Source organism: Mesorhizobium sp. M0088, from assembly GCF_040322895.1.
In the GTDB taxonomy this organism is placed as follows: Bacteria; Pseudomonadota; Alphaproteobacteria; order Rhizobiales; family Rhizobiaceae; genus Mesorhizobium.
Genome location: NZ_JAMYUI010000032.1, coordinates 1 through 55877 on the forward strand (window position 1 = coordinate 1; position 55877 = coordinate 55877).

A 55877-nucleotide genomic window follows, 5' to 3' on the forward strand; every position below is an offset into this window, starting at 1 on the left:
GCCCGCAACAGTTCGAGGATCAACATATCCGGCAGACGGGCAAAACCGCAGCCTGATCAGTGTCCACCCCCAGGGGCGCACTCCAAACCGAGGTCACTTTTGGGCGACATGCATTAAAACGCTAAATTAACCGGCGGCGGCCACAATAGCGCGTTCGATCACGGTCCGCAGGCGCGCTCATGCCCGTCGCTGATGCCAAGGATGGTTCGACCATCCCGAAACGGGAGGCCGAAGGCATGGACCGCTCCCGCCACATGGAAGACGAACTGCGCGAGCAGAACCAACGCTTTTCGGCTGCGGTCGAGAACATGTCGCACGGCCTGTGCATGTTCGACGCCGACGAGCGGATGATCATCTGCAACGGCAACTACCTGAACATCTTTTGCCTCGAAGCCAGCGTCATAAGGCCCGGCATCCGGTTCCTCGACATTCTGCGCCACAGCGTCGATATCGGCATCGCCTCGCAAACCGCCGACGAACTCTACGCCATCCGCAAGCCCTATATCGATCAGGCAAAGCCCTCGACCTACGAAGAAACACTGTCGGACGGCCGCATCGTCAGCATCTCGCACCGCCCTCTGGCTCTGGGCGGCTGGGTCTCGATCTACGAGGACATCACCGAGCAGCGCCGCGCGCAAGAGGATCTCAAGGAGCAGCACCGCCGCTTCGACGCAGCGCTTGCCAACATGTCGCAAGGCCTGCTGATGTACGGCGCCGACGGCAAGATGATCGTGCGCAACCGGCGTTTTCTTGAACTCTACAATGTCACCGCGGCAGACTTCCCGCTTGGAACGACGCACCGCGAGGCGCTCGAACGATTGCTGGAACTCGGCATCTATGCGGAGATCGACGTCGACAGCGAAGTCGCCAAGACCGAAGCCTGCCTGACGGCGGCAAAAATGCATTCGGCCTACCGGCATCTTACCGACGGCAGGACGGTTCTGGTCACACGCCGGCCGATGAACGGCGGCGGCTGGGTAGTGACCTTCGACGACGTCACAGAACGTCGCCGCACCGAAGAGCGCATGATCCATCTTGCGCATCACGATACGCTGACGGGACTGCCCAACCGCTCGATGTTTCGCGAACGGCTCGACCTTGCGCTGGAAGCCACGGCGGTCACGCCGCTGGCAATCTTTTCGCTCGATCTCGATCGCTTCAAGGCGGTCAACGACACCTGGGGACATCCGGCCGGGGACTGGCTGCTGAAGAGCGTGGCCGAGAGGCTGCAGCGCTGCCTGCACAACGAAACCGACGTGGTCGCCCGTTTCGGCGGCGACGAATTCGTCATCATCCAGTTCAACTTCAAGGGCATTGCCAATGCAGAAAAACTCGCGAAGCGCATCGTCGAGACAATCGGAAAGCCGTTCCGCGACAAGAGCCGCGAGATGCATGTCGGCATCAGCCTGGGCATCGCGGTTTTCCCCGACGACGGTGAAGATGCCGACACGCTGCTGAGGAACGCCGATACGGCGCTTTACCGGGCGAAGAGCGAAGGGCGCAATCAGTATCGGTTCTTCGAACCCGGAATGGACGCTATGGTACAGGCACGGCGTGCGCTGGAGGTCGACCTCGAGACCGCGCTGCCGCGCCAGGAGTTCGACCTCGACTTCCAGCCCATCATGAACATCGCATCCGGGGAGATCGTCGGCGCCGAAGCCTTGATGCGCTGGCATTCGCCGACACGCGGCACGGTGGCGCCGGACAGCTTCATTCCGGTCGCCGAAGACACTGGATTGATCGTGCCGCTTGGCGAATGGGCGCTGAGGAAAGCCTGCACGGCGGCGGCACACTGGCCCGCCGGCCTGCGCGTCGCGGTCAATGTCTCGGCCGTGCAACTCAAAAGCGGCAGCTTCGCCCGCAGCGTCATCTCGGCGCTGGCTTTCTCCGGCGTGCCAGCCGATCGGTTGGAACTTGAAATCACCGAAACCGTGCTGATGGACGAAAGCGAGGCGGTGCTAAGGACGCTGCGGCAGTTGCGCGAACTCGGCATCCGCATCGCGCTGGACGATTTCGGCATCGGCTATTCCTCGCTCGGCTATCTCAGGCGTTTTCCCGTCGACAAGATCAAGATCGATCGTTCGTTCATCCACGACCTGGGCAATCGTGACGCCGCGGCGATCGTTCGCACCGTCATCGGGCTGGGCGCCGAGCTTGGCATCACTGTCACCGCCGAGGGGGTCGAGACCGAGGTGCAACTCGACATCCTGCGCGGCAATGGCTGTACAGAGGCGCAGGGCTTTCTGATCGGCGTGCCGTCAACGGCGGCCGAGATCCAGCGTCTATTGAGATCCCGGGCGCGGCACAGCCAGACCGGCTGAGGCCGGCCATCGTCAACGCAGCGTGTCGATGTATTTGCCGTGGAAGCTGACATAGCCGGGCTCGACCATCTTGAGATGCCGCTCCATCAGCGCATGAAACCGCGGCAGTTGATGAAACGGCACGCCGGGATAGGCATGATGCTCGGCATGGAACGGCATGTTCCACGCCAGCTTGCGGACCAGCCAGTTGGTCAACGTGGTCCTGGTGTTCTCCAGCATGTTGGCGACGAACGGACAACGGCCGTGCTCGGCTAAGAGATAGAGGCGCAGAAACGGCTGCCCCAACAGAGCGGGCAAGATCCAGACATAGACAAGCACCGAGAGCCGGAAATAGACGGCCAGCAGAAGGACCACGGCATAAAAGGCAATCATGGCGCGTGCCTCGATGCGCACCTTGTCATAGCCCTTTGGCGGAACGTAGCTTTCGCGACCACGGTCCGCCGCGTTGGCATAAAGCGTCTTCAGGTGGCCCCACCATAACGGGATGCCGGATATGTGGACGAGGTATTGCCGCCATGTCTCCGGCTTGGGGAACGCCAGTTCCGGATCATTGTCGGGATCTTGCGTGTATCGATGGTGGGCGAAGTGGAAGTAGCGGAACCAGTCGGCCGGGAGCGCGATCGCCAGGCTGCACACCCGCGCCACGGCATCGTTCAGCCATTGCGCCTCGAAAGCCGTACGATGAACCGTCTCGTGCAGCAGCGTGAACAGGAAGACGATGAGGATACCTTGCGGAAGCATCAGCAGTGGCCAGAACGGCACCTTGGCAGCGATCAGCGATCCGACGACCACGATCGCGCCCCAATGAGCAGCAAGCTGAACGAGGCCCGCGGCATCAGACTTGGCGGTCAGCCGGTTGCGCTCCTCCTGCGTCAACGATGAAATTACGTCACGATGATCCACGTGCTTCGATCCAGACTGGAGTTTGATTAACCCACTGTAGCCAATGAACAACCTTTCCAAAAACGACGATTTCTGCAATCTAGATAAGCTGAACTTATCTATTCGGTGATTATGGCCGTACCTCCCTCTCTCAAAGGACTTCAAGCTTTCGAGGCTGCGGCCCGTACAGGCAGCTTTGCCGCGGCAGCGGAGGAGCTTTCGGTGTCGGCCGCTGCCGTCAGCCAGCTCATCCGCGCGGTCGAGGAGCAGATGGGCCGCAAGCTGTTCCACCGCGTCAACCGGCGCGTCGTCCTCACCGAGGCCGGCGTAGAGATGCTGCCCAGGCTGACCATGGCCTTCCAGGAGATCGGCAGCGTCGCGCGCCAGCTGGGCGGCGATACGTTCCGCCCGCGCCTTATGGTGTCGGTGCCGCCATCCATGGCCATGGGTTGGCTTTCACAGCGTCTCGCTGGTTTTGTCGCAAGCCATGGCGCCGTCGACATATCGCTCAGAGGCGACGACGACCCGGTGCCGTTCGACCGTGAGCTGATCGACATCAGGCTCTCCTATGGGCCGCATTATCGCGAGCACCCGACCGAGGACATCGTCCAGGACGCGGTCTATCCCGTGTGTGCACCCGGGCTGGCGGACACGATCAAACCCGAAGGCCTCGCCAGTCTGCCGCTTATCCACACGGGCTGGGGACCGACTGGTGCGTCCTTTCCGTCCTGGCACAACTGGTTCGAGGCGGCCGGCATCGAGCCCGGCCGGGCAGCGCAGCGCGGCCTCTCGGCCAACTCATCGCGCGCAGCGCTCGACCTTGCGATTTCGGGATTGGGCGTGGCGCTGGCGCAAGGAATCTACTGTGCCGAGGCGCTGGAAGACGGCCGGCTTGTCAGGCCCCTCGCCCAGGCACTGGAGCTACGCCAGCCCTATTGCCTGACGATCCCCGAGCGCAGCGCCAGGCGCGACGTCGTGGCGGCGTTTCGCCAGTGGCTGATCGACGAATGCCGACGCGCAGTGAACTCGCCGGCACTGCGTTGACGTAGCGTGCGGCGATGATCAGAGGTGCCCGCTCAAGGCCTCAGCCATGTCCTTGTTTGTCGCCACAGGGATGATCTCGAACTCCACCAGATCCGCCCATTCGATGACCCAACGCTGCAGCAGCGTGACGTCATCGGTCTCCACCAGCAGGAAGCAGCGGCTCATGTCCGCCGCGATCCAGCTGTGGTGCACGAGAAGCTCGTCCGGTTTCAGGCGGCCGCGGTCGCGAAAGCGGCGATAGATCTCCTTGCGATCGCAGCCGGTGAAATCCTCGATCACGATAAACTGCATGTTCTACCCCCGATCAAATTACCGCCCCGGCCGGTCCAGCCGCTCCAAGAACCACTGCGTCAGCCGCACCCAGACCTCGTCCTTCTCGCCGGAATCCTCCCAGCCATGGTCGAGGTTGGGATTGTCGTTGACCTCGATGACGAAGACGCCGTCCTTGGTCTCCTTGAGGTCGACGCCGTAGAGCCCGTCGCCGATGCAGCGCGCCGCCTTTACAGCCGTCTCGACGACATGCGCCGGCGTCTCCTTCAGCGTGAAGGTCTTGATGCCGCCCTGGTCGGGCTTGCCGTTGGCCTTGTGGTTGACGATCTGCCAGTGCTTCTTGGCCATCAGATAATGCACGGCAAACAGCGGCTGGCCGCCGAGCACACCAACGCGCCAGTCATACTCGGTCGGAATGAATTTTTGCGCGATCAGAAGGTCGGAATCCTCCAGCCATTCGGTAGCAAGCGTCTTCAGTTCCTCGAAATTGGCGCATTTCTTGACGCCGCGCGAGAACGACGAATCCGGGATTTTCAGCACCAGCGGAAAGCCCAGCGTCTGCGCTGCCAGTTCGAGATCCGAGGTGCCGGCGATCATCACCGTCGGCGGCACCGGCACCTTGTTGTAGGCCATCAGCTCGTTGAGATAGACCTTGTTGGTGCAGCGGATCATCGACAGTGGATCGTCGATAACCGGCATGCCTTCCTGCTGGGCGCGGCGGGCGAAACGATAGGTGTGGTTGGAGATCGAGGTGGTCTCGCGAATGAACAGCGCGTCGTAATTGGCGAGCTTGGCGAGGTCCCGCTTGGTGATCGGCTCGATTTCGACACCCATCTTCTCGGCGATCTTGGCCCAATAGCGCAGCGACGATATCTCCGATGGCGGCAATTCCTCATGCGGGTCGACCAGCGTGGCGAAGGTGTAGCGCGCCGGCGTGCGGCCCTTGGTGTCGCGCCATTCGCGGTTGGTGTAGGTCTCCAGGCACTGGATGAAGCTTTTTTCCTCGTCCTCGGTCATCCGCGCCAGCGGATGGAAACCGATCTTGCGGATCGAGGCCCATTCGGCGCTGTCCTTGATGTGGACTTCGAGCGCCGGCGCGCGGAACCAGTCGAACAGAAGTTTGGCGAAGCGGTCCCAGATTTTCGACGGGCCGATGCCGAAGAAGATGCAGACCTTTTGCGGAAAAACGCCGGCGAGATCCTTGCGGCATTTGTTGAGCGCCAGCTCCAGTTCCGGCAGTGCGTGTTCATAGAGCTTGCGCTCCGACAGGTCGATCATCGTTTCGACCGTCGGGATCACCTTGTGGCCGCGCGAGCTTGCCAGCAGCGACGCATAGTAGCCGCGGCTCTGGTAGCCGTAATTGTTCGACAGGTTGATGACCTTCGGCCGCTGGCCGCGAAACAGTGACGGGTGCGCGAGATAGTCGCGATTGGTGATGATCTTGTGCGGTGTCGCCACCTGGTCGAGATCGCTCTGCCTGCCGGTAAGGATGACCCAGGTCATTATCTGTCACGCTTTCCCAGAGTGATGGCGGCACGCAATCCATCGCGACCGAACTGCGCCATGTTCATGAAGATGCCGTAAGGCACGGGAATGTTGGCTGCATCAAGGATGGTCTCCTGCCTTTCGTCCTCGACCCAAGGGTCGTGGATCAGGATATGGTCGCCGTCATCGCCGATCGCCAGCACCCAGTGCGGCACCTTCTTGCCAAACATCAGGAAGCCGCTGATCAGCACCAGCACCAGCTTTCCCCCAGCGATCGCAGCGCGGATATCGTCGATTGTGAATGCACGGTAATTCACCGGGATGCCGTAAAGTTCCGCACGTCGGCGAAAGTCGACCTGGGCCAGTTCCATCACCCTGCGCTTGTCCTCACTGCGCACCGATTGCAGGAACAGCGCGCCATAGAAGGAAACGTAGATCTCCACCGCGAGCCCGCTTTCGTAGCCCGAGACAGCGAGGCCGAACGGCTCGCATCCACCGGGACCCGACATCATGAAGACGGTCGTCGCTTCACGCCACAGGCGGATTTCCATGACCGGATCCGGCACGAAGCCGCGATCGAAATTGGCCATCGCCATCATCAGGCAGCACGGGCCGCAGGTGAATTCGCAGGTCTGCGGGTAGAACGGCACCTTGGTGGCGATCGGAATGTCGCCACGCAAGGTCTTTTCGTAGCGAAGTGCCGTTTCGCCATCCTCATAGTAGCCGGGCTCGCGGCCGATCTTGCGATACCCGGCCTGTTCGTAGATGCGGATCGCGCGGCTGTTGTCCTCGCGAACTTCGAGACGCAGCATCATGCGGTCGTGCTCGAAGGCGGCATCTTCGGCGGATCCGAGCAGCATGCGGCCGACACCCAGCCCGCCGAAAAACGGACTGGTCGCAATCGAGTAGAGGCGCGCCACGCCGCTGCCCTTGCGAAACAGCACGATCGCATAGCCGGCCACGCGGCCGTCGACTTCGGCGACCAGCGTCTCGGCGGTTTCACGCTCGATGAACAGGCGAAAGGAGCGGCGGGAAATACGGTCGCTTGAGAAAACAGCTTTCTCAATGGCGGCGAGATCATCGACGTCAGACGCGCGGGCCGTGCGGATCTCGGCAGGCATGCGGCTTCAGAAAACCTCGATTGGTGGTGGAAATGGCCCTACTCGAACACGTCCTTGACGCCAACCAGGGCGTTGGGAAAACCGGCGTCCACCTGGGCGCACGAAGTCCGCTCCACCACCTTGAATCTTCGCCTCGTGTTCCAAAAACCGCTTCCGATTTCCGGGGCGATGCGACGGCATTCATCAAGCGCTATCGCACCTCGATTAGGGCCGAATTGTGACAAATCCGACGCCGACCCGACGGGCGCAAAAGGTCCTTCGACCGGATCGGCATTCGCATATCGACGGCACCGGCAAACGCAATGCCGTTCAGCTTGCCAGCCCGTTCACAAGTTGCGTGTAGGCGCTTCTGGCGACCTCGGCCAGCCGCTCGCGCGGCAAGGAGCCGACCACGGCGCAGCCATAGCCCTTGTCCAGCCAGTAGACGGCCTCGGGTCCATCTTGCGCGGCGGCGTAGGTGCCCTTGGCATTCTCCGTCGATTCCGTGGTGACAAACAGCGATATACGCTGCCCATTGCCGTCCTCGTAAAGCAGCATGGCGGCCTTGCTCTCGCCTGCCGGCAACAGCCGGCCGCCGACCAGCTGGAATCCGTCGGCGGTCAGGTCCGGCGCCACCAGATTCAGCCCTATCCGGTTGGACAGCCATGTCTGCAGATGGTCCTTGTCGCTGGCCGGCACCTCGACGGCATGCCGCTTTTCGGCGGCATAGATGACATGAGCCGCGATTGCCTGCTCGGCCAGCCGATCTTCGGCCGGGTCCTCCTGGCCGATGCCATCGATGCCGGCAAAATAGCCACCAAGTCCGCCTACGGCCAGAAGCACGGCGGCAGCAGCGGCAAGCCACCAGCGTGAGCGTGGCACAGCTGCCTTGACCGGCACCTCGCCAAGCACGACCTTGTGCAAGTGCCCAGGCACGGCTTCGTCCAGCACGTCGGCGAAGGCGGCACGCAGCGCCGCCCGGTCGGCGGTGAAACGGGCGCTCCTGGCCTTCATCTCGGGATTGGCGTCGAGCCAGGCATCGTAGGCCGCGCGCTCATCGCCGGGCAGCTCGCCATCGAGCGCCATATGGATGTCACGTTCGGAAAAGTCGCGGCGGATCATTTCTCGACGATCCTTATCGCGCGGCGGCGCGCCGTGTCGTCCAGCAACCCGCGCAATTCCTCACGCCCGCGCGCAATGCGCGACATCAGCGTGCCCGCAGGCACGCCCAGAATGTTGGCGGCTTCGGCATAGGAAAAACCTTCGATGGCAACCATGACAAGGGCTGCGCGACGGTCGGGGCTGATCGCCTGCAATGCGTCGACGATCTCGCGCGAGGCAATGCTCTCCACCTGCTCGGCCGGCTGGGCAACGGCCTCGCCCGCCTCCAGCGGCAGCATCGCCGCCTCGCCGCGGCGGTTCACCTTGCGCATCTGGTCGATGAACAAATGATGCATGATCGTAAACAGCCACCTCCGGGGGCTTTCTCCCGTCTGCCAGTTGTCGAGCCGCACAAGCGCCCGCTCGAGGCAATCCTGGACAAGGTCGTCGGCAGCGTCGCGGTCGCGCAAAAGCGAGCGTGCGTAGCGGCGCAGGCGCGGTATTTCGCCAAGGATTGCTGCCTTCTTTTCGTCCATGACCGCTGGTTTTCGAGGTCGCCCTTATTGATCCCAATTGAACGCGCCTTCCGGGCGCGGCGCAAGCGGCCAGCGCGAAGCGGTCTCCCGCCCCGGTCACCCAAGCCATGAGATAACGCCGGTGAGTACCGATTTATTCCCGGTCGGGGTGAAATCTTATTGTTCTTGCTTGCCTTTATCCGTTTTCCCGCGCCGCCCGCGTCAAAAGCCGCTGATAAAACAGGCCGATGCCGATCAGCACGGCGCCAAGGCCGATGAACGACAGCGCCCTCAGCACGCCTTCCAACTCCGACATGTCGAAGATGAAGACCTTCAGCACGGCGATCGCGATCAGCGCGGCCGAGGCGACGCGCAGCACCTGCGATTTCAACCAGACACCGGCTGTGAGGAGCGCAACGCCAATCACCAGCCAAAGCGCCGAGTAGGTGTAGGTTTCCAACTGGCCGAGGCCGCTCCACAAGCCGATGAACTCGCCCTTGAACAGGCGCCTCACCGACAGCGTGGCATAGGCGAAGGCAAGCACGGCAGCCACCACGGCAAGCATCTGCGCATACCATTTTGGCCGCTTGTCCCTAGCGTAGAGCGCCAGTCCCCCGGCGGCGACCGCAGGCAGGAGATAGGCGAGGAACAACAGGTTGAACACCGGGATGCGGCCTGTCGATTCGTCTGACAACAGCGGATTCAGCACGACGAAGTGCCTGACAACGATGAAGGCGACCGAGGCCACACCGGCGGCCATCGAACCATAGCGCAGCACCGAGCTTGGCGAGCGCATGTCGATGGCGACCAGGATGGCGCCGGCGCCGATGGCGATCAGGGTGTAGATCGACTGTTCGGCGAGCGTCATGGCACCCGTGTCGATGACGCCGCCGTGCATGGCGTGGCGCACCAGCATAGCGAGCGTGAGCAGCGCAAACAGCGCCGCAGCCGCCTCCATGGCAAGGCGCGGCCGGCCATTCGTGGTGCGCGCAAGCTGCCAGGCGGCAAAGCCGAAGGCCAGTGCCGGCACGCCGTAGGCTGGCAGCAGCCAGTTGAACACCGGCGTCGTCGACAGGAACCCGGCACCGACGATGGTCGGGTCGAAAGCGACGCGGCCAAGCACCGCGATCACCGCGCCGACCGAAATCCAGCCGAGCACCGGATAGGCGCGCCAGCGCGTAGTCAGCGCCGGCACGATGGCCGCCGCACCGAGCAGGATGGTGGTCCAGCCGGAATCGAAAGCCATATGCATCAGCAGCAGCCCGGCGATGGCCGCGCCGCCCAGGGCAAACGACACCGCGACACCGCCCTTGAGCGGCGGCTCCTCGGCCCGCGCGATCCACTCGCCGCCGGCGGCGAAAATGACGACCAGCAGTGCCGCTGCGGCGGCGTAGACAAGATCACGGTCGAGATTGCCGAATGTGAACCAGAGTGCCAGCAGGATGACCAGCGGGACGATGACGCCCCACGCTGCCCATGAGGCCGCGCGGATCTGCGTGCCGGCGGCGAACCGGCGCGCGGCCCAGAAGCCGGCGCCGATGAAGACCAGGCCGAGCACGATGCCGATGCGCAAGGTCAGCGCGTTGGACGTGGCCACGGGCAGTCCATCGACGCCCAGGGCGCCGCCCGAAAAATCGGAAGCAATCGAGGTGGGCGGGATGATGCCGAGATAGATCAGCACAGTGACCAGTCCCGCGGCATAGACGAGCGGCAGCGCCAGGGGCCGATAAAGCGCGACGACCACCATCGCGGCGATCACCACGGCGCCCGGCAAGGCGTAGCCGGCGGCAGCGAAGGCCGGGTCGACCGACAGGCCCAGCGCCGAGAATGCGACGAACAGGCCGGGCACGATGGACGGCCAGTCGAAAGCCCTGGCTGGTCCGGTTTCGTCGTCACGGCGAGCGAGCCAGACAAGGGCGAGCACGGCCAGCGTGACGGCGTCGATGAACAGGATGGCAGAGAGGTTCGCCCCCGGCGCATCGGTCATATAGAGGATGGTCCAGCCACCGGTGCCGAAAAAGGCGGCCGCCATCAGTAATTTCCAGTCGCGCATGCGGGCGATGACGCCGGTCGCTGCGAGCACGATCGCGAGATAGCCGAACAGCGCCCAGGGACTGGGCGCCTGCGAGGCGACCAGCACTGGCGTCACCATGGCGCCGACGAGGCCGATGCCGGCCAGCGCCTGGCCATGGACAAGGGCTGCCGCGATCGTCGCCGCGCCGATGACGCCGAGCAGCGTGAAGGCGAGTGCCGGGCCGATGAAGCCGTAGATGCCATGCGCGGCATAGACGGTGCCGAACAGGATGAAGGCACCGGCGGCAGTCAGGATCGCTGGAATATAAGCGCCGGCGGCCCCTTGCACCGGCACCTTGAAGCCGGTGCGACGGATGAATTCGCCGCCGGCCACCAGCACAAGGCCGAGCACGCCGGCCATGGCCAGCCGCACGCCGGGGCCGAAAATGCCGGCTTCGATGGTGTAGCGGATCAGGAACAGGCCGCCCAACGCCAGCGCGATGCCGCCAACCCAGACCGCCCAGCGGGTACCGAGCGCGGTTTCGACATCGGATTGGCGGGCGGCTTTCGCCGCTGCGGGAAGCTCTGCAGGTTCCACTGCCGTCGGTGCCGGTTCTGGAGCGGTCCACGGCCCGGAGACGATCTCGCCGGTCGAGTCTTCCGTGTCCGTGGCTGGCGCCGGGGCTGTGACCGCTGCGCTTACCTCCGGCGGGACAATATCGGCCGCGGCCGCTACGTCCGGAGCCATATCGGCGGGCGCGTTGTCGGCCACCGCCTGTTCGGACGGCCTGGCCGCAGGCGGCACGGCTCCCGAGAGCACAAGGCTGCGCAGTGCGCCAAGCTCGCGCTCGACAAGGCCGATGCGGCTCTGCTGGCGCGAAATGATGACGAACAAGGCGATGATGGCGACAAGGCCGATCAGGCTTTCAAACATGGCGGTTCCCCCAAACCAGGCCAGTTTTCACTGACATTCGTCTTACTGACATTCAAATGCGGCGGCCAAACGGCCAGAAAATCCAAGCTCGGAAAACTCAATGCGCCGCCAGTCAACGCGCCGCCAGATTGGCGGCCGGAAAGATCGAGCATGTTTCGGTGCCGAAAGCCAGCAGCTTGCCGCCGGCATCCTTCAGCGTCGCTTCCGACACCGCCAACGTGCGGCCCTTGTGAACAACCCTGCCCTCGCACACCACCTCGCCGGTCTTCGGCGTGATGGGACGCGTCAAATTCACCTTGAACTCCGCCGTGGTATAGGCCTCGCCCTTTTCGAGCAGCGTCTGCACGGCACAGGCCAGTGCCGAATCGAGCAGCGTCGCCGCCCAGCCGCCATGCACGCTGCCCAGCGGATTGAGATGGCGCTCGCTCGGCATGCCACGAAAGACAGCGCGCCCTTCCGAGACTTCGGTGAGAGTGAAATTCAGCTGGAAGGAAATCGGCGGCGCCGGATACTTGCCGTCGACGATGCGCTGCAGCAATTCCAAACCGGTGTATTTCAGGATGTCGGCGTGCGGAATGGTGCCGAGGCCGAGCGGTGAGACCCGGCCAGGATAAAGTTCGACCTCGCTCATGTGATGATTTCTCTGGCTGCGTCTTCGCCAGCTATGGCCTTGCCGCGCGCGTGATGTTTGCGCAAGGCGGCGAGGAAGCCGGTACGAGCGTCCGGCGGCTCGATGCCGCGCGGCTCATAGACGTGGCGGTTGAAGAAGAAGCCGGTGAGCCGGAAGGCGTCGTCGACATCAGCCGCATCGGCGCGCAGGCCGGAGCCGCGCTGCAGGAAGGCCGGCAGAGCCAGCATCTTGTCGCGCCACGGCAAACCGGCTTCGCGCGATACCGCACGTCCCGACTTCGGTGAGACATAGGCCAGGTCCTGTCGCGTGCCGGTGGCGGCGCATTGGCTGAGATCGAGGCCGAAGCCGAGTTCGTCCAGCACCAGAAGCTCGAAGCGCGCCACCAGTTCGCCGGCAACGTCGGCGTCGTCGAGATGGACGATCATCACGGCAAGCGTTTCGTAGAGACCTTCATGCGCGTCGCGCTCGGGCAGCAGGCGCAGATGCGCGGCCATGGTCTGCAATCCGTAGACGGCGACGGCGCTGTCCATCAACCGGGCCGCGTTCATCTCGATCGCCTCGGCCTGGAACGTGCCGAGGTGCTCGTCAAGGCGCGCTCGCCACAACAGGTCGACACGGTTGCCGGGCTGGAGCACAGGCTGCTGCTTGCGCGAACGGCCGCCACGAACAAGGCCGAGATGACGGCCATGCGCTCGCGTCAACACCTCGAGAATGGCGCTGGTTTCGCCATGCTTGCGGGTGCCGAGAATGATTCCCTCGTCGCGCCATTCCATTTCAGGAGCTTTTCACCGATCGGGTGGCGAAATCAAGGTATGGGCTTGGCCCCCGGGTAACTCTCATGCCAATGCATAAAAAACCGCCCGCAGCGATGTGCTGCGGGCGGGCTGGTGGGGTCAGTCGATCCGTTAGAAATTGCGCTGGAAGCGAACGATGCCGCCGACGCTGCTCTTCTTGTCGGCCTTCGTCCAGTTGTTGAAGTCCAAGTCGTCGAATTTTCCTGCATTGAGGTAATCGACTTCAGTCGTGATCGTAAAGCCGGGCACAATGGTATAGGCCACGTTGGCCGCGACGCCGAGGTTCTTCCAGTCGTCATAGGAGACCTGGGCGTTGAACGAGGTCTTGTCGTTGAACTTGTAGGTGCCGCCGCCCCAGATCGCCCAGTTTCCGCCCCATGGCTTGTATTGGGTACGGCCTGTGCCGAAGTCGTTGATGTTGTCGTTGGTGCCGTAGCCGCCCATGACGAACAGCGTCAGTTCCTTGCTGACGTTGACGTCCAAACGGACCTTGCCGGACACTTCCTCATAATTGCTGTCATAGGCCACGACGCCGGTGATCGCACCCCAGTCGCCCTTGTACTTCAAACCGCCGACGACATGCGGAACATAGCTGTCGATCGTGTTGACGCCGGTGCCTTCTTCGAGCGAGACCACGCCCGTGAAGCCGCTGCCTGCGTCGAAGTAGTAGCTGATGAGATTGGTATCCTTGACACCATACGGGATGAGCGTGTCCTGGATGACGTTGCCGGCATAACCGATGAACTGATCGTATACCGTTTCATCCTTACCGACGCGCAGGCCACCGAGCTGGATCCAGGCGAAATTGAGGCTGGTGGCCTTGTTGCCGGCCTGCCAGCCAGAGCCACTAGTCTCATAGTTGCCGCTGCTGTTGCCGAATTGAAAGCGAGTCTCGGTAAAGGTCTTCAACGTGCCGAGCTCGGTTTCCTGGCCGGTATAAGTCCTCAGCGTGAAACGCATGTTCTTATACCAGGTATCGTTGCTGTCGCCGTCCTCGGTATCCGGAACGTTATTGGCGCCATCCAGCGCGCCGGAATCGCCAGCGCCCATGTCATAGCGCAGATAGCCGCCGATGCGCAGGCAGGTCTCGGTGCCCGGAATGTAGAAGTAACCGGCGCCGTAGACGTCGCAGATCTTGACGTATTCGGCCGGTTCCGGTTCGGCGACGACGACAGCGTCGGCGGCGCGCGCGCCGCTGACCACGATCAGGGCCGCGGCTGAGCCGAGAAGGAGGCTCTTGATGTTCATTTTCTGACCTCTCCAGTCATAGTTATAAATGGCTTCGGATTTGTGGCTGGCGGCAATGTTTTCCCGCCTCACCCCCACAACGAAAAAGGCTCACACCGCTCGCCCTTTTCAGCGGCGAACATACCCATCGTTCATCTGCCTTCAATGACGATTTCCGGAATAATGACAATTCCCCAAACAGATTAATGCCGTGTTGCACAAATAACACTTGATAATCCGACGAGCGGCACAAATGGCACAATGTCATTTATTAAATATATATACGGATACTTTCGTGTCTAACTATACTGATAACGTGTTATATTTCCAATATGGCCGCATAATACGCAAAATATACCTCAATTCCGTCGAAATTTATTCGATTCTTGCCGCCTCCCCTTCTGTTGCCAGATAAGGCCCATCTGCAAATCCCGCTCTGATACCGAGGCGAAAAGCGGGATGACGCTTCCAAGGGTGTCTGCCCCCTCCAAGGCGGTCGAAACTTCCTGGAGTGCCGTCGTGTCGCCGATTGTGACAGCAGCCAGCCGTTGAAAAACGATTCCTCCGTGACGCCCTCTCAGTCGACCTGAACGACGCAGGCGATGCGCTCCCCCCGCCTCGATCAGGCGGGTGGGCACGCATAGGTCCGGGAAAGCATCGCCTCGGTCAGAATGTCCCTGGTCGCGCCATACGGGGGCGGATGGATCGGCGACAGGATCAGGATCTGGTGGGCGAGAGCGCCTTGAACGTTTGGCGCCTCACCCCCGCCGCGCGTGATCGGCAAGCACCTCATCGATCACATGACGGGATTTTTCAACCTCGACAGGGTTGACGCCGATCTGTCCAGCTACCGTGATCAGCGCCTTCCAAAGCGTCCAGCCACGACCACGCGCCCACATCGCCTCATCGGCTGGAAGGCCGGCGCGAAACGCCTCCCGGCTTTTGCCTTCAAACAATGTCCAGGCAATCGCCAGATCGCAGGCGGGATCGCCAACGCCGGAGGTTCCGAAGTCGATCACCGCGCCCAACCGGCCTTGCCTGACCAGCAGGTTTCCCCAACTGACGTCGCCGTGGAACCAGACCGGCGCACCGTGCCATGGCGCGGCAAGTGCTGCCTCCCACACCGCGCGGGCTGCGACCATATCGATCTTGCCGTCGAGGGCTGCAATCGCTTGCCGGGTTTCGCCATCGTAGACGCTGAGTGCTCCGCCGCGAAAGAAGTTGTGTTGTCCCGGCGCCGGTCCGCCAGTGGCATCGATCATTTGCAAGGCGACCAGGAACGCGGCCAGGTCGGTCGCGAATCGCGGCAAGCTGGCGATACGCTCGCGCTCTGCCGTCTCCCCTTCGATCCAGCGGTAAACGGACCAGTGCCAGGGATAGCTTTCGGCCGGAACTCCCATCGCCAGCGGCACCGGGATCGGCAGCGGCAACAGAGGTGCGAGCCTCGGCAGCCAGCGATGCTCCTTTTCCACCTGCAGGGAATAGGCCGCGGCGCTTGGCAGCCGCACGGTCATCTCGTCGCCGAGATGAAAGGTTCTGTTGTCCCAGCCGCCAAACTCGACGGGCCTGACCGCAAGCTCCTTCCAACGGGGAAACTGCGTGGCGATCAATCGGCTGACAAGCGCTATGTCGATGTTCGGCTTGCTGGCCATCGAGCCTAGCGCGGAAACTCGAGCCCCATCTCGCGATAGCGCTCAGGGTCGTCGCCCCAGTTCTCGCGCACCTTGACGAACAGGAACAGGTGCACCTTCTGTTCGAGGATGCCCGCTATCTCCATGCGTGCCGCCTGGCCGATGGCGCGGATTGTCTCGCCCTTGTGGCCAAGAACGATCTTCTTCTGGCTGTCGCGCTCAACATAGATGGTCTGGTCGATGCGCACCGAGCCATCCGGCTTCTCTTCCCATTTCTCGGTCTCGATATGCGAGGAATAGGGCAGTTCCTGATGCAGCCTTAGATACAGCTTCTCGCGCGTGATCTCGGCCGCGAGCTGGCGCATCGGCAGGTCCGAGATCTGGTCTTCCGGATAGTACCAGGGGCCGACCGGTAGAGCCTCGGCCAGATAATCGAGCACGTCCTTGCAGCCGGAACCGGTCAGCGCCGACACCATGAAGGTGCGCTTGAACGGCACCCTTTCGTTCGCTGCCGCCGACAGAGCGAGCAGCGCTTCGTGCTTGACGCGGTCGACCTTGTTGAGGATCAGCACCATTGGCTGGCGCACATCCTTCAGCCGTTCGAGGATGGCGTCGGCGTCGCCCCTGATGCCGCGTTCGGCATCGATCAAAAGCAGCACGATGTCGGCGTCCTTGGCCCCGCCCCAGGCGGTGGTCACCATCGCCGTGTCGAGCCTCCGCTTCGGCTTGAAGATGCCGGGCGTGTCGACAAAAACGATCTGCGCATTGTCATGCGTGGCGATGCCGCGCACGATGGCGCGGGTCGTCTGCACCTTGTGGGTGACGATCGACACCTTGGCGCCCACCAATTGGTTGACCAGCGTCGACTTGCCCGCATTGGGCGCGCCGATCAGCGCGACAAAACCGGAATGCGTGGCGGCGGCTGCGGTCGCCGGCTCTTCGGTAGCGGTCATGCCGCACTCCCTTCACTGGAGGGTCGCGCGCCCTCCGATTTTTGGGCCGATGTGGTGGCCCAGACGCCTTCGCGCACAAGAAATGCCGAAGCCGCCGCTTCTTCGGCAACCCTGCGGGAGCCGCCAGTGCCGCTTATCGGCGCAAAACCGCGGACCTGCAAGGACACGGTGAAGACGGGCTGGTGGTCCGGGCCTTCGCGTTTTTCGATCACGTATTCGGGTCTGATATCGCTGGTCTTGGCAATCCATTCCTGCAGATCGGATTTCGGATTGAGCGGCTTTGTGATCACCGTATGCGAGCGCGGTTCCCAGTAGCGCAGGACAAACCGCCGCGCGGCCTCGATGCCACCGTCTACGTAAACCGCCGCGATCAGGGCTTCGACCGCATCCGCCAGATAGTTTCCGCCCGAGCCACGCGACCGCATCTTCAAGGCAGAATCGGCGCGGACCAGATCCTCCAGCTGCATTTCGATGCCGATCTCGGAGCATGTCCGTGCATCGACCAGCGCATTGAAGCGCGGCGCGATTTCACCTTCCGGCGCATCGGGAAATTTTTCGAAAAGCATATCGGCGACGACAAGCCCGAGCACGCGGTCGCCAAGAAATTCAAGACGCTGGTTGTTGGTGGCGGCCTTGACCGCACTGGAATGCGTCAAGGCGGTCTCGAGCAAGCGGATATCCTTGAAGACGTGGCCGGTCTTGGCTTTTACCAAACCGGCCAGAGTTTCGCCTGTCGGACGCTTCAAAGCCATCAATTGACGAAGTGGAACAGGCGCGAAGCGCGCATCAGCGACGGCCATTTCCAGATTTCGAGAGGGCTCGCCTTGCCGGCGATCGAGAAGAAAACAAGATTGGCACGGCCAACCAGATTTTCCGCGGGAACGTAGCCGACGGTGAAACGGCTGTCGGCGGAATTGTCCCGGTTGTCGCCCATCATGAAATAGTGGCCGGGCGGCACATCGAATTCGCGGGTGTTGTCGCCGATCGAGTTCGAATTCAGGTCGAGCGTGTCGTAGCTGACGCCGTTGGGCAAGGTCTCACGATAGACATCGATCGGGCCCGATTCCTCGGTGATGTCGGGATTGTCGATCTGGCCTGTTTTCACGCGCGGCACGCCGACGCCGTTGATGAACAGCTGGCCGTCCTTGACCTGGATCTTGTCACCCGGCAGGCCGACAACGCGCTTGATGTAGTCGACGGACGGATCAGGCGGGAACTTGAACACCGCCACGTCGCCACGCTTCGGCTCGGCGCCCCAGATGCGGCCCGAAAAGATGTCGGGGCCGAAAGGCAGCGAGTACCGCGAATAGCCATAGGACCATTTGGTGACGAACAGATAGTCGCCTTCAAGAAGCGTCGGCCGCATTGATCCCGACGGGATCGAAAAAGGCTGGAACAGCAGCGTGCGGATGACCAGGGCGAGCAAAAGCGCCTGGACGATGACGCTGACGGTCTCGCCAAGCCCGCCGGATTTCTTCTCGGATTTTTCAGCCACGCTCATGTCGTCCTCGATTGTGCGTTGGATGGTATAGAGTCTCGGCGCGCGCTGGGCAACGTCAATGCCGGTCGTCAGAGGCAATCAATGTGGCGCTTCTTCGACGGGCAGCGCCTCGATGATCACAAAGGCTTGAGCGAGCGGGAAATCATCCGTGATGGTGAGGTGGATTGCCGCCCGATGGCCCTTTGGCAGGATCTTGTCCAGCCTGGCCTGCGCTCCTCCCGTCAGAGCCATGGTCGGCGCGCCACTGGGCAGGTTGACGACACCCATGTCGCGCCAGAACACGCCCTGCGCCAGACCGGTGCCCAGCGCCTTGGCGCAGGCCTCCTTGGCGGCGAAACGCTTGGCATAGGAGGCCGCGCGGGCGCGTCGATTGTCGGAACGCGCCTGTTCGATCTCGGTGTAGATTCTCTGGATGAAGCGCTGGCCGTGACGCTCCAGCGATTTCTCGATGCGTCTGATGTCGATCAGGTCGCTGCCGATGCCGATGATCATCGCGCGGTGGAACCGATGCTTGCGCCGGGATGGGACGATTGCGCATGCCGGCTTGCGCGCTCGGCCAGACGTTTGCGTCGCTGTTCGCGGAAAGCGTTCATGCCCCAGCGCGTGAGGACGTAGAACAGCAGCCCGAAGGCGAGCCCGAGCGGAACCGCGCCTATCAGCATCGGTTCAAGGACCGGTTTCCACAATTGCGCGAAGGAGAGGTTGTGCAACATCTCGCCCAGATGTGCCGGCGGCCCATGCGTCGGCAAGCGGTCATGCAGGATGAGCTTGCCCGTTTCCCACGACGCCCCCCATAGCAACGGGAAGGTCAGGGGGTTGCCGAAAAAAACCGCGCCGAGAGCGGCCGCCACCAGATTGCCGGCGATCACCCAGCACAGGAGGGCAGCGATGATGAAATGGAAACCGACGGGAAAGAATGAAGCGAAGACCCCGGCTGCAACGCCGGCCGCCACCGCATGCGGTGTGGCCTTCAGCCGCAGGATGCGCTTGGAAAAATACTGAAGCGAGCGCGAAAATGAGCGGCGCGGCCAAAGGTAGGTACGCACCCGCTCGTAAAGGCCATCAGGCTTGCGGCGTCGAAAAAGCACTCTGTTCCCGTTCCACGGCTCCCGCAACGGCACCTTAGCCGGGCGTGGCAGCCACATCTTGCGCTTGACGATCACCCAATGGCAATCGCAAGCATGATATAACGACGCGCTGACAGAAGAACAACCAAGCAGCGTCTGCCCGATGCGCACTCGTCGCCGCCCCTCGGGGTGGTTCTTGCTTCGAACATTGGACAATCGCGGCGAATTTAAGGAAAACTGGCAGTCGCTCTTTCGAAGAGCGCCGGCTACGGCAGGTATTCGCTGACCTCGACCAGATTGCCGTCCGGGTCGCGGAAATAGACTGACATCATCGGACCGCGGGCCCCGATACGTTCAACCGGACCGAGTTCCACCGCCACACCATTGGCCGCGAGCCGGGCACGGACCTCATCCAACGGCCCGTCCGTGACCAGGCAGAAATCGCTCGAGCCCGGAGTCGGCGACTTCGCCTTCGGCTCGAAAGTGCGGCCGACCTCATGCACATTGATCTTATGGATACCGAAAGCCAGCGCCGTCGGCCGATCCGCCGCGTCGATGCGCTCAAAACCCAGCACGCGCTGGTAAAACTCACAGGTCACTTCCAGCGAAGCGACCGTCAGCACGAAATGATCGATGCCGGTGATCATTTCCAATTTGTCTTCACGCATGTCGCTTTCCCCAAAACCGCCGCACACTGTTGGGCGAAAAAAATGCCCCGTCAGATGTTGCGGCTGCCGGGCTTGATCGCCGGGATGGCGGCAAGCTCCGGCGGCAGCCGGTCGGCCGGATAGGCCGGGACCTCATACTCGGCCAGCGCGATGAGCGGCACACCGACATCGGTCTTGCCAGCCGAACGGTCGATGATGCAGGCCGCGGCCACTACCTCGGCGCCAAGATCGCGCAGGCACTCGATGGTCTCTCGGATCGACAGGCCAGTGGTGACGATGTCCTCGACGATGACGACACGCGAACCCCTGGCGATCTCGAAGCGGCGCAAGCGGAACTCGCCGCCTTCCCGCTCGACCCAGATCGCCGGCACGCGGAGATGGCGCGAGGTCTCGTAGGCTGGGATCAGCCCGCCGATCGCCGGGCCGACGACATAGTCGATCTTGCCGGGCACGCCTGCGCGGATTTTCTCCGCCAGCGCCTTGCACAGTAGCTCGGTCTTGTCGGCATGCATGAACACGCGCGCCTTCTGCAGGAAGACCGGACTGCGCAGGCCCGAGGTCAAAATGAAATGCCCTTCCAGAACAGCACCCGCCTCGCGGAAAATGCCCAGCACTTCATCGGTGTTCATTTCTGCCTCTTTTTGATTGACCATGACTTTGTCCGAAACCGGAGCATGATCTAGCCATTGACGCGTCTTGCGTCGCTGACGCTCGAATTGTCCTTGAGCTGCGACAGCAGCCGGTTGAGGTGCTTGAGATCCCAGACTTCGAGATCGATCAGCATTTCGGTGAAGTCGGGCGCAGTGCGCACCATCGACAGCGTATGGATATTGGCGTCGTTCGAGGCAACCACCTGCGCTATATCGGCGAGTGACCCCGGCGCGTTGATGGCGGTGACCGAGACACGCGCCGGAAAGCGTTCCTTGGTGCGCTCGTCGATGTCCCAGCGCACGTCGATCCAGCGCTCGGGCTGGTCGTCGAACGCCTGCAGCGCCGGCGACTGGATCGGATAGATGGTGATGCCGGTGCCCGGCTGGACGATGCCGACGATGCGATCGCCAGGCACTGCCCCCTCCGGCGCGAAGCGCACCGGCAGATCACCGCGCACGCCGCGGATCGGCACGGCGCCATCGCGTGGCTGGTCCTTGTCCTTGCGCGCGGCACGACCCGGAATCTGGAACAACATGCCGGCGGCATTGCGGATCTTCGACCAGCCCTCCTCGCGCGGCTTGGGGACGGCCGTAGTGACGCGCTCATCCTTGTAGTCGGGGAATACCGCCTTCATGACGTCGGTGGAGGCGAGCTCGCCGCGCCCGACGGAGGCCAGCACATCCTCGATGTCCTTGCGCGCCAGCCTGTGCAGCACCTGCTTCAGGCTCTCCTTGGTGAAGGTCTTGCCGGCACGCTCGAAGGCGCGTTCCAGGATGCGGATGCCGAGACCCGAATATTGCTTGCGGATGGCGTTCTTGGTGGCACGGCGGATGGCCGAGCGCGCCTTGCCGGTGACGACGACCGATTCCCATGCCGCCGGCGGCACCTGCGCCTTGGAGCGGATGATCTCGACCTCATCGCCGTTCTTCAGCTCCGTCATCAGCGGCATGATGCGGCCGTTGACCTTGGCACCGACGCAGGTGTCGCCGACATCGGTGTGCACCGCGTAGGCGAAATCGATCGGCGTCGCGCCGCGCGGCAGCGCAATCAACATGCCTTTCGGGGTGAAGCAGAACACCTGGTCCTGGAACAGCTCCAGCTTGGTATTTTCGAGGAAATCCTCGGGATTGTCGCCCTCGGCAAGCTGCTCGATGGTGCGCCGCAGCCAGGCATAGGCGTTGGTTTCCTTCGAAATCGCGTGGGCGGCGCCATTCGTCTTGCCGCCGGTGTCCTTGTAGATCGAATGGGCAGCGACGCCGTATTCGGCGATCTTGTTCATCTCGCGGGTGCGGATTTGCAGCTCGACACGCTGGCGCGACGGGCCGACGATGGTGGTGTGGATCGACCGATAATCGTTCTGCTTCGGCGTCGAGATGTAGTCCTTGAAGCGGCCCGGCACCATCGACCACGCGGTGTGGATGGCGCCAAGCGCCCTGTAACAATCCTCGACCGTGTCGACGACGACGCGGAAGCCGAAAATATCCGAGAGCTGCTCGAAGGACAGCGCCTTGGCCTCCATCTTGCGGAACACCGACCACGGCTTCTTCTGCCGGCTCTTCACGCCGGCGTTGATCGCATGCTTCTCGAACAGCGTGGACAGCGCCTTTTCGATGTCCGTCAGCACGCCCTTGTTGCGCTCGAAGATTTCGGCAAGCCGTGCGGTGACGGCGCGATAGGCTTCCGGATTGATGAAGCGGAAGGCGATCTCTTCCAGCTCCTCGCGCATGCCTTGCATGCCCATGCGGCCGGCCAGCGGCGCGTAGATATCCATCGTCTCCTCGGCGATGCGCAGGCGCTTGGCCTCCGGCATGTGGTCGAGGGTGCGCATATTGTGCAGGCGGTCGGCGAGCTTGACCAGCAGCACGCGGACATCTTCTGAAATCGCCAGCAGAAGCTTTCTCAGGTTTTCCGCCTGCTCGGCCTTCTTCGAGACGAGATCGAGCTTCTTCAGCTTGGTCAGGCCCTCGACCAGCTTGCCCATTTCGGGGCCGAACAGATCGTCGATCTCCGCCCGTGTGGCGGTCGTGTCCTCGATGGTGTCGTGCAGCAGGGCGACCGCGATCGTCGCCTCGTCCATATGCATCTCGGTGAGGATGGCGGCGACTTCGAGCGGGTGCGAGAAATACGGGTCGCCGGAAGCGCGCTTCTGGTGGCCATGCTTCTGCATGGCATAGACATAGGCCTTGTTGAGCAACGCCTCGTTGACGTCAGGCTTGTAGCGCTGGACGCGCTCGACAAGCTCATACTGACGCATCATGGGCGGGATCTCGCAGCGGTGAAATGAATCATGCGCCGCACTGCTGTACGGCGCATGTCATAGATAGCCACGAAACTGCCAGGACGGAAGTGCCGGATGCTTGATCCAGGCTCTTAGTAGTCGTCGCTCTTTTCCGGTGGCACCAGACCCTCGATGCCGGCCAGGAGATCTTCCTCGGTCATGCGGTCGAAGGTGATGTTCTCCTCGGTGTCGTCGGCATCGGTGGCAGCAACGGCGGTGCCGGTCTGATCGGCAATCGCCTCGCCATCGGCCTCGGGCTCGTCGACCTCGACATGCTTCTGCAGCGAATGAATCAGATCTTCCTTGAGGTCGTCGGGCGACAGCGTCTCATCGGCGATCTCGCGCAGCGCCACGACCGGGTTCTTGTCGTTGTCACGCGGCACGGTGATCGGCGCGCCCTGGCTGATCTGCCGGGCACGGTGGCCGGCAAGCAGCACCAGTTCGAAGCGGTTGTCGACCTTGTCGATGCAATCTTCAACGGTTACGCGGGCCATGGATTGCCCCTTTCATGCGATGGATTTGATGGAAAACAGGCGCGGTCCATAACCCGAACGCCGCCAAAATACAAGCATCATGGCAATGGCCGGGCTGCAGGGCGCCCAATCCTTCGTTGAAACACCCGATTCGGCAAAAACTGGCTGTGCTTATGTGTTCGGTGTCCCGATCACAATTGCTTGCAGTGCCGCACGCGCCCTTGGATTGCCGTGAATCTGGCGCTATCTCGGATGGCGTGGAGGTCAGCCGGTTTATTATGAGCCTGACCGAACGTCGCTATCGCATTTCGTTTAGACGGCCGTTTATTTCGAGAAGGAATATTTTCCATGTTCGACCCTCGTGAAAAAATCGCCCTATTCATCGACGGCGCCAATCTCTATGCGACGTCGCGCGCGCTCGGCTTCGACATCGACTATCGCAAGCTCCTGTCGAGCTTCCAGAAACGTGGCTATCTCCTGCGCGCCTATTATTACACGGCGCTGGTCGAGGATCAGGAATACTCCTCGATCCGTCCGCTGATCGACTGGCTCGACTACAACGGCTTCAAGGTGGTCACCAAGCCGGCCAAGGAATTCACCGACTCGACCGGCCGCCGCAAGATCAAGGGCAATATGGACATCGAGCTCACGGTCGATGCGCTGGAGCTCGCCGATGTCGTCGACCACTATGTCATCTTTTCCGGCGACGGCGATTTCCGCACGCTGGTCGAGGCGCTGCAGCGGCGCGGCCGCAAGGTGTCGATCGTCTCGACCATGGCCTCGCAGCCGCCGATGATCTCCGACGATCTGCGCCGCCAGGCTGACCATTTCATCGACCTGACGACCTTGAAGAACGACGTTGGCCGCGATCCGTCCGAGCGGCTGGTGCGCAAGCCCGAGCCGGCCGAAGTCGACGAGGATGATTACTGAGGCCGGTCGCCTTGACCGCCCTTTGCGCCTCAGAGCCTAGTCGCGACTGCCCACTCTGCCCGCGGTTGCACGACTTCATCGCCGAGTGGCGGCAGCGCGAACCATCCTGGTTCAACGCACCGGTGCCGACTTTTTTGCCGCCGGAAGGCGACGACGCCGTCCGGCTTCTGATCGTCGGGTTGGCGCCCGGGCTGCGCGGCGCGAACCGCACAGGACGGCCCTTCACCGGCGACTATGCCGGCGACCTGCTCTACTCGACGCTGATTTCGCACGGTTTTGCGCGCGGTGAATTCAAGGCCAGGCCCGATGACGGATTGGAGCTTGTCGGAACCGCAATCACCAATGCGGTGCGCTGCGTGCCGCCGGAGAACAAACCGGTGGGCGCCGAGATCGCCACGTGCCGGACATTCCTGGTGCCGACGATCGCCCGGTTCCCTAATTTGCGCGCCGTGCTGGCACTGGGATCGATCGCGCATCAGTCGACGGTGCGGGCGCTGGGTGGGCGCGTCGCCGCCTACCCGTTCAAGCATGGCGGGCAGCTGCCGGCCGGTGGCGTCACGCTGTTTTCGAGCTATCACTGCTCACGCTACAACACCAATACCGGCGTGCTGACCGAAGCGATGTTCGTCAGTGTTTTCAGCCAGATAGCGGAATTCTTGCGGACATAAATGTTTTTGCAGTAATTGGAGCTGGTGTCCGCCAGACATCAACTCAGCGCGGCAGTGCATTCAGCGCATCCAACATGGCTGGCCCACCCTGCAGCACATTCAGGTCGACATCGCCATTGATGCCGTCAACGCGACCCCTGTTGTGGTACTGCCAGTAGACCCAGTCGTCGCGATCCGGCTCCAGGAGCAATGAGCGGAGCCAGAGCGGACGGGCAGCAATGCGCCCTGCATACGCTTCCGCTGCGTCGTCGGTCAGATAGACCACCGCCGGCTTGCCGAACGCCGCCTCGACTGGAGCGAGGAACGCGGCCAGTTCGGCGTTCAATTGTTCGGGCGTCGGCCGCTGCGGGCAGTTGCCGCCGAATTCGATGTCGACCACGGGTGGCAGCAGGGACTGATCGTGCGGCACCACCGAGATGAAATTCTTCGCCTGGTCCGCACCCGGCCGGCAAAAGGTGAAAAAGTGATAGGCGCCGACGGCGAGACCGGCGGCCCGGGCCTCTTCCAGATTCCGTGCGAAAGCATCATCGACATGATCGCCGCCTTCGGTCGCCTTGATGACGGCAAAGGCGACATCGTCGGCGGCTACGCGCCGCCAATCGATCTGGCCCTGATGATGGGAGACGTCGATGCCCCTGACCGGATATTTATCGCGATCCGGCGAGAATGACCTGAAATAGAGATAGCCGCCTGCGGCGACGAAACACAACAAGACCAGGCTGGCCAAACCAAAGAGGACAATCCGGTTCTTCAAGCGAATGGCCCCGCCTACCCACGCTCTTTTAACAGCCGGCCCTTCTCGCGCGACCAATCGCGCTGCTTCTCGGATTCGCGCTTGTCGTGCAGTTTCTTGCCGCGGCCGACAGCGAGCAGCAGCTTGGCGCGGCCCTGGTCGTTGAAATAGATTTTCAGCGGCACCAGTGTCATGCCTTCGCGGTCGACACTCTGTGACAGTTTCGCCATCTCGCGCTTGTTGAGCAGCAGCTTGCGGCGCCGGCGCGGCTCATGGTTGAAGCGGTTGGCCTGCAGATACTCCGGCAGATAGGAATTGATCAGCCAGATCTCGCCACCTTCGACCGAGGCATAGCTGTCCTGGATGTTGGCCTGGCCCTGGCGCAGCGACTTGACCTCGGTGCCGGTCAGCACCAGACCGGCCTCGACCGTGTCAAGCACCTCATAGGAAAACCGCGCCTTACGGTTTTCCGAAACGGTCTTGTTGTTGGGATCGGCTTTTCTGACCTGGTTCATGATGCTTAGAGTCCGTTTCGAAACTCGCTCCTGCGAGTCAGATGATGGTGTCATCGAGAACCGGAGCGGAGCGTACATATAGTACGTGAGCACCGGAAGCGCAGGTGACGCCTTCAGATGGCCGCAGGAGTAGAGTTTCCAAACGGGCTCGCTAATTAATCAAGCCGGCGTGCTTCATAGCCGCATCGATCTTGTCGGCAGTCGACTGTTCGATCGTCACCAGCGGCGAGCGCAGCACGTTTTCGACCTTGCCTAGCTTCGACAGCGCGTATTTGGCGCCGGAAACGCCAGGCTCGATGAAGATCGCCTTGTGCAGCGGCAGCAGGCGATCCTGCAGATCCAGCGCCTTGACGCTGTCGCCGGCAAGCGTTGCCTCCTGGAATTCGGCGCAGAGCCGCGGCGCAACGTTCGATGTCACCGAAATGCAGCCGACGCCGCCATGCGCGTTGAAGCCGAGCGCCGAAGCGTCCTCGCCCGAGAGCTGGATGAAATCCTTGCCGCACGTGGCGCGCTGCTCGGAGACCCGTTCGACCTTGCCGGTGGCATCCTTGACGCCGACAATATTCTTGAAGTCGTGCGCGAGCCGCCCCATCGTCTCCGGCATCATGTCGATGACCGAGCGCGGCGGGATGTTGTAGATGATGATCGGCAGCTTGGTCGCCTTGGCGACCGCCGCGAAATGCTCGTAAAGACCGCGCTGTGTCGGCCTGTTGTAGTAGGGCGTGACGACGAGGGCGGCATCGGCGCCGGCCTTCTCGGCATACTGCACGAGGCCGACTGCTTCCTCGGTGTTGTTGGAGCCGGCGCCGGCGACGACCGGAACGCGGCCCTTGGCCACCTCGATACACACCTTGACGACCTGGCGGTGCTCGTCATGCGACAGCGTCGGCGACTCGCCGGTGGTGCCGACCGGCACCAGGCCCGTCGTGCCCTCTGAGAGTTGCCATTCGACGAACGCGCGAAAGGCTTTCTCGTCGAAACGCCCGCTCTTTTCGAACGGTGTCACGAGCGCAGTAAGCGAGCCTCTCAGCATGTCGTCCAACTCCTTGGCACTTCTGGTGTTTGTGTCGGTGTTTGTGGTCGCGCCTTCTAACCGAAAGCGAAGCGGCGCACCATAGTCTCGACATGGTTGCGCGGCAAGCATTGCCATGGTGCCAGCAAGCGCAATTCGAACAGCCTCGCTAACCCTTTGTTTACGGGCTCTTCATGACCTAAGTTTAGGCTTCGAGGCATCTTCGCCAGCCTGTGGAATGCCAGGACAAGGAAAGACTTAAGGATCATGCCGGGCGGTCGGCCTCACATTCTCGCGCTGCTTGGCGCCACGCTCGCGCTGATGCCGGGCATGGCGATCAGCGGTAGCGTGGACGTACGGGTCACCTCAGCCATTCCGATGCCAGGCGCTGCAATTGCGCTGCCAGACCTGCAGGATAGGACGCGACAGGCGCCCTTGCCTGACGTCGCCCCCCTGAAAAGCGGGCTGGATGCGTTGGCGGCGGGCGATAGTCCCCGCGCTCGTGGAGTGCGCGATGCCCTTCCCGCTCAGTCGCTCGACCAGCATATCCTTGCCTGGGCGATCGCGCTTTATGGCGGCGACAAGGTTCCGAGCGGCGATATCACTGCTGCGGCCAAGATGCTGCCCAATTGGCCGGGCACCGTCGCCCTGCGCAGGAACAGCGAGCGCGCACTCTATCGCGAGAACCCTGCCCCCGACATCGTTATCAGGGCGTTCGACGGCAGCCAGCCGCAGACATTCGAAGGCGTGATGGTTCTTGCCCGCGCCTATGTGGCGTCAGGCAATATCAAGGCGGCACGTTCGGTGCTGTCGCCCTTCTGGCGCACCGCGATCCTGGAGGCCAGGGACGAGGCGGCGCTGATCAAGGAATTCGGCAGCTTGATCCCGGCCACCGACCACCGTTTTCGCATGGAGCGCATGTTCTATGCCGACCGCGCGAATTCCGCCTTGCGCGTCGCCAGCCTGGCTGGCGCCCAGCAACTCGCCGAGGCCTGGGCGGCGGCCGACAAAGGCGACAAGAACGCGCCCAAGCTGCTGAAGGCCGTGCCGGCAATGCAACGTTCGGCCGGCTACTTCTTCGCGCAGGCCGAATATCTGCGCAAGCAGGAGGATTTTGCCGGGGCCGCCGCCATTGTGATGCAGGCGCCGACCGATCGCGACGCTCTCGTCGATCCGGATGCCTGGTGGGTCGAGCGCCGGGTGTTGTCGCGCGAACTGGTAGACCAGGGCGACATGAAGACCGCGTACAAGATCGTCGCCACACACGCCGCCGAAAGTGCCGCCAATGCGGCAGACGCCGAATTCCATGCTGGCTGGTATGCGCTGCGCGGCCTGAACGACCCAAAAACCGCGGCCAGTCATTTCGCTCGCATCGCGGACCTCGCCCAGGGGCCGATGACGCTGTCGCGCGCCTATTATTGGCTCGGCCGTGCCGCGGAAGTCGGCGGTCCGGGCAATGCCAAGGACTATTTTGCACGCGCCACTGCCTATGGCACGACATTCTACGGCCAGCTTGCCGCCGAACGCGTGGGCCGGCAGGCGCTGAACATCGTCTATCCCTCGCCAAGTGCAGCCGACCGGCAGAATTTTGCCGGCCGCGAGGCCGTCAGCGCCATCAAGCGGCTGCAGGAGGCGGGCTACGACCGCTATGCCGAGACGCTCTATCGTGACCTTGCCGGGCAGTTGACCAGTCCAGGCGAACTGGCGCTGCTCGCTGTCCTTGCCGAAAAGCAAGGGAACCATTTCATGGCGCTGAAAATCGGCAAGATCGCCGGGGCGCGCGGCATCGATGTCGGCGCATTGTCGCATCCGCTCGGCGTCATTCCCGATTCGGCCGACATTTCCGGCTCGGGCAAGGCGCTGGCCTATGCGATCGCCCGCCAGGAAAGCGAATTCAACATCGGCGCCGTGTCGAGCGCCGGCGCGCGCGGGCTGCTGCAGCTGATGCCGGGAACCGCAAGGCAACTGGCGAAGAAGGCCGGGCTGCAGTTTTCACAAACACGGCTGACCACTGATGCCGGCTATAACGCGACGCTTGGTTCGGCCTTCCTCGGCGAACAGCTCGACCGCTTCAACGGCTCCTACGTGCTGACCTTCGCCGGCTACAATGCCGGCCCCAACCGGGCCAGCCAGTGGGTGGCCAGGTATGGCGACCCACGCGGCAAGGACATCGACGCGGTCGTCGACTGGATCGAGCGAATTCCCTACACGGAAACCAGAAGTTACGTTCAGCGCGTGATGGAGAATTACGAGGTCTACAAGATGCGTATTTCGGGCAAATACGACATTGTCGGGGATCTGGTGAACGGGCGGGGTTGACGGCTCAAGAGGCGACTTCGTCGAAGCTGGAGATCTCCCCCTTGCGGGGGAGATGCCTGGCAAGGCAGAGGGGGGGTGCTGTCCCTCGGCCTATCAGTTCAATGGCTCATTCCCAGTAATGGGCCAAGGTTGGCAATCCTTCACACCCCCCTCTGGCCTGCCGGCCATCTCCCCCGCAAGGGGGGAGATCGGCAGCTTCAGCGCCCCGCCCTCTATTTGACCATCCCCGCGCTCGCCTGTAGCAGTCGGCTGAGGCATGGCGGGAGAGAATCCAGATGTCGAGCACCAAAGGCTTTTCCGACTTCTTCTTCAGCGCACCCGATGAGCTGAAGCTTCATGCGCGCATCTATGGTGAGGCCAATACCGGATCCTGGCCGGTTGTCTGCCTGCCTGGCCTGACCCGCAACGCCAAGGATTTTCACGAGCTGGCGCTCTATCTGTCGACGGATGCGGCAACTCCGCGAAAGGTCATCGCCTTCGACTACCGTGGGCGCGGGCAGTCAGCCTATGATCCCGACGTCAAAAATTACAATGTCGGCGTGGAGGCTGGCGACATCCTGGCCGGGCTGACGGCGCTGAGCATCGGGGAAGCGGCCTTCATCGGCACCTCGCGCGGCGGGCTGATCATCCATGTGCTCGGGATGATGCGGCCACCCATCCTGAAAGTCATTGTTTTCAACGACATCGGACCGGTGATCGAGACGGCCGGACTTGCCCATATCCAGTCTTATCTCGAGCGCGACCCGGCACCGAAAACCCGCACACAGGCGACTTCCGCCCAGCGCAGCGTGCATGGCAAGGACTTCGCTGCCCTTTCCGGCGCCGATTGGGATCGGATGGTATGGGCTCTCTACCGCGAAACGGATGGTGGGCTGGTGCCGGATTTCGATCCGAAGTTGGTGGATACCGTGGCGAGCCTCGATCTGACGCAGAAGCTGCCTGATCTATGGCCTCAATTCGAGGCGTTGGCCGCCATCCCGTTGCTCGCCATACGTGGTGCCAATTCGAGATTGCTGTCCATGGACACGCTCAACCAGATGAGAGAGCGCCATTCCATGATGGAGACGATCACTGTCGAGGGCCAGGGCCATGCGCCATTCCTCGAGACCGGCAGCCTGCCGGGCGACATAGCCGCTTTTCTCGATCAAGCCGAACGCAGGAATATCTCGAAGTAAATCCCATGACCAAACAAGGTCACGGGATAGCTACAATAGTATAGACAGGATTCTTCAGCCTACTTGGCTTTTGAATTTTTCCGAGCCGCTTTCGGCGACTCTTTTGCGGCGGCGGCTGCCTCGTCCCTCTTTTTCCGCCCTGCCGTCGGCGACGAAGGCGTCGTCACGGGCGAAGAAAACACGGAGCCTTCAGCGCGATTGCCGCCCGGCTGAGTCGATCGAGGCGTTTCCAACACAATGACGCAGCCGTCGAGATCGTTTGTGGCCAGATGCGCGTAGCGCATCGTCATCGACAGCGTCTGGTGGCCGAGCCACATCTGCACGCGCCTGATGTCGATGCCGCCCTGGACAAGGCGCGAGGCGCAGGTATGGCGCAGTATGTGGGGTACCACCTGGTCGTCGGCGCCGAGGCCGACTTCGGCCTTCGCGTCGTTCCAGATGGCACGAAACTGTGCCTGGCTGAGCTTGGTGAACGGTCCTTTGGGCCGGCGACCCTCAGTGGGAGGCAGCTTGATGACTTCTTTGACTCGCTCGGTCATTGGAATGGTGCGGCTGCGGCCGGATTTGGTGATCCAGAAACTGACGCGATGCTCCTGGATATCGTTCCAGATCAGCCCAAGCGCCTCGCCGAGACGGCATCCGGTGTCGACCAGGAAGACGGAAAGCCTGTAGGCATCCTCGCTGCGGTTCTTGATGGCGGCGAACAGGCGCGCCTCTTCGTCCCTTTCGAGGAAGCGAATCCGACCCGCCCGCTCCTTCTGGCGGCGGAACTCGGGCAGGCTGTGGATATCTCCCATCTTGTGAGCCTTGCGCAGCAGTTTGCTGAGGGCAGCCATTTTTCGATTGATGGTTGCGTTGCTGTTGCCGCGCTGGCGCAAGGTGCCGATAAGGTTGTCCAGGGTACTTTGGTCAAAGGCGCTGAAACGCTCCCCAAGGAGAATCTCGTCTATTTCGCCGATGAACGAGCTGACATTATACTTATGCCGCCCATCATCCCATAATATGTCCCGATATGCTGAAAAAAGATCTCCGACCCGATGCGACTTTACTTCTCTAATCTTGTTGTAGGTGTATCGAATCTTCGGACTTTGAGAAGAAAACATCGAAAAATGATCAGAGGTCTCGCCCTCTTGAATCGCTTCGTTCGTCATCATTTGCCACACCCCCGAGTGGGATAGGTCAGCCCTACCCGCTTGGAAGCGTCCTTTCAAGAGATTTTAATCACGCAGCTGTGATTTCATCCGCCCATCAGCGGATCCCACGAAATCACCCCACGGATTTATTCAGCTACCGTTACCCCCATCCTTCCGTTTGCCTTGATCCAGTCACGAAACAAAAACAGCCCGGGCGTTGTGCGCCCGGGCTGGATTTCACCTGTAAGGAACCAGCCCTTAGAACGAGCGCTGGAAGCGGAGGATACCGCCGATGCTGCTGTCATCGTCAGCGCCGGTCCAGTTGGACGCCGGGAAGCTGCCCGCATTGACGTAGTCGACTTCGGCCGTGACCGTGAAGCCGGGAACGACGTCATAGGCGATATTCGCCGCGATGCCGAGGTTCTCGTCTTCATCATACGACACCTGGGCGTTGAACGAGGTCTTCTCGTTGAACTTGTAGGTGCCACCGCCCCAGACTGCCCAGTTGCCGCCCCACAGCTTGTACATGGAGCGACCACCGCCGAAGTCGTTGATATTATCATCAGTGCCGTAGCCACCCATGATAAACAGCGAAAGTTCATTCGTGGCGTTCACATCCAAACGAACCTTTCCAGCAACTTCTTCGTAATTGCTGTCATAAGCAATGACACCGCTGATGCCACCCCAACCCTGCGTCCACTTCACGCCGCCAACGACATGAGGGACGTAGCTGTCGATCGTGAAGTCGCCATAGCCTTCTTCGAGAGAGACCACAGCCGAGAAGCCGTTCCCAGCGTCGAAGTAGTACTGAATCACGTTCGTGTCGAAGCCACCATAAGGAACGAGCGTATCCTGGATGACGTTGCCAGCATAACCGGTAAACGTATCGAACGCCGATTCGTCCTTACCGACGCGCAGGCCACCGAGCTGGATCCAAGCGAAATTAAGCGAAATGCCCTTATTGAAGGCTTCGTCGCTAAAATTCGTGTTGCCGAAATTGATACGAGTCTCGGTGTAGGTCTTCAAGGTACCGAGTTCGGTCTCCTGGCCGGTCCAGGTCTTCAGCGTGAAGCGTGCATTTTTTCTCCAGGTATCCTGGACGTCACCATCCATCCGGTCGATAGCACGAGCACCATTAAACGAACCAATGTCACCAGCGCCGATGTCATAACGGACATAGCCGCCGATGCGCAGGCAGGTTTCGGTGCCGGGGATGTAGAAGTAGCCAGCGCCGTAGACGTCGCAAATCTTGACGTATTCAGCGGGTTCCGGCTCGGCGACGACGACGGCGTCGGCGGCGCGCGCACCGGAAACTGCGATCAGGGCCGCAGCGGAGCCGAGGAGAAGGCTCTTGATGTTCATTTTCTGACCTCCAGTCAAAAGTTAAAAAACGGGTCTGGGTATTCTTTGCTGAAGGACAGCGTTCCCTGCCCCATCCCCACTACCGAAAAAGATGCGCACCGCGCCGCTCCTTCAAAATCGACATTACTCATGAGACGGCGGCGTTCAACCACGATCGTACCGGTGAAAGGGCTGCCTGGCTGCTATCCCCCGGCGTTGTTGCACAAATGACACGATTTGGCCTCACTCAGAAAGCTCTCGTTAACCATCAGGCCACCGCAACCCCTTGCTCGTCGCCGAATCCGGCGATGGACCGACGGAATCATGGCGAGTTCCCGAGTCGCTGGCCAGAAACAACCGCAGAACCGCCACATCTATGGAAGGTCGCGGTTCGGCGCCTTCTTATTTTGCATATAATGATGCGGGCTTGTTGATTGTGCCGGCGCTTTTCTTTATCCAGCGGCCCAACGGAGAGGTGGCCGAGTGGTCGAAGGCGCTCCCCTGCTAAGGGAGTAGAGGTCAAAAGCTTCTCGTGGGTTCGAATCCCATCCTCTCCGCCATCCTGCTTCGCGCTGCGCGCTTCGCAGGACAAGTCCCGACCTCCCCGCGCGAAACAGGATGCCCTCCGAAGCCGTAGCGAAGGAGGGCTCAAGCGCCTGAATTTCTTGCAAAAACAGGGTTGGCAGCTGCCCTTCGGCCAAGCCGGATACCTTCTCGCATTGGCAAAGGAGGGGCCGGCTCATGTGGTACGTTTATCTTCTGGAGAGCGAGGTTGCGGAAGGTGGCGTTATGTCGGCATGACGTCGGACCTAAAACGACGGCTTGCCGAGCACAATTCGGGAAAATCCAGCCATACGTCCAAGTTCCTGCCATGGCGGATCGTCACCTATATGGCCTTCTCGAATCAGGCCAAGGCAGCTTCATTCGAACGTTATCTCAAATCCGGGTCAGGCACGCTTTCGCCAGTAAACGCTTTGGTGACGACCGCAGGCCTACCGAAAAATGCTACGGTTTTCCAAAAAGAGATAGCGATAACAGCTCGTTACTCCGATGAAGCGGACGGCGGCTCCCGTAATTTCATTCGATTCTGACTGGAGGTCAGAAAATGAACATCAAGAGCCTTCTCCTCGGCTCCGCTGCGGCCCTGATCGCAGTTTCCGGTGCGCGCGCCGCCGACGCCGTCGTCGTCGCCGAGCCGGAACCCGCTGAATACGTCAAGATTTGCGACGTCTACGGCGCTGGCTACTTCTACATCCCCGGCACCGAAACCTGCCTGCGCATCGGCGGCTATGTCCGTTATGACATCGGTGCTGGCGACGTCGGCTCGTTCGATGGTGCTCGCAGCAACGACGTGCAGGACGGCAAGAACCAGGGAGCCTGGTACAAGAACACCCGCTTCACGCTCAAAACCTGGACCGGCCAGGAGACCGAGCTCGGCACCTTGAAGACCTACACCGAGACCCGCTTCAATTTCGGCAACAGCAACGGTGATCCCGACTTCGGCCCGAACGATGCGCACAACAAGGACGTATCGCTGAACTTCGCCTGGATCCAACTTGGCGGTCTGCGCGTCGGTAAAGACGAATCGGCCTTCGATACGTTCATCGGCTACGCCGGCAATGTCATCCAGGATACGCTGGTTCCCTACGGCGACTTCGACACCAACGTCGTCCAGTACTATTTCGACGCAGGCAATGGTTTCTCGGCCGTGCTCTCGCTCGAAGAAGGCTCGGGCGCTGGATCCGTCGACGATCTTGGCAACGGCAAGTATGGCGTTGGCACGATCGACAGCTATGTTCCGCATGTTGTCGGCGGCGTGAAGTGGACCCAGGGCTGGGGCGCGATCACTGGTGTCGTTGCGTATGACAGCAACTACGAAGAAGTCGCTGGCAAGGTTCGCTTGGATGTGAACGTTTCCAACGAGTTGTCGTTGTTCATCATTGGTGGCTATGGCACCGACGATAACCTCAACGACCCGACCTACGATCAGCCCGCGGGCGGTCGAGGCTTCTACAAGCAGTGGGGCGGCAACTGGGCAGTTTGGGGCGGTGGCACCTACAAGTTCAACGAGAAGACCTCGTTCAACCTTCAGGCGTCTGCTGATGACTGGAAGAACGTCGGCGTCGCAGCGAACGTTGCCTATGACATCGTCCCCGGCTTCACCGTCACGGCCGAAGTTGACTATCTTCACGCCGGCAAGTTCGATGAGGGCAGCACGGATAACGTCGCCTGGACTCCGGCCGACAAGAAGAACAGCGTCGGCGGCCTGCTCCGCTTCCAGCGCTCGTTCTAATACATTTCGACTTGTCGAAATCGAAACCTGGCGGGCAACCGCCGGGTTTTTTCAGGACGTTGTACGACCATCGGATGCGGTGCTGATTCGGTATTAACAGCGAAAGTCTCGGACGCATTGCATGCACCCGCAAAGCTCGTCGGCAAATTACGGATTGGACTATTTGTCCGCTAGATCGCCCAACGCATCAATCAGCGTCTGAATCTCATTTTCATAATTCTTCCAGCGCTTGACCGACGATTTGTAGATCGGTTGGCGAACCTGCCAGCGGCTGGGCGTATTGACCGAACCATCCCTGTCGAAAAAACGCAGGCAGGCGTCATCCCAGGGCAGCCCAAGGTAATCTATGAGGCGGCGTGACTGCGCTTCTTGATCCTCAACCAGCGTTTCGTACTGGTTTTCGAAGATCAGGCCCGGGAAAACCTCGTTCCAATGCTGCATCAGACGGTCATATTCGCGATAGTACAGACCGAGTGTCTTCAGGTCGGTGTTGTAACTGTGCCCCTCGCCGAATTTCAAGACATAGCAAGAGACGCAATTGTCGATGGCGTCACGGCGGCAATGGATGATCTTTGCGTTGGGGAAGAGAAGGCCAATCAAACCGATCAGTTCAAAATTATGCGGCATCTTATCCACTATCCTAAGTGCCGCGGGCGCCCGCTCCTTCAGATAGGACAAATGCTCCTCGGCCAATGTTCGGGACAAGCCTTTTGTGATCGACGCGATCGCCGAGTTCAAATCTCCGGCGGACGACCTTCTGAGTTCAATCGCATTCGCCACCCGCCTAAGCTTCATTAGTTCGCCCGCGCCATGTACATCAGGATGACTGGCGCAGATCTGTTCCGTAAGAGTCGTGCCTGAGCGAGGCATGCCGACCACGAACACGGGAATTTCCGAAGGATTTCCGTAATCGGCCTTGGCAGCCAGCATCTCAGGCGTGAAGGTCGCAATCAGTGAGTCTATCCAGCGACGGTATTGGTCGATATCGAAGTTGCGGCCTGATGCCTGTTTCGACTTGTTGAAATGGTCGAATGCATCCTTATAGCGTTTGAGATCATTTAGCACCTTGCCGGCCGCGAGATGAAGGTTCTCGGCACCATCCGGTTCAAGCTTCGGATTTCCAAGTTCGCCAAGAATGGCCTTGAGCTCCTTAGGCTCTTCGGTGAATTTTTGTGTCTGCACGAGGTCATTGTACGCCGCCGGCACCTTGATACGACGTTCGATTGCCTCCTGAAGATAGGCGGCAGCTTCAACCATCCGTCCCACGCTGGTGAGCGCGCGAGCCAGTCCGATCCGCACCTTTGGATGATCCCGGTTTATTTTTAGTGCCTTCTCATAAAGCGGCAAAGCCATCTCAGGTTTGTCAAAGTCGATATAAGCGTCCCCCAATGCACAAAGTGCTTCGATAAGATCTGGCTGCAACTCCAAGGCGTATTGCATATGTCTGATTGCTGGCGAATATTCGCTGACCTTCACATAGGCCGAAGCCAGCCCAAGGTGGTAGTAAGGGTTTTTTGGCTCCTCGCCGACCGCGCGTGCGAAATATCGCAAGGCCGCCTCATCGTCGTAGCCCAGGCACACGGTCCCCAAGATATACAGGGCAAGTGGATGGTTGGGCGTACGCGCCAGAACTTGCAGGCATAAGTCCTGAGCTTCGCCGAGCCGTTTGACTTGCTGAAACTGATATGCCTGCTGCAGCAACGCCTCGTCGGCCTGCGCACGCGAAAGCGAATTCGCTTTCGGAAGATTCGGTTGCGGGAATTTGGGTTTCGGTCCGGTTTGGACCTTCAGGTGCTTGGACCAGGCAGGCGGCAGACGATTGTTCATTGCGTCTCGCTAGCAAAAAGATACGCAGGAATCCAGCGTTACGATTGCGGACCGCCGGGTGCTTGCACGGCCAAGTCGGCCACGCTAGCAAGAAGGCCCTTTTTCAAGCGAGCTTCCGCCATGCACCAGCGCCCTCCCCTCATGCCGCTCATCGCAGCGCTTCCTTCGACGGTGCCGTTTGTCGGCCCCGAAGCGCAGGAGCGCGAGCGTGGCCGCGCTTTCCGCGCCCGCATCGGCGCCAATGAGAGCAGCTTTGGTCCCTCGCCGCGCGTCACCGCCCGGATGGCCGAGATCGCCGGCGACATGTGGATGTATTGCGATCCCGACAATCACGATCTGAAGCTGGCGGTTGCCGCCCATCACGGCCTAGAAGCCGAGAACGTCGTTGTCGGCGAGGGCATAGATGGCCTGCTCAGCCTTGTGGCACGCATGTACGTCGCGCCTGGTGACGCGGTGGTCACCTCGCTCGGCGCTTACCCGACCTTCAACTTCCACATTGCCGGTGTCGGCGGGCGGCTGGTGACAGTTCCTTACGAGAACGACCGGGAAAGCCTGGATGGCCTGCTGGCGGCGGTGCGCAAGGACAAGGCCCCGCTGGTCTATCTCTCCAACCCGGACAATCCAATGGGCAGTTGGTGGGAGGGGAGCGAGATCATCCGCTTCATCGAGGCGCTGCCGCAAACCACCATGCTTGTGCTCGACGAGGCCTATGGCGAACTCGGGCCGGCCTCGGCGCTGCCGCCGATCGATATCTCCAGGCCAAATGTTATCCGCATGCGCACCTTCTCGAAGGCTTACGGGCTGGCGGGCATACGCTGCGGCTATGCGATCGCCGAGGCCCAGGTGATCCGCGACTTCGAGAAGATCCGCAACCATTATGGCGTCAGCCGCATGGCGCAGATCGCCGGCGTCGAGGCGCTCGCCGATCAGGACTATCTGCAAAGCGTGGTGGCGCGGGTCGCGGCCGGCCGCCGACGCATCGCCGGCATTGCCGAAGCGAACGGGCTGAAGCCGCTGGCGTCGGCGACCAACTTCGTCACCATCGATTGCGGCGGCGATGGCGCTTTCGCGCTGAAAGTTCTGCAAGGTCTGCTGTCACGCGACGTCTTCATCCGCAAGCCCATGGTGCCACGGCTCGACCGCTGCATTCGCGTCAGCGTCGGCCTCGACCATGAACTCGACATCTTCGCCGATGAACTTCCGGGCGCTTTGGCGGCGGCGCGGGGAAACTAGTATCCGGTTGTAGGCAAGCCAGAATCACAAGGCACGCTACAAATTCATTTCCCAGGTCTGGCCGGTCAGATCCTTGCCGAAGCTGTGGTGATGCTCCTGCGAGACCAGCCTGAAGCCGGCACGTTCGTAGATCGCGCGCGCCGCGACGAGGATGTCGTTGGTCCACAGCACCAGCTTGGCGTAGCCGCAAGCCCGGGCCTGGTTCACGCATTCCGCGACCAGTCGTTTGCCGATGCCGAGGCCGCGCGCCGGCGACTCGACATGCAGCATTCTCAGCTTGGCCACTTCGTCGTCCTGATGAACCAGGAACACCGCGCCGACCGGCTCACCACCGCGCTCGGCGATCCAGCAGAAATCGCGGCCGGGCACGAAATTGCGAATGAAATCGGCGCCGATCTCGGCGAGCATGGCCTCGAACTCGATCGTCCAGCCATATTCCTCGGCATAGAGTTGGGCCTGGCGCTGCACGACCCAGCCGACATCGCCGACGCGATGCGGCCGCAGCGTCACCTCGCTGCTGTCACGGGTGGGATCGCCCAGCAATTCCCCCGCCTTGCGCAAGGCGCTGCGCAGTTCATGCAACCTGTCGTCGGGGACGCTTTCGATCAGCCGCGCCGTGTCCCGATCGGCCGCCGCTTGCAGTCTGGCAAGCGCTGCCTCGCCTCGTGAGGTCAGCGAGAGGACCCTTCGGCGCCGGTCAGCCGGGTCCGTTCTGGCCTCGGTCAGCCCCTGGCCCGCAAACTTGCGCAGGATCCGCGTCAGATAGGCGGCATCGACACGCAACTGTCTTGATATTTCAGAGGCCGCCGGGCCATTCTCCAGCCGAAAAGCCCCAGCCAGGAAACCTCGCTCGCCCGCGATTTCGGCGGAAGCCGGGTTGCTGCGGTGACCCAATTCGAACAGCACGCGCGCCTCGGTCAAAGTGAATGCACTTTGTGTCAGCGTCTCGTCGAGAAGGCCGACGGTGCGCGTGTAGAAGCGATTGAAGCGCCTGACATCGGCCACCAATGCGTTGCGTTCGTCCAACATCCAGCCAACTCCCAATAGGGCAGCTCCATTTTTCAAAATTAATGGACTGAGTCAATGAAATTTCAAAGCCAGAGGGCCCAGCTATTGCGTCGTGCGCGCAACTCTCATGTTGCATTCCCTGAGCCATGCACCAGATTTTAACGAGACAGGCTTGGAGAGATTCATGACTGGTCATCGCAGGAAAGTGCAGGCGCGCATCTACGGCAATGTGCAAGGCGTCGGCTTCAGAGCATGGGCCCGGGATGAGGCCACAGGCCTTGGTCTCGCGGGCTGGGTTTGCAATGAAGCGGATGGGTCCGTAACGACGCAAATTGCAGGCCTCGATGAAGCGGTCTCGACAATGATCAAGCGCCTCTGGGAAGGGCCGACCGGCGCTTCGGTTTTCAAGGTCGATGTCGAGGAGTTGGTGGCAGAAAACGCCTCTGTTGGGTTCAGGATCGTTGCATGAAGGTGAGTTTGGATAGGGCGCCTTGAATTAATTGAACGTTCGTTTTATTATTGCTCCGCAGAGGAGCTGACATGGCACGCACCGCTGGGTCCGATGGCGAAAAGACCGAAGCGTCTATCCGTGAGGCAGCGGTCAACCTCATCGCGCGCCTTGGTTACGAGGCGATGTCGATGCGCCAGTTGGCCAGCGAAGTCGGCGTCCAGGCAGCTGCGCTCTACCGCTACTTTCCAACCAAGGAAGAGCTTCTGTTCACGCTGATGCGCGAGCACATGGAAGATCTGGCCACAGCATGGGAAGCAGCCCGCCCGGCGGATGCAAATCCGGCGCAACTGCTCTCGGCCTATGTGCGCAATCACATCGCCTTTCATATCGAGCGACGACACGCCACGCATGTGTCGAACATGGAATTGCGCAGTCTGTCGCCCGAACGGCTGACACAGATACTGCGCATGCGCACGGCTTACGAGAAGGAGCTGCGCGCCATCCTGCGCGACGGCGACGAGACGGGCGCTTTCAGCATCGACGACACCGGGCTGACGGCCATGGCGCTGATCCAGATGATGACCGGCGTCATCGTCTGGTTTCGGCCGGGCGAACGGCTGTCGATCGCTGAAGTGACGGCGACATATCTTTCGATGACAATGCGTTTGGTTGGCGCGAGGATCGGTACCTACAGCGCCGCGCGTCCCTTCGGACGCGCAAAGGACGCTGTAGCATTTTGATTTTGCGCATGATCCCTTTCCGAAAATCAAAGTCGATTTTCGGGGTCATGCGCAGGGAGGAACGGCATGTACACGAACACGCTCAGCTTCGGGCATGACGAGGAGATCGAGGCGCTGCGCGACTTGGTCCGGCGCTTCGCCCAGGAGCGCATCGCGCCGATCGCCGCCGACATCGATCGCTCGAATGAATTCCCGGCGCATCTGTGGGGCGAACTCGGCGCGCTCGGTTTGCTTGGCATCACCGCCGATCCCGATTTCGGCGGCACCGGCATGGGCTATCTCGCCCATGTGATCGCGGTCGAGGAGATTTCACGCGCTTCGGCCTCGGTCGGCCTCTCCTACGGTGCCCATTCCAACCTCTGCGTCAACCAGATCAACCGTTGGGCGACAACGGCGCAGAAGGAAAAATACCTGCCGCCACTGTGCTCGGGGGAGCGTGTCGGCGCGCTGGCGATGTCGGAGTCCGGCGCCGGCTCGGACGTCGTCTCGCTGAAGCTGCGTGCCGAAAAGCGCAATGATCGCTACGTGCTCAATGGCACCAAGATGTGGATCACCAACGGGCCGGACGCCGAAACGCTGGTCGTCTATGCCAAGACGGATCCGGATCGGAAATCGCGCGGCATCACCGCCTTCATCGTCGAGAAGGCTTTTGCCGGATTTTCCGTGGCGCAGAAACTCGACAAGCTCGGCATGCGCGGCTCCAACACCGGGGAGCTCGTGTTCGAAAATGTTGAGGTGCCTTTCGACAACGTGCTGCATGAGGAAGGGCGCGGCGTCGAAGTGCTGATGTCTGGCCTGGACTATGAGCGCACGGTGCTTGCCGGCGGCCCGATCGGCCTGATGGCGGCGTGCCTTGACGTGGCAATCCCCTATGTGCACGAGCGCAAGCAGTTCGGCCAGGCGATCGGCGAGTTCCAGCTGGTGCAAGGCAAGCTGGCCGACATGTACACGGTGATGAACGCCGCGCGCGCCTATGTCTATGCCGTTGCCGCCGCCTGCGACCGCGGCCAGACGACGCGCAAGGATGCCGCCGGCTGCGTGCTGTTTGCCGCCGAGAAGGCGACGCTGATGGCGCTCGACGCCATCCAGCTGCTTGGCGGCAACGGCTACATCAACGACTATCCGACCGGCCGCCTGCTGCGCGATGCCAAGCTCTATGAGATCGGCGCCGGCACCAGCGAAATCCGCCGCTGGCTGATCGGCCGCGAGATCATGGCGGAGGGGGTATAGCATGGCTACGCTGCAAACCCAGATATCCCCCTCCTCCGAAACCTTCCGTGCCAATGCCGAGCGCATGCGGGCGCTGGTCGCCGACATTGCGGAGAAGGCGGCCACCGTCGAGCGCGGCGGCTCGGAGGAAGCGCGCGAGCGGCATGTTTCGCGCGGCAAGCTCCTGCCGCGCGAGCGCCTCGCGCAATTGCTGGATGTCGGTTCACCCTTCCTCGAGATCGGCCAGTTCGCCGCTTGGTCGATGTATGGCGAGGAGATTTCGTCGGCCGGCATGATCGCCGGCGTCGGCCGCGTCGAGGGCACCGAGGTGATGATCGTCGTCAACGACGCCACGGTGAAGGGCGGCACCTATTACCCGCTGACGGTGAAGAAGCATCTGCGGGCGCAGGAGATCGCGCTGCAGAACAATTTGCCTTGCATCTACCTCGTCGATAGCGGCGGTGCCAACCTGCCCAATCAGGACGAGGTGTTTCCCGACCGGGAGCATTTCGGCCGCATCTTTTACAACCAGGCCAACATGTCGGCAGCCGGCATTCCGCAGATCGCCTGCGTCATGGGTTCCTGCACGGCGGGCGGCGCCTATGTGCCGGCGATGTCCGACGAGACGATCATGGTGGGCAACCAGGCGACCATCTTCCTCGGCGGTCCGCCGCTGGTGAAAGCAGCGACCGGCGAGGATGTCAGCGCCGAGGATCTCGGCGGCGCCGATGTGCACACCAGGCTCTCCGGTGTTGCCGATCACTATGCGCTGGACGACGACCATGCGCTCGCCATCTGCCGCCGCATCGTCAAAAACCTGAATCGGAACAAGACTGTAAGCCTAAACTTACAGAGATCGATTCCGCCGCTTCATCCGGCGGATGAACTCTACGGCATCGTGCCGACCGACCTGCGCCAGCCCTATGACGCCCGCGAGGTGATCGCGCGCATCGTCGACGGTTCCGAATTCGACGAGTTCAAGCAGAATTACGGCACCACGCTGATCACCGGCTTTGCCCATCTGCATGGCATGCCGGTCGGCATCATCGCCAACAACGGCGTGCTGTTTTCCGAAAGCGCGCTGAAGGGCGCGCACTTCGTCGAACTGTGCTGCCAGCGCAAGATCCCATTGGTCTTCCTGCAAAACATCACCGGCTTCATGGTCGGTCGAAAATATGAAGCAGGCGGCATCGCCAAGGATGGCGCCAAGCTGGTGATGGCGGTTGCCACCGCCAGGGTGCCGAAGGTGACTGTCATCATCGGCGGTTCGTTCGGCGCCGGCAATTACGGCATGTGCGGCCGCGCCTATTCACCGCGCTTCCTGTGGATGTGGCCGAACGCCCGCATCTCGGTGATGGGCGGCGAGCAGGCAGCAACGGTGCTTGCCATGGTCAAGCGCGAAGGCATCGAGCGCAAGGGCGGGGAATGGAGCGCCGAGGAAGAGGCGAAATTCAAGAAGCCGATCCTGATGAAATACGAGCATGAGGGCCATCCGCTCTACTCGTCCGCTCGCCTCTGGGACGACGGCATCATCGACCCGGCGAAGACGCGCGACGTGCTGGCACTCAGCCTGTCCGCTGCGCTCAACGCCGAAATCGAGGACACGCGCTTTGGCGTGTTTCGGATGTGAGAATGGACGGTCAACTTCGACGGACAAACGGCGGAACTATACCGGCGGACCGTTGCTGCCGTGCGAAAAGGCTTAACTGTATGGACCAATCGATTCACCAGCATAGGCGGCTTCGATTCTCAAACAGTGAACTGGCGGCGAGGCAAAATATTCGCTACTGCTTATCCAGCATGGGGCAATGGGGACGGGCTGGAAATGAAACTGAAATATTGCCAGGGAACGGCTGCTTCGATACTTTCTGTATTTCTAATATTAACAGCGACCGACGCCGGCTCGGCGGAATCGCTCGCAGGACGCAAGGGAGACGTGCGTTTTCCGCCGACCTTGGGTTCGGGCGAATGCAACGTTGCCTACAAGGGCTACGTCGCGGCGAGCGGTCATTCGGCCTACGCTACAACCTTTTATTCGCGTGTCGTCGACCTCTACATTGTCTGCGGGACGAAGCTCAACGCGCCGTCCCAGAAGGCGGCGGAAGAGACGGCGCTGCGCAATTGCCAAGCCGGCTTGACACGGTGGAAGCTCAAGACCGCGAGTGGCGGCTGCGCAATCTCGTCATCGAAATAGATACTACCGACCGCAAGGTAGAGCACTCCCTTGGTAAGGGAGTGCTCTACGCCGAGGGCTGGAATGGCTCACGGGACAGTACCCCCCTCTGCCCTGCCGGACATCTCCCCCACGTGGGGGGAGATCGACGGTCGCTATCGCTTTCGCCAAATTCCAACACTGAAAGTTCGCAGCGAGGGCAAAGCTGCCAATCTGCCCCCTTGCGGGGGAGATGTCCGGCAGGACAGAGGGGGGTGTTCAAGCGCCCTGCTTCCCATGGACTTCGAACCTTACATGCGGAGGCTCCATGTTCGCCAAGATCCTGATCGCCAATCGCGGCGAGATCGCTTGCCGTGTCATCCGGACGGCGCGCAAGATGGGTGTGCGCACTGTCGCCGTCTATTCGGATGCAGATGCGAGATCCCTGCATGTCGAGATGGCCGACGAGGCGGTGCATATCGGCCCCTCGCCCGTCAGCGAAAGCTATCTGCGCGGTGACAAGATCATCGCCGCGGCCCTGGCAACGGGCGCACAAGCCATTCACCCCGGCTACGGCTTCCTGTCGGAAAATCCCGATTTCGTCGACCAGGTGGCGGCGGCGGGGCTGATTTTCATCGGCCCGTCGGCGGCCTCGATCCGTGCCATGGGGCTGAAGGACGCGGCCAAGCGGCTGATGGAAAAGGCCGGCGTGCCGGTCGTGCCGGGCTATCATGGCGAGGCGCAGGAGATCGTGCTGCTTGCGTCCAAGGCACGCGAGATCGGCTATCCCGTGCTGATCAAGGCGCGCGCCGGCGGCGGCGGCAAGGGTATGCGCCGGGTCGAGCATCCCGATGAGTTTTCCGAGGCGCTGTCCAGCGCGCGGCGCGAGGCGAAAGCCGCTTTCGGCGACGACCGCGTGCTGGTCGAAAAATATGTCGACAAGCCGCGCCATATCGAGGTGCAGGTGTTCGGCGACAATTTCGGCAATGCAGTGCACCTTTATGAACGCGACTGCTCGGCGCAGCGCCGCCACCAGAAAGTGATCGAGGAATCGCCCGCGCCCGGCATGACCGAGGCTTTGCGCAAGGCGATGACGGATGCGGCGGTGAAGGCCGCCAAGGCGATCAATTATTCAGGCGCCGGCACCATCGAGTTCATCGTCGATGCCTCGCAGGGCCTGAAAGCCGACCGCTTCTGGTTCATGGAGATGAACACCCGCCTGCAGGTCGAACATCCGGTCACCGAAATGGTGACCGGCAACGATCTGGTCGAGTGGCAGTTGCGGGTCGCCAGCGGCGAAAAGCTGCCCAAGACGCAAAGCGAGATCGCGCTCGTCGGCCATGCCTTCGAGGCGCGCATTTATGCCGAGGACGCGACGAAAGGTTTTCTGCCGGCAACGGGCACGCTGCACCATCTGAAATTTCCAGACGCGGCCTCCGAAGGCGCCACGATGCGCATAGAGACAGGCGTGCGGGCGGGTGACGCCATCTCGCCCTATTACGACCCGATGATTGCCAAGCTGGTCGTCCACGCCACGGACCGTCAGGGGGCTCTGGAAGCGCTTGGCGCGGCGCTATCCCGGACCGAGATCGCCGGCTCGACCGTCAACACCGCCTTTCTTGCCGCTCTGGCCGCCGATCCGGATTTTGCTGCAGGCGATGTCGACACCAGCCTGATTGGCAGACACCAAGAAACCTTGGCGACCGTCCCGCCGCCGAGCGACGAAACCATTGCTGCCGCCGCTCTTGCGGCCTCCGGTGCCGGCGCAACCCCGTCATCCGACGATCCGTGGTCGTCGCTTGTCGGCTATGCCCATTTCCACAGCGTGGCGCGACGCACATGGCTGAAGTTCGGCGAAGACGATATCGCGGCGAAGGTTTCGGTGCGGGCGGACGGACGATTCCAGGTCGCGCTGGACAAGCCCTATGGCGACACCAATTCGCATGATTTTCGCGCCACGCCACGCCTCGCCCGCTGGCCAGGCCATATCACCGTGTTCGAAGGCGCCGTTGGCTACACCTTCGCCGTGCCGGACCCGTTGGCACGGGCCGATGAGGCGGCGGCAAGCACCGGCAGCCTGCGTGCGCCGATGCCGGGATTGGTCAAGCTGGTGCGCGTGGGAAAAGGCGATACGGTGATCAAGGGCCAGCCGCTGCTGATCCTCGAGGCGATGAAGATGGAGCACACCATCGCCGCGCCGCATGACGGCGTGATCGCCGAGATCGCCACAGAGGGCGCACAGGTCACCGACGGAACGGTGCTGGTGCGGTTCGTCGAGGAGCACAACGCCGCGACCACAGCAGTGAGCTGACGGTTCGGAAGGCCACGACAGGGGAAGCAAAAAAATGGCCGGGATGAACCCGGCCATTTCTCTATGCCATCCAGTCGCCAGGGTGGCGATTACTGCGCGATCGGCGCGTATTTGCCGTCATGCCACTGGTTGATGTCGTAGCTGGCATTCTTGAGGTCGCCCTTCTCGTCGAAGGTGACATCACCGACAACGGTGCTGATCGGCGTACCGTTCTTCAACGCTTCGGCAACCTTGGCCGGGTCGTCGCTGCCGGCACGCTTGATGCCTTCGGCGAAAGCCTGGATGGTGGCGTAAGAGAACAGCGTGAAACCCTCCGGCACGAAACCGCCGGCCTTGATCTTCTCGACGGCTGCCTTGGCTTCCGGCTTTGCCTGCGGATCCGACGGGAAGACGAACATGGTGCCCTCGCCGGCCGGGCCGGCAACCTGCCAGAATTCCGGCGAGGCGATGGAGTCCGGCATGATCAGCTGGAACTTCAGGTTCTGTTCCGCCGACTGACGCAGGATCAGGCCGGCTTCAGGATGATAGCCGCCGAAATAAACAACGTCGGCTTTCAAATCCTTGAGCTTGGTGACGAGAGCCGAATAGTCCTTCTCGCCAGCGTTGATGCCGTCATAATAGACCTCCTTGAGGCCGCCGGCATTCATCGTTGCCCTGACGGCGTCAGCCACGCCCTGTCCGTAGGCGCTCTTGTCATGCAGGACGACGACATTCTTGCCGGCAAACTTCTTGGCGATCCATGGGCCGATGAAGGCGCCCTGCGCGTCGTCTCGCGTATAAAGGCGCATGATCGTCGGCCAGCCGGCCTTGGCTGCCGCATCGGTCAGCACCGGGTTTGACGAGGCCGGGCTCATCATCAAGGCGCCGGCTTCGGCATAGACAGCCGAGGCCGGAATGCTGGAACCCGAGCAGGCATGGCCGTCGATGAACTTGACGCCATCGGCGACGACGCGGTTGGCAACCGACACGGCCTGCTTGGGATCGCATTGGTCGTCTTCGATGCTCAGCTTGATCTGACGACCGTCGACACCGCCCGCGGCGTTGATCGCATCGGCGGCAGCCTGTGCGCCCTGCTTGAACTGATCGCCGATGGTGGCGAGCTGTCCGGTCATCGGGCCGACCACCGCAAAGGTGATGTCGTCTGCGAGTGCGACCGGCGTGCTCAACATCAGGCCGAATATGGCCGCGTTCAAAATACTCAATTTTTTCATGATGGTAGAACTCCTCCACTCACGCGCGGCCGCCCCGGCCGCGCTTCTTCCAGAGAGGCCGGACAATTTCATCCTTCATTCGGCCTGTCTAGGCGCATTGGCGCCGCTCGATTGGGCCTGCAAGACGTCATCCACGCAAAAAGCCACGCCAGCCTTGTTCCGGCTGGTCGTGGCTTTTTTGCCCGTCGAGCAATCTCCAGGCGCCCCCGCGCCTAAAAATCCGCTCAGCTTCCCTGTGTCGCGCACGACTGGGCCTTGCGGCCTGCCGCGTTCTTTCCCTTGCCTTCGTGACCGTCTTGCGCGGCCTTCAATTTCGCCGGGTCTGGCCGTCTGTGCGGCCTTGATCCCGGAGCTTCCCTGTCTTCGATGGATCTGTCTGCGATTGGCAGATTTCAGTGCATGGTCATCCATTCGCGGGCTTCGCGCAGCGCCGTGGCGATCTCGACCTTCGACATGGCGGCCGACAGTTCCGAGCGCAGCTCGGCGGCGCGGGCCGAGCCCTTGATTGCGGCGATGTTGAACCATTTGTGGGCGGCAACGACATCGGTCTCGCAATCGCGGCCGGTCGCATACATCATGCCCAATTCGAAAAGGATGTCGGCCTGGGCAGTTGCTCCCATGGCGCCGAAACCTGCTTCAAGCATTTCAAAACGTGCCATTTCAATCCCCTGTTTTCCGGCCCTGTCAGGCTCCCGAGAGCTGCCTTCTTTCGTCTTGCCGGCTGCTCTTCCGATGCTTTCGAGAATGCCGTGCAGGCTTGAATCCGTCGTTAAATGGCGTGCTTAATTTGAGGAAAACAAAGCTAAAACAAGAGGTAAACGCCGAAATTCGTTAAGGATACAAACCCAGCAATTCAGCCTGCTTGCCTCAAATTTGACGAAAGTCTTCTCGCGCGGGGGCAAGACTTCGCTAACCACGGCGAACAAAGGCGATGCGCCGATCGTTTCATTTCATCGTCGAGGAGGCGCTTTCAGGCGGCTGCAAAATCCCAAAGTCTTCCGCTACGGCACCGCTTTTGTTTTGCCGGGAGCTGGATTAGCTTACGTTTGCGTAAGCGGCAGACCGGCGAGGCGGAGCATCCGGCCGGACATCCACAGGGAGGAAGACATGTTTCGAAAACTGAGCCTGGCCCTTGCGGCCACATTGATCGTGGCGAGTGCGGCATGGGCCGATCCGATCGAAGGCAATTGGAAGACGCAGGCCGGCGAAACCGCGGCCATCGCCGGCGGCGGCTCGTTTTCCATCACGCTCAAGTCCGGGAAATATGCCGGCAAGACCATCGGCTCGCTCAAGGCGACAGGCGACAACAAATATGCCGGCAACATCACCGATCCGGCAAACGACAAGACCTATTCGGGCAAGGCGACATTGTCGGGCAGCTCTCTCAAGATGAGCGGCTGCGTGCTCGGCGGACTGATCTGCAAGAGCCAGACCTGGCACAAGCTCTGATCGAGCGCATCCTTGCGACATGATGACGGGGCCTCGACGGGCCCCGTTTTCGTTTGTCGACACATCCTGCGCCGATGATGCTCGATACCCACCGGCGGCTATCCAAACCGACGCCGGCGCCGTCGAAACCCGTCAATCATCTTGAACGGCAGATGAACGCCGGCATCAGAGCCGGTTCAGTTGCATCAGGGCATTCTCCGGCGTGTTGAAGGAGACCGACCCAATGCTTGCTCGCCGCTTCACCATCGTCTGCCTGCTGGTGAGCCTGTTTGGAATGTTCTTCGCCATCCTCGTCGCCGAAGCGGGCCGTCCGGCCCGCGCCTGGGACGAAGCCAGTTCCAGAACCTGCCGCCTCGCCTGCCCCACCCATCTTCGCAACTGACCAAAGAAACCAAGACCTCGAAAGAAAAGCTGAACGCCATGAACCGCATCGCCGCCAACACTCTCAAGACCCTTCGGCTTCTGCCGCGGGCGGCGCTTATCCTGACGGTGCTGGCCGCTCCGGTTCTGGCCGTGCCGATGATGCGCACTGACGCCGGCTCGACGATCGACGCACCAGCCCTGAAGAAGTCCGGCGTCGGCTTTGTGCTCCTGGTCAGCCTGCAGCGCGGTTGAAGAAAAACGGCGCTTTGGCCGCCTTCGGTCGCGACACCCCTCCCAAGTGCCGATCCAAGTCTCTATATTGAGCCATGGAAAAGCGAATCTACCCACAAGCCATCGAATCTGTCGTCATGCCGGAGCCTTTTGGCCGGCAAAGCTTTGATAGCGCCGAAAAAGCAGTCAAGGCACTGCAGGCGCTTTACGACCGCAACACCAAATTCCTGCGCGACTCCTTTGCAGAGCTGGCGGCAGCAGGCGGCGACAATGGCAAGCGCTACCGGGCCTTTTATCCGGAGATCGGTGTCACCACCAACTCGTTCACCCAGATCGACTCGCGCCAGGCCTATGGCCATATGCCGACGCCCGGGCATTTTTCCACCACCATCACCCAGCCGGGCCTGTTCGAAAGCTACCTCGTCGAGCAGTTGCGCCTGATCATGCGCAATCATGGGGTTGCGGTCACGGTGTCGGAATCGACCACACCCATCCCGCTGCATTTCGCCTTCCTTGAAGGCACCCATGTCGACGGCGCGACGGCAGAGCGCATCAAGCGGCCGATCCGCGACCTGTTCGACGTGCCGGATCTCGATGGCACCGACGACCAGATCGCCAACGGCACCTTCGAAGTCGCCTTTGGCGAGCCGAGGCCTCTGGCGCCCTTCACGGCGCAGCGCATCGATTATTCGCTGCACCGGCTGTCGCACTATACGGCAACCACGCCGCAGCAGTTCCAGAACTTCGTGCTGTTCACCAATTATCAGTTCTACATCGACGAGTTCGTCGCCCGTGCCCGCGACCTGATGGCCAATGGCGGCGGCGGATACACGGAGTTCGTCGAGCCGGGCAATGTCATCACCAAGAGCGGGCAAAGCGCGCCCAGCGAAGGCGTTGCACCGCCGCGCCTGCCGCAGATGCCGGCCTATCACCTGAAGAAATCGGGACATGGCGGCATCACCATGGTGAATATCGGCGTCGGGCCTTCCAACGCCAAGACCATCACCGACCATATTGCGGTGCTGAGGCCGCATGCCTGGGTGATGCTCGGCCACTGCGCCGGCCTGCGCAACACCCAGGCGCTTGGCGACTATGTGCTGGCGCATGCCTATGTGCGCGAGGACCATGTGCTGGACGACGATCTTCCGGTCTGGGTGCCGATCCCGCCGCTTGCCGAGATCCAGGTGGCGTTGCAGGAAGCCGTCGCCGAAGTCACCGGCCTTACCGGCTATGACCTGAAGCGCATCATGCGCACCGGCACCGTCGCCACCATCGACAATCGCAACTGGGAACTGCGCGACCAGCGTGGCCCGGTCCAGCGTCTGTCGCAATCTCGCGCCATCGCACTCGACATGGAATCGGCGACCATCGCCGCCAATGGCTTCCGCTTCCGTGTTCCCTACGGCACGCTGCTGTGCGTTTCGGACAAACCGCTGCATGGCGAGTTGAAGCTGCCCGGCATGGCGACCGAATTCTACAAGCGCCAGGTGGCGCAGCACCTGACCATCGGCATCAGGGCGATGGAGAAGCTCGCGGAAATGCCGATGGAGCGGTTGCATTCGCGCAAGCTCAGAAGTTTTTCGGAAACGGCGTTCCAGTAGGCCGATGCCACGCATCGCGGCGGCATTTCTCATCTTGATTGGGCCGCATTTCTGCCGATAAGCAGGCGGCATGGAGAGAGCGAGCCTCGGGACATTGCTGATTTCGGTTGCATTCCTGGCAATGCTGGCCTGTTCGATCGCTCTGGTGGCCGGGTTTTTCGGAACGCTGCATCCCGCCTTCGATTCCTTCTCGCATTTCCGCGTCCACCTTGCCGTGCTGATGGCTCTTTGTGCGCTGCCGCTGCTGGCCACGACATTTCGCCTGCAGGCGGCCGTGGCACTGCTTTTTGCCGTGGCGGCCTTCGCCACCACTTCCGGGTCGCTGTCCTTCTCCCGCCTGTGGCCGGTTCAGGCCGCCTATGAAGCCAAGAACGACGACCGCGCGATCTACAAGCTGCTGCAGATGAACCTGCGCTACGACAATCCGACGCCGAAGAAGGTGCTGTCGCTGATCGGCCGGACCAATCCCGACGTGATCACCCTCGACGAGGTATCGGCGATGTGGGCGACCGAGCTTGGCTATATCAGCAGCGCCTATCCATACCGGATCCTCTGTCCCTATCCCAACGGGATATTCGGCGTCGCGCTGCTCTCGCGGAGGCCCTTTGCCGCGGGCACCGAGGCGCGTTGCGAAAGGCGCGGCGCCATGGCGACAGCGACCGTCGACTTCGGCGGCATCGACGTCGATGTCGCGGCGATCCACCTCAGTTGGCCGTGGCCACGCGAGCAGTACTGGCAGATCGGCGAGTTGACGGAGCCGCTTTCCGCGCTCGGCGAGACGGCCATCATGGCGGGCGACTGCAATGCCGCGCCATGGAGTGCCGCCGTGCGGCGGGTCGCGGCGCTTGGCGGGCTGACCGTGATGCCGTCCGCCGGCCCGACCTGGATCCACATCAAGCTGCCGGACTTCCTGCGGCGCTTCGCCGGCCTGCCGATCGACCAGGTTTTCAGCAAGGGCGGCGTGACCATCCATTCCGCGACACGGCTGGAGGACACCGGCTCGGATCACCTTCCGGTCATGGTGGAGTTCTCGCTCAGGCTGAACCAGCAAAAGCCGCTCGATGAACATGAAACCGCGACCGCGGCCATAAGCCAGACCGGCAAGACGCCAGGCTGAAGGATCAGGGCCTGACCAAAGCGATGACGAGATGCTGGACATGGCCGCCATCGCGATGCTCGCGCGCATCGAAAGCGAGCTGCTTGGCCTCATATACGGCATTGGTGGCCTTGATACGTCGCTGTGCCTCGCGACGTGTCTTGTAGCAGAACCGGTCGTCGGCAATCCTGAGGCCGGAGATCGATCTTTCCGTGGCCCGCATCATCTCCCTGGCGATGCGGCCATGGGTTTCCTCATGGGCGCGGACGCCGGCGAAGAACCGCGTCCATCGCTTCCGGAGCGTCGGCGTGGTGGCCGAGGCGACACGCGGAAACGTATAGAAGAGATTGAGCGTGCCGTTGGCGCGCCGCAAGCGGCAAACGCCATTGTCCTGGCTGGTGTCAAGGTCCCAATCCACTGCGTAGCCGGTCAACGCGATGGCGTGCGTCATGAAGCCGTGCTTCGGCCCCTTGCGGTCCATAGCCTGCATCAGCGCCAGCCCCGTGGTCCCGGTGATGTCGTAGGTCCGCGTCTTGACCACCACCCTGGTGCCGGCCGAGGCCGCCGAAGCCAAACCGAACAGCGCACCGATCGCCACAAGGCATGCCAGAACCGCCAGGCGCATTGGCCATCTCCTTATCGTCAAGGAATGGAACCATAAGCGCGCGGCAGTTTCAACAGTCCTAATGTTTCACATGCGACGGGAGACCCGAGCCGTCGTCGGGTCCTTTGCACGCTGTGGCCGGCGCGGGCCTACATGCCCTGGTAGACCGGGCCTTCTCCGCCTTGCGGCGGCACCCAGTTGATGTTCTGGTTCGGGTCCTTGATGTCGCATGTCTTGCAGTGGACGCAGTTCTGCGCGTTGATGACGAAGCGCACATCCTTGGCCGTGGGATCGGCGGCGGCATTGCCGTCCTTGTCGACCCACTCGTAAACCCCGGCCGGACAGTAGCGCGTCGAGGGGCCCGCAAAGACATCGTGCTCGGAACGTTTCTGCAGTTCCATGTCGCCGACAAGCAGGTGGACCGGCTCGTTTTCCTCGTGATTGGTGTTGGACAGGAACACCGAGGACAGCCTGTCGAAGGTCAGCACGCCATCTGGCTTCGGATAGGCGATCTTCTTGTGCCGGGCGGCAGGCTCGAGCGTCGCATAGTCGGCCTTGCCATGCTTCAGCGTGCCGAAGGGCGAGACACCGAACAGCGTGTTCAGCCACATGTCGAGGCCGCCGAGGCCGACACCGACGATCGTGCCGAAGCGCGACCACAGCGGCTTGACGTTGCGCACCTTCTTCAAATCCTTGCCGATGTCGGTCGCGCGCCAGGCTTCCTCGTAGGAAGCGAGTTCGTCGTTGGCGCGCCCGGCACCGATCGCCTCTGCGACATGCTCGGCCGCCAGCATGCCGGACAGCACGGCATTGTGCGAGCCTTTGATGCGCGGCACGTTGACGAAGCCCGCCGCACATCCCATCAGCGCACCACCGGGGAAGGAGAGTTTCGGCACCGACTGCCAGCCGCCCTCGGTGATGGCGCGCGCGCCATAGCCGAGGCGCTTGGCGCCGTCGAAAGTCCCGCTGATCGCCGGATGGGTCTTGAAGCGCTGGAACTCCTCGAAGGGCGACAGCCAGGGGTTCTTGTAATTGAGGTGGAGGACGAAGCCGACCGCCACCTGATTGTCCTCGAGATGGTAGAGGAACGAGCCGCCGCCGGTCTTCAAGTCAAGCGGCCAGCCGAAGGAATGCTGGACCAGGCCCGGACGGTGGTTCTCCGGCTTGACCTGCCAGAGTTCCTTCAGGCCGATGCCGTATTTGCCCGGTTCGCGGCCATCGGAAAGCTTGTATCTGGCGATCAACTGCTTGGCGAGCGAGCCGCGAGCGCCCTCCCCGATCAGCACATATTTGCCCATCAGCGCCATGCCGGGTGCGAAGCCCGGACCGTGCGTTCCGTCCTTCTCGATGCCCATGTCGCCGGTGACGACGCCGGTGACGGCGCCTTGCTCATTGTAGAGCAGGCCGGCAGCGGCAAAGCCCGGATAGATCTCGACGCCGAGCGCTTCGGCCTTGGTCGCCAGCCAGCGGCAGACATTGCCGAGCGAGACGATGTAGTTGCCGTGATTGTTCATCAGCGGCGGCATGAAAATGTTGGGCAGGCGAAACGAGCCGGCGGGACCAAGGACCAGGAAATGGTCTGATGTGACCGGCGTCTTGAAGGGATGGCCGTCCTCGTCGCGCCAGCCCGGCAAGAGCCGGTCGATGCCGATCGGATCGACAACGGCGCCGGAGAGGATATGGGCGCCGACCTCACCGCCCTTCTCCAGGACGACGACCGAAAGCTCGGGACTGACCTGCTTGAGGCGGATGGCTGCGGCGAGGCCGGCAGGGCCGGCGCCGACGATAACCACGTCGAATTCCATGCTTTCGCGTTCGATGTCGCTCATCAACCCCTCCGCACTGGCTTATCCCATTCGGGTATCTTGCTGGCTCCCGCGCTGCATAGCGCATCAATTGACGACAGGAAACCGGCGCATACGTGACAATGCCGTTTTGGCCAAAAAGTCGCGCATTGCGAGGCTGGAAGACTGCTTTTCGCCCGGCATTGCCTGCGAGGCGCGCGTTTTTAATTGTTCGACGGCTTGCTTATCGGCCATACTTCACGCCATGCGCATTCCTGGGCCAGCCGGCTTTTCATCGACGCGCTTTCTTTTCCCGCCCGGCCGGATCCGCCGGGCGCTCCTTTTGGCCCTTCTGATGCTGGCGCCGCATCACGCTGCCGCCGACGAAGTGAAGGTCTGGGCGGCAGGCGCCTACTCCTTCTCCGACGAGCTTGGCGGCTTCCAAATCACCGGCGCCTCGGGCATCGGAACGAAGGACGATCCGTTCGTCATCACCGAAGAGCTGAATTCGTCAACACCGGTGACGCTGACGATCCGCACGACAAAGCCGATCCAGGCCTTCGGCAAGGCCGGCGAATTCGCCAACGGCATGATGTATATGCGCATCGAGGTGCTCAACAACAGCGGCCAGGCCTGGGTCGAATTCCAGTTCGAATTGCAGGAGATCCTGAATCGACCGAGCGTGTTCGGCGACGGGCTTTCCTTCGACCAGCGCAACAAGACGCCAGACAATATCTTGTCGAGCAATTTCGCCGATTTCGATCGCGATTTCGAACCCTATGACCGGCTGCTGTTCAGGAATGGCAAGGTCGACCCGGTGAAAACCGCCAGGTTCGAATTCCTGATGACTGATTACACACCGCGCTGGACGTTTTACCTCGTGCAGGATCCACGCATACCGACGGGATGAGGCGCGGATGCGGGGCGCGCTCTCCCCCCTCGAGGGGGA

General features: G+C 61.7%; 53 protein-coding genes and 1 tRNA gene. 22 read left to right on the forward strand and 32 right to left on the reverse strand.

Annotated elements, in window-relative coordinates; genetic code table 11:
- Positions 1-179 precede the first annotated feature (179 nt).
- Complete coding sequence (locus NKJ67_RS30245) at positions 180-2321, forward strand: putative bifunctional diguanylate cyclase/phosphodiesterase (protein ID WP_352584919.1); 2142 nt, start codon at positions 180-182, stop codon at positions 2319-2321.
- Between the two features lie 12 nt (positions 2322-2333).
- On the opposite strand, the gene NKJ67_RS30250 is transcribed toward NKJ67_RS30245, so the two are convergent.
- The gene (locus NKJ67_RS30250; RefSeq protein WP_352584920.1) at positions 2334-3224 is read right to left on the reverse strand and encodes a fatty acid desaturase family protein; all 891 of its coding nucleotides are present in this window, start codon (positions 3222-3224) and stop codon (positions 2334-2336) included.
- A gap of 111 nt (positions 3225-3335) precedes the next feature.
- Between NKJ67_RS30250 and NKJ67_RS30255 the strand changes: the two genes are divergently transcribed.
- Entirely contained in the window at positions 3336-4247 is a 912-nt protein-coding gene (locus NKJ67_RS30255; RefSeq protein WP_256745664.1) for a LysR substrate-binding domain-containing protein, read from the forward strand.
- Between the two features lie 18 nt (positions 4248-4265).
- On the opposite strand, the gene NKJ67_RS30260 is transcribed toward NKJ67_RS30255, so the two are convergent.
- The 19 genes from NKJ67_RS30260 to rpoZ form a co-directional block, all read right to left on the reverse strand.
- A complete protein-coding gene (locus tag NKJ67_RS30260) occupies positions 4266-4526 on the reverse strand; it encodes a DUF3303 domain-containing protein (RefSeq protein WP_236383112.1) in 261 nt (86 codons plus the stop codon).
- A 30-nt stretch (positions 4527-4556) separates the two neighbouring features.
- Entirely contained in the window at positions 4557-6020 is a 1464-nt protein-coding gene (locus tag NKJ67_RS30265; protein ID WP_127327236.1) for a RimK family ATP-grasp domain-containing protein, read from the reverse strand.
- Positions 6020-7123, reverse strand: coding sequence for a peptidase C39 family protein (locus NKJ67_RS30270; RefSeq protein ID WP_352584923.1), 1104 nt, complete (start codon positions 7121-7123; stop codon positions 6020-6022). The genes NKJ67_RS30265 and NKJ67_RS30270 overlap by 1 nt, the downstream gene beginning before the upstream one ends.
- A 309-nt stretch (positions 7124-7432) precedes the next feature.
- The gene (locus NKJ67_RS30275; protein WP_127321389.1) at positions 7433-8224 is read right to left on the reverse strand and encodes an anti-sigma factor family protein; all 792 of its coding nucleotides are present in this window, start codon (positions 8222-8224) and stop codon (positions 7433-7435) included.
- Complete coding sequence (locus NKJ67_RS30280) at positions 8221-8739, reverse strand: RNA polymerase sigma factor (protein ID WP_127372020.1); 519 nt, start codon at positions 8737-8739, stop codon at positions 8221-8223. The genes NKJ67_RS30275 and NKJ67_RS30280 overlap by 4 nt, the downstream gene beginning before the upstream one ends.
- A gap of 175 nt (positions 8740-8914) precedes the next feature.
- Complete coding sequence (locus tag NKJ67_RS30285) at positions 8915-11665, reverse strand: DUF2339 domain-containing protein (RefSeq protein ID WP_352584926.1); 2751 nt, start codon at positions 11663-11665, stop codon at positions 8915-8917.
- Between the two features lie 112 nt (positions 11666-11777).
- A complete protein-coding gene (locus NKJ67_RS30290) occupies positions 11778-12296 on the reverse strand; it encodes a PaaI family thioesterase (RefSeq protein ID WP_027162667.1) in 519 nt (172 codons plus the stop codon).
- Positions 12293-13069: a DNA repair protein RecO gene (gene recO / locus NKJ67_RS30295; protein WP_127321915.1), complete on the reverse strand. Its 777-nt coding sequence runs from the start codon at positions 13067-13069 to the stop codon at positions 12293-12295. The genes NKJ67_RS30290 and recO overlap by 4 nt, the downstream gene beginning before the upstream one ends.
- Positions 13070-13201: 132 nt before the next feature.
- On the reverse strand, positions 13202-14338 hold the full coding sequence (locus tag NKJ67_RS30300) for a porin (RefSeq protein WP_352584928.1): 1137 nt from the start codon (positions 14336-14338) through the stop codon (positions 13202-13204).
- Positions 14339-15075: 737 nt separating this feature from the next.
- The gene (locus NKJ67_RS30305) at positions 15076-15969 is read right to left on the reverse strand and encodes an aminoglycoside phosphotransferase family protein (protein ID WP_352584930.1); all 894 of its coding nucleotides are present in this window, start codon (positions 15967-15969) and stop codon (positions 15076-15078) included.
- 5 nt (positions 15970-15974) lie between these two features.
- A complete protein-coding gene (era, locus tag NKJ67_RS30310) occupies positions 15975-16901 on the reverse strand; it encodes a GTPase Era (protein ID WP_027038032.1) in 927 nt (308 codons plus the stop codon).
- On the reverse strand, positions 16898-17653 hold the full coding sequence (rnc, locus tag NKJ67_RS30315) for a ribonuclease III (RefSeq protein ID WP_127267164.1): 756 nt from the start codon (positions 17651-17653) through the stop codon (positions 16898-16900). The genes era and rnc overlap by 4 nt, the downstream gene beginning before the upstream one ends.
- The gene (gene lepB, locus NKJ67_RS30320) at positions 17653-18402 is read right to left on the reverse strand and encodes a signal peptidase I (RefSeq protein WP_352584933.1); all 750 of its coding nucleotides are present in this window, start codon (positions 18400-18402) and stop codon (positions 17653-17655) included. The genes rnc and lepB overlap by 1 nt, the downstream gene beginning before the upstream one ends.
- Positions 18403-18480: 78 nt before the next feature.
- On the reverse strand, positions 18481-18894 hold the full coding sequence (acpS, locus tag NKJ67_RS30325; protein ID WP_027038035.1) for a holo-ACP synthase: 414 nt from the start codon (positions 18892-18894) through the stop codon (positions 18481-18483).
- Complete coding sequence (locus tag NKJ67_RS30330; protein ID WP_352585014.1) at positions 18891-19490, reverse strand: DUF2062 domain-containing protein; 600 nt, start codon at positions 19488-19490, stop codon at positions 18891-18893. Before NKJ67_RS30330 ends, acpS begins: the two co-directional genes overlap by 4 nt.
- 245 nt (positions 19491-19735) lie before the next feature.
- Positions 19736-20116, reverse strand: a complete 381-nt coding sequence (locus NKJ67_RS30335) for a VOC family protein (protein WP_352584935.1) — start codon at positions 20114-20116, stop codon at positions 19736-19738.
- A 71-nt stretch (positions 20117-20187) separates the two neighbouring features.
- Entirely contained in the window at positions 20188-20766 is a 579-nt protein-coding gene (gene pyrE, locus NKJ67_RS30340; protein ID WP_127267157.1) for an orotate phosphoribosyltransferase, read from the reverse strand.
- A 50-nt stretch (positions 20767-20816) separates the two neighbouring features.
- The gene (locus NKJ67_RS30345; RefSeq protein ID WP_023812864.1) at positions 20817-23045 is read right to left on the reverse strand and encodes a RelA/SpoT family protein; all 2229 of its coding nucleotides are present in this window, start codon (positions 23043-23045) and stop codon (positions 20817-20819) included.
- Positions 23046-23158: 113 nt separating this feature from the next.
- Complete coding sequence (gene rpoZ, locus NKJ67_RS30350) at positions 23159-23560, reverse strand: DNA-directed RNA polymerase subunit omega (RefSeq protein ID WP_127382612.1); 402 nt, start codon at positions 23558-23560, stop codon at positions 23159-23161.
- A 327-nt stretch (positions 23561-23887) separates the two neighbouring features.
- Here rpoZ and NKJ67_RS30355 point away from each other — a divergent pair, with 327 nt between their 5' ends.
- Both NKJ67_RS30355 and NKJ67_RS30360 read left to right on the forward strand, forming a co-directional pair.
- Positions 23888-24469 (forward strand): LabA-like NYN domain-containing protein, encoded by a 582-nt coding sequence (locus NKJ67_RS30355; protein WP_352584938.1) that lies wholly within the window; start codon positions 23888-23890, stop codon positions 24467-24469.
- An 11-nt stretch (positions 24470-24480) separates the two neighbouring features.
- Entirely contained in the window at positions 24481-25137 is a 657-nt protein-coding gene (locus NKJ67_RS30360) for a uracil-DNA glycosylase (RefSeq protein ID WP_352584940.1), read from the forward strand.
- Between the two features lie 43 nt (positions 25138-25180).
- Here the strand turns inward: NKJ67_RS30360 and NKJ67_RS30365 are convergent, their stop codons facing one another.
- From NKJ67_RS30365 to dapA, 3 genes are all read right to left on the reverse strand, one after another.
- Complete coding sequence (locus NKJ67_RS30365) at positions 25181-25891, reverse strand: glycoside hydrolase family 25 protein (RefSeq protein WP_352584942.1); 711 nt, start codon at positions 25889-25891, stop codon at positions 25181-25183.
- 14 nt (positions 25892-25905) lie between these two features.
- Positions 25906-26385, reverse strand: coding sequence for an SsrA-binding protein SmpB (gene smpB / locus NKJ67_RS30370; protein ID WP_013532594.1), 480 nt, complete (start codon positions 26383-26385; stop codon positions 25906-25908).
- A 151-nt stretch (positions 26386-26536) separates the two neighbouring features.
- Positions 26537-27418 carry a 4-hydroxy-tetrahydrodipicolinate synthase gene (gene dapA, locus NKJ67_RS30375; protein ID WP_127408488.1) on the reverse strand — a complete coding sequence of 294 codons (882 nt, stop codon included), beginning with the start codon at positions 27416-27418 and terminating at the stop codon, positions 26537-26539.
- Positions 27419-27664: 246 nt separating this feature from the next.
- Here dapA and NKJ67_RS30380 point away from each other — a divergent pair, with 246 nt between their 5' ends.
- Together NKJ67_RS30380 and NKJ67_RS30385 are read left to right on the forward strand one after the other, a co-directional pair.
- Positions 27665-29716 (forward strand): lytic transglycosylase domain-containing protein, encoded by a 2052-nt coding sequence (locus NKJ67_RS30380; protein ID WP_352584944.1) that lies wholly within the window; start codon positions 27665-27667, stop codon positions 29714-29716.
- A gap of 275 nt (positions 29717-29991) precedes the next feature.
- Positions 29992-30891, forward strand: a complete 900-nt coding sequence (locus NKJ67_RS30385; RefSeq protein WP_352584946.1) for an alpha/beta fold hydrolase — start codon at positions 29992-29994, stop codon at positions 30889-30891.
- 59 nt (positions 30892-30950) lie between these two features.
- On the opposite strand, the gene NKJ67_RS30390 is transcribed toward NKJ67_RS30385, so the two are convergent.
- Both NKJ67_RS30390 and NKJ67_RS30395 read right to left on the reverse strand, forming a co-directional pair.
- Positions 30951-32045, reverse strand: coding sequence for a tyrosine-type recombinase/integrase (locus tag NKJ67_RS30390; protein WP_352584948.1), 1095 nt, complete (start codon positions 32043-32045; stop codon positions 30951-30953).
- Positions 32046-32282: 237 nt separating this feature from the next.
- Positions 32283-33386: a porin gene (locus NKJ67_RS30395; RefSeq protein WP_352584950.1), complete on the reverse strand. Its 1104-nt coding sequence runs from the start codon at positions 33384-33386 to the stop codon at positions 32283-32285.
- 448 nt (positions 33387-33834) lie between these two features.
- Between NKJ67_RS30395 and NKJ67_RS30400 the strand changes: the two genes are divergently transcribed.
- The 3 genes from NKJ67_RS30400 (at position 33835) to NKJ67_RS30410 (ending at position 35658) form a co-directional block, all read left to right on the forward strand.
- Positions 33835-33925 (forward strand) — tRNA-Ser (locus NKJ67_RS30400).
- A 237-nt stretch (positions 33926-34162) separates the two neighbouring features.
- Entirely contained in the window at positions 34163-34456 is a 294-nt protein-coding gene (locus tag NKJ67_RS35255) for a GIY-YIG nuclease family protein (protein WP_502895159.1), read from the forward strand.
- Positions 34457-34470: 14 nt separating this feature from the next.
- Entirely contained in the window at positions 34471-35658 is a 1188-nt protein-coding gene (locus tag NKJ67_RS30410; RefSeq protein ID WP_023812850.1) for a porin, read from the forward strand.
- Positions 35659-35817: 159 nt separating this feature from the next.
- Here NKJ67_RS30410 and NKJ67_RS30415 read toward each other — a convergent pair whose 3' ends face one another.
- Complete coding sequence (locus tag NKJ67_RS30415; RefSeq protein WP_352584952.1) at positions 35818-37485, reverse strand: tetratricopeptide repeat-containing sulfotransferase family protein; 1668 nt, start codon at positions 37483-37485, stop codon at positions 35818-35820.
- A gap of 120 nt (positions 37486-37605) precedes the next feature.
- Here NKJ67_RS30415 and NKJ67_RS30420 point away from each other — a divergent pair, with 120 nt between their 5' ends.
- Complete coding sequence (locus tag NKJ67_RS30420; RefSeq protein ID WP_352584954.1) at positions 37606-38718, forward strand: pyridoxal phosphate-dependent aminotransferase; 1113 nt, start codon at positions 37606-37608, stop codon at positions 38716-38718.
- 36 nt (positions 38719-38754) lie between these two features.
- Here the strand turns inward: NKJ67_RS30420 and NKJ67_RS30425 are convergent, their stop codons facing one another.
- Positions 38755-39747, reverse strand: a complete 993-nt coding sequence (locus NKJ67_RS30425; RefSeq protein WP_352584956.1) for a bifunctional helix-turn-helix transcriptional regulator/GNAT family N-acetyltransferase — start codon at positions 39745-39747, stop codon at positions 38755-38757.
- Positions 39748-39910: 163 nt separating this feature from the next.
- Between NKJ67_RS30425 and NKJ67_RS30430 the strand changes: the two genes are divergently transcribed.
- The 6 genes from NKJ67_RS30430 to NKJ67_RS30455 all read left to right on the forward strand — a co-directional run bounded on the left by NKJ67_RS30430 (position 39911) and on the right by NKJ67_RS30455 (position 46589).
- Positions 39911-40195, forward strand: coding sequence for an acylphosphatase (locus tag NKJ67_RS30430; RefSeq protein WP_352584958.1), 285 nt, complete (start codon positions 39911-39913; stop codon positions 40193-40195).
- 71 nt (positions 40196-40266) lie between these two features.
- A complete protein-coding gene (locus tag NKJ67_RS30435) occupies positions 40267-40917 on the forward strand; it encodes a TetR/AcrR family transcriptional regulator (RefSeq protein ID WP_352584960.1) in 651 nt (216 codons plus the stop codon).
- A 66-nt stretch (positions 40918-40983) separates the two neighbouring features.
- Positions 40984-42147 (forward strand): isovaleryl-CoA dehydrogenase, encoded by a 1164-nt coding sequence (locus NKJ67_RS30440; RefSeq protein WP_352584962.1) that lies wholly within the window; start codon positions 40984-40986, stop codon positions 42145-42147.
- A gap of 1 nt (position 42148) precedes the next feature.
- Positions 42149-43756, forward strand: coding sequence for a carboxyl transferase domain-containing protein (locus NKJ67_RS30445; protein ID WP_352584964.1), 1608 nt, complete (start codon positions 42149-42151; stop codon positions 43754-43756).
- A gap of 60 nt (positions 43757-43816) precedes the next feature.
- Positions 43817-44320 carry a hypothetical protein gene (locus NKJ67_RS30450; RefSeq protein WP_352584966.1) on the forward strand — a complete coding sequence of 168 codons (504 nt, stop codon included), beginning with the start codon at positions 43817-43819 and terminating at the stop codon, positions 44318-44320.
- 286 nt (positions 44321-44606) lie between these two features.
- Positions 44607-46589 carry an ATP-binding protein gene (locus tag NKJ67_RS30455; protein ID WP_352584968.1) on the forward strand — a complete coding sequence of 661 codons (1983 nt, stop codon included), beginning with the start codon at positions 44607-44609 and terminating at the stop codon, positions 46587-46589.
- Positions 46590-46678: 89 nt separating this feature from the next.
- On the opposite strand, the gene NKJ67_RS30460 is transcribed toward NKJ67_RS30455, so the two are convergent.
- Together NKJ67_RS30460 and NKJ67_RS30465 are read right to left on the reverse strand one after the other, a co-directional pair.
- The gene (locus NKJ67_RS30460) at positions 46679-47800 is read right to left on the reverse strand and encodes an ABC transporter substrate-binding protein (RefSeq protein WP_127810906.1); all 1122 of its coding nucleotides are present in this window, start codon (positions 47798-47800) and stop codon (positions 46679-46681) included.
- Positions 47801-48192: 392 nt separating this feature from the next.
- A complete protein-coding gene (locus NKJ67_RS30465; RefSeq protein WP_013532614.1) occupies positions 48193-48459 on the reverse strand; it encodes an SEL1-like repeat protein in 267 nt (88 codons plus the stop codon).
- Positions 48460-48907: 448 nt separating this feature from the next.
- Here NKJ67_RS30465 and NKJ67_RS30470 point away from each other — a divergent pair, with 448 nt between their 5' ends.
- From NKJ67_RS30470 to NKJ67_RS30490, 5 genes are all read left to right on the forward strand, one after another.
- Positions 48908-49249: a DUF2147 domain-containing protein gene (locus tag NKJ67_RS30470; RefSeq protein ID WP_127270988.1), complete on the forward strand. Its 342-nt coding sequence runs from the start codon at positions 48908-48910 to the stop codon at positions 49247-49249.
- A gap of 223 nt (positions 49250-49472) precedes the next feature.
- Complete coding sequence (locus tag NKJ67_RS30475) at positions 49473-49631, forward strand: hypothetical protein (protein WP_023812838.1); 159 nt, start codon at positions 49473-49475, stop codon at positions 49629-49631.
- Between the two features lie 38 nt (positions 49632-49669).
- Positions 49670-49864 carry a hypothetical protein gene (locus NKJ67_RS30480; protein WP_127270986.1) on the forward strand — a complete coding sequence of 65 codons (195 nt, stop codon included), beginning with the start codon at positions 49670-49672 and terminating at the stop codon, positions 49862-49864.
- A 116-nt stretch (positions 49865-49980) separates the two neighbouring features.
- Entirely contained in the window at positions 49981-51444 is a 1464-nt protein-coding gene (locus NKJ67_RS30485) for an AMP nucleosidase (protein ID WP_245486076.1), read from the forward strand.
- Between the two features lie 70 nt (positions 51445-51514).
- Positions 51515-52561 carry an endonuclease/exonuclease/phosphatase family protein gene (locus NKJ67_RS30490; RefSeq protein WP_256745687.1) on the forward strand — a complete coding sequence of 349 codons (1047 nt, stop codon included), beginning with the start codon at positions 51515-51517 and terminating at the stop codon, positions 52559-52561.
- 4 nt (positions 52562-52565) lie between these two features.
- Here NKJ67_RS30490 and NKJ67_RS30495 read toward each other — a convergent pair whose 3' ends face one another.
- The 3 genes from NKJ67_RS30495 to NKJ67_RS30505 form a co-directional block, all read right to left on the reverse strand.
- Entirely contained in the window at positions 52566-53165 is a 600-nt protein-coding gene (locus NKJ67_RS30495; protein ID WP_352584971.1) for a DUF922 domain-containing protein, read from the reverse strand.
- A gap of 128 nt (positions 53166-53293) precedes the next feature.
- On the reverse strand, positions 53294-54973 hold the full coding sequence (locus NKJ67_RS30500) for an electron transfer flavoprotein-ubiquinone oxidoreductase (protein ID WP_352584973.1): 1680 nt from the start codon (positions 54971-54973) through the stop codon (positions 53294-53296).
- A gap of 63 nt (positions 54974-55036) precedes the next feature.
- Positions 55037-55183: a hypothetical protein gene (locus NKJ67_RS30505; RefSeq protein WP_155930595.1), complete on the reverse strand. Its 147-nt coding sequence runs from the start codon at positions 55181-55183 to the stop codon at positions 55037-55039.
- Between the two features lie 10 nt (positions 55184-55193).
- Here NKJ67_RS30505 and NKJ67_RS30510 point away from each other — a divergent pair, with 10 nt between their 5' ends.
- Positions 55194-55838, forward strand: coding sequence for a hypothetical protein (locus NKJ67_RS30510; protein ID WP_352584975.1), 645 nt, complete (start codon positions 55194-55196; stop codon positions 55836-55838).
- The last annotated feature ends 39 nt before the right edge of the window (positions 55839-55877 follow it).

What these genes read in the sequence shown, in the direction of transcription:
- NKJ67_RS30245 (WP_352584919.1), top strand. Translation starts at nt 180, where the DNA reads ATGCCCGTCGCTGATGCCAAGGATGGTTCGACCATCCCGAAACGGGAG.
- NKJ67_RS30255 (WP_256745664.1), top strand. Translation starts at nt 3,336, where the DNA reads ATGGCCGTACCTCCCTCTCTCAAAGGACTTCAAGCTTTCGAGGCTGCG.
- NKJ67_RS30265 (WP_127327236.1), bottom strand. Translation starts at nt 6,020, where the DNA reads ATGACCTGGGTCATCCTTACCGGCAGGCAGAGCGATCTCGACCAGGTG.
- NKJ67_RS30270 (WP_352584923.1), bottom strand. Translation starts at nt 7,123, where the DNA reads ATGCCTGCCGAGATCCGCACGGCCCGCGCGTCTGACGTCGATGATCTC.
- NKJ67_RS30275 (WP_127321389.1), bottom strand. Translation starts at nt 8,224, where the DNA reads ATGATCCGCCGCGACTTTTCCGAACGTGACATCCATATGGCGCTCGAT.
- NKJ67_RS30280 (WP_127372020.1), bottom strand. Translation starts at nt 8,739, where the DNA reads ATGGACGAAAAGAAGGCAGCAATCCTTGGCGAAATACCGCGCCTGCGC.
- NKJ67_RS30285 (WP_352584926.1), bottom strand. Translation starts at nt 11,665, where the DNA reads ATGTTTGAAAGCCTGATCGGCCTTGTCGCCATCATCGCCTTGTTCGTC.
- NKJ67_RS30290 (WP_027162667.1), bottom strand. Translation starts at nt 12,296, where the DNA reads ATGAGCGAGGTCGAACTTTATCCTGGCCGGGTCTCACCGCTCGGCCTC.
- recO (WP_127321915.1), bottom strand. Translation starts at nt 13,069, where the DNA reads ATGGAATGGCGCGACGAGGGAATCATTCTCGGCACCCGCAAGCATGGC.
- NKJ67_RS30300 (WP_352584928.1), bottom strand. Translation starts at nt 14,338, where the DNA reads ATGAACATCAAGAGCCTCCTTCTCGGCTCAGCCGCGGCCCTGATCGTG.
- NKJ67_RS30305 (WP_352584930.1), bottom strand. Translation starts at nt 15,969, where the DNA reads ATGGCCAGCAAGCCGAACATCGACATAGCGCTTGTCAGCCGATTGATC.
- era (WP_027038032.1), bottom strand. Translation starts at nt 16,901, where the DNA reads ATGACCGCTACCGAAGAGCCGGCGACCGCAGCCGCCGCCACGCATTCC.
- rnc (WP_127267164.1), bottom strand. Translation starts at nt 17,653, where the DNA reads ATGGCTTTGAAGCGTCCGACAGGCGAAACTCTGGCCGGTTTGGTAAAA.
- lepB (WP_352584933.1), bottom strand. Translation starts at nt 18,402, where the DNA reads ATGAGCGTGGCTGAAAAATCCGAGAAGAAATCCGGCGGGCTTGGCGAG.
- acpS (WP_027038035.1), bottom strand. Translation starts at nt 18,894, where the DNA reads ATGATCATCGGCATCGGCAGCGACCTGATCGACATCAGACGCATCGAG.
- NKJ67_RS30335 (WP_352584935.1), bottom strand. Translation starts at nt 20,116, where the DNA reads ATGATCACCGGCATCGATCATTTCGTGCTGACGGTCGCTTCGCTGGAA.
- pyrE (WP_127267157.1), bottom strand. Translation starts at nt 20,766, where the DNA reads ATGAACACCGATGAAGTGCTGGGCATTTTCCGCGAGGCGGGTGCTGTT.
- NKJ67_RS30345 (WP_023812864.1), bottom strand. Translation starts at nt 23,045, where the DNA reads ATGATGCGTCAGTATGAGCTTGTCGAGCGCGTCCAGCGCTACAAGCCT.
- rpoZ (WP_127382612.1), bottom strand. Translation starts at nt 23,560, where the DNA reads ATGGCCCGCGTAACCGTTGAAGATTGCATCGACAAGGTCGACAACCGC.
- NKJ67_RS30355 (WP_352584938.1), top strand. Translation starts at nt 23,888, where the DNA reads ATGTTCGACCCTCGTGAAAAAATCGCCCTATTCATCGACGGCGCCAAT.
- smpB (WP_013532594.1), bottom strand. Translation starts at nt 26,385, where the DNA reads ATGAACCAGGTCAGAAAAGCCGATCCCAACAACAAGACCGTTTCGGAA.
- dapA (WP_127408488.1), bottom strand. Translation starts at nt 27,418, where the DNA reads ATGCTGAGAGGCTCGCTTACTGCGCTCGTGACACCGTTCGAAAAGAGC.
- NKJ67_RS30380 (WP_352584944.1), top strand. Translation starts at nt 27,665, where the DNA reads ATGCCGGGCGGTCGGCCTCACATTCTCGCGCTGCTTGGCGCCACGCTC.
- NKJ67_RS30385 (WP_352584946.1), top strand. Translation starts at nt 29,992, where the DNA reads ATGTCGAGCACCAAAGGCTTTTCCGACTTCTTCTTCAGCGCACCCGAT.
- NKJ67_RS30390 (WP_352584948.1), bottom strand. Translation starts at nt 32,045, where the DNA reads ATGATGACGAACGAAGCGATTCAAGAGGGCGAGACCTCTGATCATTTT.
- NKJ67_RS30395 (WP_352584950.1), bottom strand. Translation starts at nt 33,386, where the DNA reads ATGAACATCAAGAGCCTTCTCCTCGGCTCCGCTGCGGCCCTGATCGCA.
- NKJ67_RS35255 (WP_502895159.1), top strand. Translation starts at nt 34,163, where the DNA reads ATGACGTCGGACCTAAAACGACGGCTTGCCGAGCACAATTCGGGAAAA.
- NKJ67_RS30410 (WP_023812850.1), top strand. Translation starts at nt 34,471, where the DNA reads ATGAACATCAAGAGCCTTCTCCTCGGCTCCGCTGCGGCCCTGATCGCA.
- NKJ67_RS30415 (WP_352584952.1), bottom strand. Translation starts at nt 37,485, where the DNA reads ATGAACAATCGTCTGCCGCCTGCCTGGTCCAAGCACCTGAAGGTCCAA.
- NKJ67_RS30420 (WP_352584954.1), top strand. Translation starts at nt 37,606, where the DNA reads ATGCACCAGCGCCCTCCCCTCATGCCGCTCATCGCAGCGCTTCCTTCG.
- NKJ67_RS30425 (WP_352584956.1), bottom strand. Translation starts at nt 39,747, where the DNA reads ATGTTGGACGAACGCAACGCATTGGTGGCCGATGTCAGGCGCTTCAAT.
- NKJ67_RS30430 (WP_352584958.1), top strand. Translation starts at nt 39,911, where the DNA reads ATGACTGGTCATCGCAGGAAAGTGCAGGCGCGCATCTACGGCAATGTG.
- NKJ67_RS30435 (WP_352584960.1), top strand. Translation starts at nt 40,267, where the DNA reads ATGGCACGCACCGCTGGGTCCGATGGCGAAAAGACCGAAGCGTCTATC.
- NKJ67_RS30440 (WP_352584962.1), top strand. Translation starts at nt 40,984, where the DNA reads ATGTACACGAACACGCTCAGCTTCGGGCATGACGAGGAGATCGAGGCG.
- NKJ67_RS30445 (WP_352584964.1), top strand. Translation starts at nt 42,149, where the DNA reads ATGGCTACGCTGCAAACCCAGATATCCCCCTCCTCCGAAACCTTCCGT.
- NKJ67_RS30455 (WP_352584968.1), top strand. Translation starts at nt 44,607, where the DNA reads ATGTTCGCCAAGATCCTGATCGCCAATCGCGGCGAGATCGCTTGCCGT.
- NKJ67_RS30460 (WP_127810906.1), bottom strand. Translation starts at nt 47,800, where the DNA reads ATGAAAAAATTGAGTATTTTGAACGCGGCCATATTCGGCCTGATGTTG.
- NKJ67_RS30465 (WP_013532614.1), bottom strand. Translation starts at nt 48,459, where the DNA reads ATGGCACGTTTTGAAATGCTTGAAGCAGGTTTCGGCGCCATGGGAGCA.
- NKJ67_RS30470 (WP_127270988.1), top strand. Translation starts at nt 48,908, where the DNA reads ATGTTTCGAAAACTGAGCCTGGCCCTTGCGGCCACATTGATCGTGGCG.
- NKJ67_RS30475 (WP_023812838.1), top strand. Translation starts at nt 49,473, where the DNA reads ATGCTTGCTCGCCGCTTCACCATCGTCTGCCTGCTGGTGAGCCTGTTT.
- NKJ67_RS30480 (WP_127270986.1), top strand. Translation starts at nt 49,670, where the DNA reads ATGAACCGCATCGCCGCCAACACTCTCAAGACCCTTCGGCTTCTGCCG.
- NKJ67_RS30485 (WP_245486076.1), top strand. Translation starts at nt 49,981, where the DNA reads ATGCCGGAGCCTTTTGGCCGGCAAAGCTTTGATAGCGCCGAAAAAGCA.
- NKJ67_RS30490 (WP_256745687.1), top strand. Translation starts at nt 51,515, where the DNA reads ATGGAGAGAGCGAGCCTCGGGACATTGCTGATTTCGGTTGCATTCCTG.
- NKJ67_RS30495 (WP_352584971.1), bottom strand. Translation starts at nt 53,165, where the DNA reads ATGCGCCTGGCGGTTCTGGCATGCCTTGTGGCGATCGGTGCGCTGTTC.
- NKJ67_RS30500 (WP_352584973.1), bottom strand. Translation starts at nt 54,973, where the DNA reads ATGAGCGACATCGAACGCGAAAGCATGGAATTCGACGTGGTTATCGTC.
- NKJ67_RS30505 (WP_155930595.1), bottom strand. Translation starts at nt 55,183, where the DNA reads ATGGCCGATAAGCAAGCCGTCGAACAATTAAAAACGCGCGCCTCGCAG.
- NKJ67_RS30510 (WP_352584975.1), top strand. Translation starts at nt 55,194, where the DNA reads ATGCGCATTCCTGGGCCAGCCGGCTTTTCATCGACGCGCTTTCTTTTC.